Genomic DNA, 57,671 nt, shown 5'->3' on the forward strand with positions numbered 1-57,671 from the left:
GAGAATGATTGAATCATATTGATTCTTGAGTTCTTCAGAAGTAACGTCTTTTCCTACCTCTGTCTTAAGAATAAAATCAATGCCCTCTTGTCTTAAAAGTTTGATTCTTCTTTCCACAACATCTTTATCTAACTTCATGTTAGGAATCCCATATGTTAACAATCCGCCAGCTTTGTCTGCTCTTTCATAAATTGTAACAGAATGACCCGCTTGGTTCAGCTGATCAGCTGCTGCAAGTCCCGCTGGTCCTGAGCCTACGATAGCGATCTTTTTCCCTGTTCTTTTTTCTGGAATTCTAGGTTGAATCCAGCCGTTTTCAAAACCTTTATCAATGATTGCTTTTTCAATGTTCTTTATTGTTACAGCCGGCCCAGCTAACTCAACTGTACATGATCCTTCACAAGGAGCAGGACAAACCCTACCTGTAAATTCAGGGAAATTGTTTGTTTTAATCAAACGATCAAGGGCTTCTTTCCATTTTCCACGATAAACCAGATCATTCCACTCAGGAATCAGATTGTTAATAGGGCAGCCAGCAGCAGCCCCATTAATCTCAATACCAATATGACAAAAAGGTGTACCACAATCCATGCATCTTGCGCCTTGCCTTTTTAACATATCTTCTGGTTGTTTTTTTGTATATTCTTTCCAATCTTTAAGACGTTGGAGAGGCTTTCTCTCTATCGTTTCTTCTCTTGGGTATTCCAAAAATCCGGTTGGTTTTCCCATATAAAATCTCTCCTTTCATCTCAATTATTTCAGAATTAATTTTGTTGGCCCTGGTCTGCCGCTTGCTTTCGCAGGACTTGAACCTGCTTCAAAAGCGTTCATAATCGCTTCATCTTCTGAATATCCAGCTTTTTTCTCTTCTTCTATTTTCTTAATCATTTCTTTGTAATCATGCGGAATGACTTTCACAAAATGTGACTGTTCCACTTTCCAGTTTTGAAGGATTGCTGAAGCTTTTTTACTTTGAGTGTATGAAAAATGATTAATAATCATCTGCTTGACCGTTTCTGTTTCTTCAGAATCCATTAATCTCTCAAACTCAATACCTTCTTTGTTACATAACTGTTTTAATAATAGTGGCTGATGCGTGTAAATATAGGCAATTCCTCCACTCATACCTGCTCCAAAGTTCTTTCCAACATCCCCTAAAACAACCACTCGACCACCCGTCATGTATTCACAGCCATGATCTCCGATTCCTTCAACAACGATGTTAGCTCCACTATTTCTAACTGCAAATCTCTCTCCAGCCAACCCGTTAATGTATGCTTCACCACTTGTTGCTCCATAAAAAGCAACATTTCCTAAGATGACATTGTCATCAGCCAAATACTCTGCTGATTTAGGGGGTGCAACAATTAATTTTCCGCCAGACAATCCTTTACCAAAATAATCATTGCTGTCTCCGTTCAGATAAAGCGTCATGCCACGTGGTACGAATGCTCCAAAACTTTGACCAGCAGATCCAGAAAAGTTAAGAGTTACAGTATCTTCAGCAAGACCTTCTTCACCGAATCGTTTTGTTATTTCACTACCAGCAATCGTACCCGTTACTCGATTCGTGTTCTTGACCTTAAGGTTGAGTGAAACAGCTTCCTTCGTTTCTAAGGCTTGCTGCAGTTTCGGTAAGATCTCATTCATATCGAGTGATTGATCAATTTTATGATTCTGAGAAACACTTTTCGTACGAATACCGTCTGCTTGATATAAGAGTTTTGATAAATCAAGATGCTTCGCTTTCCAGTGTTTTTTCGCACGATCTCCAACTGTTAATACGTCAGTACGCCCGACCATTTCCTCCATTGAACGGAAACCGAGTTCAGCCATAATCTCACGAATTTCTTCAGCCACAAATCTCATGTAATTGACAACGTGATCAGGTTCACCCAGATATTTTTTTCTTAATTCAGGATTCTGTGTAGCTACACCAACTGGACATGTATCAAGATGACAAGCACGCATCATGACACAACCTAGTACAACTAGTGGTGCTGTAGCAAAACCATATTCCTCAGCACCTAGCAATGCAGCAAGCACAACATCTTTTCCTGTCATCAGCTTTCCATCTGTCTCAAGCGTTACACGTTCACGAAGTCCGTTAAGCATCAACGTTTGGTGTGTTTCAGCAAGTCCTAACTCCCATGGAAGACCGGTATGTTTGATACTTGTTTTTGGAGACGCTCCTGTTCCTCCGTCATAACCACTGATTACAATTACATCAGCTGCGCCTTTTGCCACACCAGCAGCAATCGTTCCAACACCGGATTTCGCCACAAGCTTAACGCTAATTCTTGCTTCGCGGTTTGCGTTCTTCAGATCATGAATAAGTTGTGCCATATCTTCGATTGAGTAAATATCATGATGCGGTGGCGGGGAAATCAATCCTACCCCAGGAGTTGAGCCACGAACATCTGCTACCCAAGGATAAACCTTATTGCCAGGCAACTGTCCACCTTCACCTGGTTTAGCTCCTTGTGCCATCTTAATCTGCAGTTCATCTGCGTTAACTAAATAATGACTTTTAACACCAAACCTACCTGAAGCAACTTGTTTAATGCTGCTTCTTCGGTTATTGCCAAGCTCATCTGGAACAAATCGAGCTGGATCTTCTCCACCTTCACCACTATTGCTTTTTCCACCTAAACGGTTCATAGCGATAGCGAGAGACTCATGTGCCTCTTGACTGAGAGAACCGAAAGACATCGCGCCTGTTTTAAAGCGCTTTACAATCTCTTCAACAGGTTCAACTTCATGGAGAGGTATAGCATTTGTATTCGGTTCAAATGAGAATAAGTTCCTTAAGAAAGTTGTTCTCTCGTCATCTGCCAATTTTGAGAACGTTTTAAACAGTGAATAATCATTCTTACGACAAGCCCATTGGAGGGTATGAATCGTTTTTGGATTAAAAGCATGATGTTCTCCAGTGTTTCGCCATTGAAAGTCACTACCTGAATCCAAAGTATCATCGATGGTCTCTTTAAAGCCTTGCTGATGTCTTAGTGTAGCCTCTTTTTGGATTTCAGCTAATGTGATTCCATCAATTTGAGAAGCGGTAGCTGGAAAATATCGATCAATCACTTCTTTGCCTATTCCAACTGCTTCAAAAATTTGAGCACCTCTATAGCTTTGAACCGTTGAAATACCCATTTTTGACATCACTTTAACGATGCCATCTGTTATTCCTTGTTTATAGGTTTTGATTGTCTCTGATAACGAAGTTTTAATATGCTCATCATGAATCGCTTCTTCAAATGTTTTATATGTTAGATAAGGATAGATAGCATCTGCACCGTATCCAATGAGCGCTGCAAAATGATGAACTTCTCTAACTTCACCTGATTCAACGATTAAACTTACTTTCGTCCGGAGTCCTTCTTTTACAAGATGATGATGCAAAGAACTAACAGCAAGTAGGGCAGGAATCGGAATGGAAGATTCATTCATTTCTCGGTCTGATAGTACTAATAAAGTTGCTCCATCTTGTATGGCTTCTTCAGCGCTTTTAAACAAGTTTTTTAGACCGATTTCCAAATCTTCCGAAAATAAAGTCTGCAGAAAAGCCGTTTTAAATTCATAAATCATGTTATCTGTGATTTGATTAAACTCATTCGTCGTTAACACTGGAGAATTCAATTGAATTCTCTTAGCATTCTGCGGTCCTGGATGCAAAAGATTTCCTTCAGCCCCAAGCAGCGTCATCGTTGAAGTAACAATCTTCTCACGAATAGCATCGATTGGAGGGTTCGTAACTTGGGCAAAGAGCTGCTTAAAATAATTAAATAGAGATTGAGGATTATCAGACAGAACAGCTAAAGGAGTATCATTACCCATTGACCCAATAGGATCTTTTCCTTCTGTAATGACAGGAATTAAATACTTATGAATATCTTCATACGTATACCCAAACGCTCTTTGTTTACTTCTTACATTTTCTACTATGATCTCCGTCTCTTGACCATCTTGATCTAGATGATGAAGTCCATTCGTAAGCCAAAGTTCATATGGTTCCTTACTCGCCATTTCTGTTTTGATCTCATTGTCCGTGATGATTCTGCCTTCTTCGAGATCAATTAAAAGCATTCTACCAGGACTTAGCCGCTCTTTATAAAGAACGTTCTCTTCCTCAACTTCAATAACTCCAACCTCAGAAGAGAAGATAATGTAATCGTCCTTCGTTACATAATATCTCGCCGGACGAAGACCATTTCGATCTAGTATCGCGCCAATTTGTTTACCGTCTGTAAAAGAGATTGCTGTCGGTCCATCCCATGGCTCCATCAAACAACTATGATACTCGTAAAAAGCCTTTCTCTCTTCTTCTAGATGAGGGTTCTCACTCCATGGTTCTGGGATAAGCATCATTGCCGTATGCGAAGGTTTTCTTCCAGCCAGTACAAAAAATTCAAAGGCTTGATCAAGGATCGATGAATCGCTTCCATCAGCATCAAGAATAGGAAGCAGCTTTTCGATATCTTCACCAAATGCATCCGAAACAAATTGTTTCTCACGTGCCTTCATCCAGTTCATGTTGCCTTGTAGAGTATTAATTTCTCCGTTGTGGATAATGTATCGATTCGGATGAGCACGTTCCCACGTCGGAAACGTATTTGTGCTAAAACGGGAATGTACTAAAGCGAAAGGAGACACAAAATCCGTATCTTGTAAATCATAATAAAAGGCATCTACTTGTTCGGGTGTTAACAGTCCCTTATAAACGATGGTTTGTGAAGATAAACTTGCAAAATAAGTTTGAAGTCCCTCTTCCCTTGCCCAATGCTCTGCTTGTTTTCTGATTACAAATAGTTTTCTTTCAAAAGTTAAACCTTCAGAAATAGTATCATTGCATGCGATAAAGACTTGTTTAATGATCGGGCAAGTTTCTTGAGCCTTTTTACCGATTGTTTTTACGTTAACAGGTACTGTTCTCCAGCCTAAAAGTTCTTGACCTTCTTGATTAATGTAATGATTGATTTGATTTTCTAATTTCTCTTGAGCTTCTGTATCATTTGGGAAAAAGATCATTCCCACCCCGTACCGTCCTTTTTCAGGAAGCTCAAAGTCAATAACCTTTGTAAAAAAATCATGCGGTATTTTTGTCATTAAGCCAGCTCCATCTCCCGTTAAAGGATCACTTCCTTGTCCTCCACGGTGGTCAAGCTGGCATAGCATATGAAGTCCTTTTGCAACAATTTCATGGGTAGCATGCCCTTTTAAATGAGCATATAGACCAATTCCACAAGCGTCATGTTCGTTCTTCGGATTATATAAACCTTGTGGTTCTGGAAATTGACTAAAGGTCATTTTGAACTCCCCCTTAAGTTTTTCAACTGAAATATTCGAAACTTTCTTTCATTTAGTTTAGGTTTTATAATTAATCGAAACAATATATAATTTAGATTAAAATGATCTCAAATTGAGAATGATTGGTTGTGACAAGGCATGGAAATCAGACAATTACACTATTTTATTGAAGTTGCAGAACGCGAACATGTATCGGAAGCGGCAATTGCTTTGCATGTTGCACAATCTGCGGTCAGTCGTCAAATCGCAAACTTAGAATCTGAACTTGGTGTAGAGTTGTTTGAAAGAGAAGGTCGAAATATTAAGCTCTCTCCTGTTGGGAAGTTATTCTTGATTCACGCAAAAACCGCAATGAAAGCAATAGACCATGCAAAAAAACAGATTGATGAGTACCTAGATCCCGAAAGAGGGACGATTAAGATTGGATTTCCTACTAGTCTTGCAGGACATCTTCTGCCAACTGTAGTTTCAGCATTTAAACGTGAACATCCCAATATCGCCTTTCATTTAAGGCAAGGGTCTTACCGATTTCTTACAGAAAGTGTTAAAAGTGGGGATATCGATCTCGCGTTTTTAGGTCCAGTACCTACAAACGATCCTGATTTAGAAGGACATATCCTTTTTACTGAAAAAATTTCAGCACTATTACCTGAACAACATCTTTTAGCCGAAAAGCGAAGTTTACTATTGAGCGATTTAAGAAATGATGAATTTGTTCTATTTCCGGATGGGTATATTTTACGGGATGTTGTTGTTAATGCCTGCAAAGAATCAGGCTTCGTCCCTAAGATTGCATGTGAAGGTGAAGATCTTGATGCGATAAAAGGGCTAGTTACAGCTAGTATGGGTGTTACCCTTTTACCCGATAGTTCCTTTTATGAAACGAAACCGCGTTATACTGTGAAGATACCGATTGACATACCAGATGTAAAACGCACAGTAGGAATCATCACTCCTCGTAGCCGTGAACTAGCACCCGCTGAACAAGTTTTTTTTGAATTTGTGATTAAGTTCTTCTCTGTTTTAGAGCAGTATCAATAATCTTGTGTTTATTTAATGAAGTTAAAAGGTGAAACAGAAAACAGCTTGGCATTTTTGCCAAGCTGTTTCTATATGCCTCCCTATTTAATCATCTAAATCAATCTCAATAAGATCATAAGAAGTAAAAATACCTAATGGTTTTTCGTTCTCACTACCATTTAAAGTGATAATGATTGCCTCAAGCTTTTTCCCTTCCTTATGCATGCTTTCGAAAATCTCTTCTGCCTTAAAGATGCTAGAGGTTTTAGATATAAAAGCAACCAGCTGCTTTTGCTCATTGTCTGCAATATCAGATATTCTTGCATTGTTCAGATCAATCACTTGGTCAGCAAGCCGGTCAGTTAACCAATTCAATAAGTATGTAGCGGTTAGAAGCCAAAGGTACTCTCCTTTTTCGTTATAAATAGGAAAACGTGAATATGATGTTTTTCTAATACAGCTTAATACATCTTCCAACCGATCACTATCTTTAAAATGATGAACCTTCTTTGTTGCAATGGTCAGCGCTGTTTCAGGTTTCATAAAATAACCTGCTATTTTTTCTATTCTCTCTACGATCTCTAGATGTGGTTCCGCAATGTAAAAATCATGATCAACTTTTTCATGGACTATAGCATTTCTCAGTTTCGCGAACTGAACTAACTCATTGTAAAAAGATCGTACAAGAGAATGCTTTTTCATTCCTGTTTCCACCAGGTTTTTAAACCGATCATCTTTTGTATCTTTTACTTTATCGATTAAACATTTGTGTATCTGGTTAAAGGCGATTTCAAATCGTTCTGAAAGACTGTTTTCTGTATTGGATTTTATATGAGTTACGTTCATAGATCAATCTCTCCTTCTATCTCGCAATACCATTTTACTACCCAATTTTTTAACAACTTCAAACTAAAATTTCTAATGAATATGTAAAGTTATTAAAAGTACTCAGGTTAACACTTTGTTGATCCTATAAACAACTTATAGAAAATAAAAACGAACCCGGAATGGATTCGTTTGTTTATATTATTCACTTTCAGGAAAACGAGGTAACGGGTCGTGAAGTTTATTCCAGTCTCCGTTATTCATTTCAAAGTCAGTCAATAAGCATTGATCTAACTGTTCTAACAACTGTTGTTTGTTGTAATCGATTCCTATAAACACTAGTTCGGTAATACGATCTCCGAATTCTTCATCCCAGTTTGGATTCAGACTCTTTTCCTCTTCTATAATTTCTTCTTGTTCTTCTTTAGGAAGAGCTGCCACCCATTGACCAGCTGGCTGGAAGATTATACTCGTACCGGCTTGACTTAACAAGATTGCCCAATCATTTCGAGAGGCTACCCAAATAAATCCTTTTGCTCGAACAATTTCAGAAGGCCAATTCTCTAAAAAAGTAAAAAGTCTAGCAGGGTGAAAAGGTCTTTTCTTTCGGTATACAAAGGAAGAGATTCCATACTCATCTGTTTCAGGAATATGTTCTGTTTCAAGCTCTTGCATCCAACCCGCTGACTCACTTGCCTTCTCAAAATCAAACAGACCTGTAGATAGAATATCTTTTGGATCTACTTTACCGAATTCTGTTTCAATTAGTTTTGCTTGTGGTTGTAATTTTTTTAATACTCTTTTGAGTTCTTCTCGATCCTCTTTCTCCAATAAATCACACTTGTTCAAAACTAACACATCACAAAATTCTATCTGATCTATTAATAAATCTACGACTTCTCTAGTATCGGTCTCATCTAAAGCTGCTTTTCGATCTAATAAACTTTCTCCAGAAGCAAAATCATTCCAGAATCGATTTCCGTCAACTACAGTTACCATCGTATCCAACTTGCATAAAGAAGCAAGATCAACACCTGAATCTTCATCTAAATAAGTGAAGGTTTGAGCAACTGGAATCGGCTCGCTAATACCCGTTGATTCAATAAGGATATAATCAATATCACCGTTTTTTACGATCCGTTCTACTTCAATTAATAGATCTTCTCTTAGTGTGCAGCATATACAGCCGTTAGTCATTTCAACGAGTTTTTCTTCTGTTCTCGAAAACATAGTCTCATTTTTTATCAATGCAGCATCAATATTGATCTCACTCATGTCATTAACAATCACAGCTACTTTCAATCCTTCTCGATTTGATAAGACATGATTCATCAATGTAGTCTTACCAGCTCCTAAAAATCCACTCAATACGGTTACTGGTACTCGCTTTGTTAGTGTATGTAACATGTATTAAAAACTCCTTTTAAATCGTAATTATTACGATTTATATCTTAGATCAGGTTACAACGCACGTCAAGACTTAATTGCTAAACTTCATTTTTTGTTGATAGATAAATGTGCACAAAAAAAAGACGTGATTTCATTACGATACACGCCTTTTACTTAAAAATCGTTCCATTCAATTTTTCCGCATTTATTATCAGGATCAAGCTCAACAGCAAAATTATGCTTTTCATAAAAGTGAATGAGTCGATCTACATGTCCCCAGTCTCTCTTTGCTATATCGCCTTTAATCGTTGGGATATTCTTATCCGAAGCTGTTTCTTTTAAGTAGTGCATACAGATTGAGCCGTATCCCTTATTAGCAGGTCCTTTGATGTCGCCAATATGAAGAGTATTTTCGTCTTCATAAACAGCATCTATTGAAAAATCCCAGCCATCGTATCTTGATTCACAATCATTAATCATTATTTTACATTGATCAAGTTGTTCAGATTTATAAACGATCACAAGGTTATCATCTTTTGTTTGATCCACACCGATTACATCATAGCTTTTAGCAATTTGTTTCATATCGTTTTGCATGCGCAATAATTGAAACTCAAGTTCGTTGCGATCGAGTTTTGTTTCTCTATCTTGTTCTTGTCCAAGTAATAACATTTTATCTCTCTCCTACTACAACAAGGTGAAACACACAGTTTCTCATTGTACTAGAGGTGAGTTTATATTTCAAATGTATTTTATTACCATTCAGGGTCGATTACATAATATTCTGTTTGTCTGTCTGTAAAATATTGCATCTTACCATCTTTAAAGCAGACGGTTTCTTCAAGATAAATCGGAACAGATTTGTTCCATTCATGGATGAATTGTCTAATGTTAAATTCCAATGCATAGCACGTGTTATTCTTAACATGTCGTTCACCTCGAATAGGAATACTTTCTTGTTTATCATACAGCCCAATAATTGGTCCTGCCCCGTGACAATGATAGCCGATTGGATGTGAATACAGCATAGCATCTAGATTATTTTTTCTTGCTTCTTTTACTGCCTCTAAAAAGATATCATTACCCGACATTCCTTCTTTACTAATTTCAAAGAAAATATCTTCAAACTTGTTCGCCGCCTTCAATGCACTTTTTAATCCAGCTGGAGGTTCTTTGTCATCATCACTAAGAATATAAGCCAACTGTTGTGTATCTGTACATAGACCTAAATACTCGATACCGAAATCCAGATGCAAAATATCTCCGGGAAGTACGGTACCCTCTATTCTGTCTGAAGTTCCTTCTTTCCTTTGTATATCAACAGTAGGGTAAAAAGAGGTTTTCAAACCTAAGTCTCTTACTCGTTGTCTGATCCATTGAACAATATCCTGAGTTGAGGATTTATGAGGTATGATGTGTTCGTTCGAAAACGTTTGTCTCACGATTTCTTTAGTGATACTTTCCAGTTCTTTATACATATCAAGCTCAGAGTCTAATCTTGTTTGAAGCCAATCAATTGCAATGTTTTCTGATGAGACCAGTTTATTTGCATGCTGTTTACCTAAGACTTTTCCTAAATATTCAAGGTTAGAATGACTTAATCCATCACAAAAAGCATAATGCATTGAAGTATTAACTGCTATAGAATCAGGGTCGTATGTATCCACCAATCTTTTTAATCCGTCAAAAGAGTCTTCACTATCTTGAAGGGAATAGCATGAGTAGAAAGGTTCGAATTTTTTGTTAGAAGAAATAACGAATCGTTTAATACCCGTAGATTGGTTTTTACTAACAAATGCAAAAATGGTTATTCTCCTCGAACTATCTATCGCAGAAGGAAAAAACGTCTTCGCAAGTGGGTCTTCATTATATTCTTTGCTGATCGTTAACCACATGTCTATGTTATGTTTCTTCATTAATAAAGGTAATAGTTGATTTAGTCTATCTTGTAACCAATGGTCCATAATTTTTTCTTGCTCTGATATGGATAAGATCTGAATTGAGTTCTGTGTATGTAATGTCACAATAACCTCTCCTTATTCTGCTATATGCTTATCTTTCTCTCTTGATGTTTAAAGTCCTTTGAGGTCTTGTTTCCTTTTTTTTGCATATGAATAAAAGGACAACGTGTACAAGGAGATGCACTCAACGTATGAATATATTTTTCAGAGGCGTATTACTGCTTGCTGCTGCTGCATTAGTTGGTGAGAGTCTAGAATTTATTGTGAATATGGTGTTAGCTAGAGAATTAGGTGAATTAGGACTCGGACATTATATGTCGATCTTTCCAACCGTTATCTTAATCATTATTGTAGCGAGTTTGGAATTACCGATCTCCATTTCAAAGTTCGTTGCAGAAAAAGAGGAGAAACAACACTTTAGCATGTTGAAACATGCTACAAGAATGACGATATTGCTGACTGTAGCTATGATTGTGCTCGCTTTAGTGATCCTGCCTTTTATACCCGTTTTCAATAGTTATCATCCGTTAGTTAGATGGCTTATGGTCATATTAATCCCTTTGATCTCCTTAACATCTATAGCTAGAGGATTCTTTATGGGTAAACAGCAGATGGGCAAATTGGCATTCTCAAACTTATTTCGAAAATTGGCTCAGCTCATTTTGTTAACAGGGATTTATCAATTGTTTTCTTTTGATAACGAAACAGCAATCCTTATAGCCTTAGCAACTTTTGTAGGTAGTGAACTCGTTGTTTTCGTCTATCTCTTCACAGCTTATTTGATTCAATACAAAAGAATGCAAAGTCACAACAATGAACATCTTTCATCAAATGAAGTGACTAGGAGCCTTATGGCTGTTACTATTCCGACTACTGGCTTACGTCTGTTCCATGCTGTCACAAATGCTATTCAGCCGTTTTTAATTAAATACTCATTGTCACTTGCAGGGTTTTCAGGAGTTGCGGCAACGGAAGAGTTTGGTTTGTTAGCAGGTGTAGCGATTTCAATCGGCTTCTTTCCAGCGTTTATTGCCCACTCTCTTTTGGTTGTCTTAATACCCACAGTTTCAGAAGCTACGGCTAAAAAAGATGTAGAAAAGTTAAAAAACCTTCTTATTCGTGTGATGGGCATCACTGCATTATATGGGTTTCCAGCTGTTTCAATCTTTTTAATGTTTTCAGAAAAACTCACCTTAATGTTTTTTCATTCGCAATCCGCAGCAACGTATTTAGAATTGTTGTGGCCGAGTTTTTTATTTACTTTTTTCCTAATACCTCTACAGGCTTATTTGATCGGTCTAGGCTTAATTACAACAGCATTTGTTCAGTCAGTCTGGTCTACAACATTATCGTTTGTCCTTATGTACATGTTAGGGTCACAGCCATCATTAGGGATGCATGGCATCATTATTGGAATGAATGCAGGATCCGTGCTTTTAATGCTTCTTCATTACTTCTCAGTATGTAAAGCGATCGGAATCACAACGTGGTTAAGTGCACGAAATAACTATCAAGATTAAATAAGCGCTTAAGCGGGATATGTTTCCCGCTTAAGCGCTTATTCTTTATTACACGCATGATGAAGTTGTTTGTGCCAAATAGGCCTGAACACAGTACTTAGTATGTTCTTTTTTCTTGAAAAGCCATTGTGAAGGTATCCGAGAACGAAGAAAATCGAGTTGTTCATCTGAGAGGTTCATGTCTATACCAGATTCATTCATTAAAAAATCTTCGTTTTCTTTCAACTTATATTTGGTCTGCAATAAGTTCAATAAACCCCTAATGGTTATAAATTTAAAGGTATAACCCGTTCTGATTGCAGAAACAATTGTTTCCCGGTTTTGTTCTGCAAACTCAAAAAAGAAAGCCCAGCTTGACTCTTCTTTTCCGACATGGCGGACTGCTTCGTAATCCTTAGTTTCAATCACTTCTAGTAGCCTTTCCCCCGAAACACCGCCTGCTATTGCTGACTCCATCAATAAGCCGACCGGCATCGATAACTTAACCATTAGTAACTCTCCCTCTAAAGTTCCTATTTCATTGCTGTTTCACCATTTTTTCTAGTGACAACTCTCCAAATAATAAATAACAAGAGTAAAATTGCTAGCGAGAAACTCGTATACGTGAGAACGTCTATCTCACCCTTATGTCTTACACTTATTCCGATATAAGCCCAAACAAAGACGAGCGGATAAAAGATATCTTTGTTTTGAATCGTAAAAAAGATCGATAATCCTGTACCTACAAAAAGCAAGATCACGGTCCATGTAACAGATGAAAGTCCAAAACCATTCCAGTCGCTATACTTTAAGACAACCGCTGTATTTACGATTGTTGCCACACTAATCCATCCTAAATAGATGGAAAAAGGAAGTCTAATGAATAAAGACTTGTTATCTTGATTTTGGATCTTCGTATAAATCAATATGAGCGATAATAAAAGACCGATCATAACAATCCAAGAGAGACCTAGTAGTTCATAATGCCATACAAAAATCCATGTACAATTTAAGATACAGTTCAATACAAACCACAATCCAATGCTTCCATACACCGGTTTATTTCTGTTCTTTGGCAACGCTTGAATGACCACCCAGATAGATAACAGCAGATAAATGAGTCCCCATATAGAAAATACATATCCTGCTGGAGTAATTAACACATTGTATTTGGCTGATAACTCTCCGGTTGTTCTTCCGTTCAAGGGTAATGCATTAGCAAGATAATTAACAAAGATTACTGCGGCGAGTGCTGCGATATTCAGAAAAGCTCTAATCATTGCTGACATGAATGGTTCCCTCCTTTGGATATATAGTTTCATATATACCCAAAGTAGAGTGGAATTATGAGGAAAAGGCAATCTTAGTTAGATTACTTACCCATTCTTAACTGCTAAATGCTTGTGATCCAATTTCCGCTTCTCGTTTAAACAACCTACTGTATACGCCATTATCAGACTTTAGCAACTCATCATGTACTCCGTCCTCAATCATTACTCCGTTTTCTATGACAATAATTCGATTGGCAGCTAAGACGGTTGATAGTCTATGCGAAATAATAATGAGCGTTTGTTTTGATTTTCTTTTATTAATCGCTTCGTTGACTTGAACTTCTGTGATTGGATCTAAGGCAGAGCTCGCTTCATCAAGAACTAAAATGGCAGCATCTTTTACTAGAGCTCTCGCTAATGATAGCCTTTGCTTCTGTCCACCAGATAGTAAACTGCCCCTTTCTCCAACAAGCGAGTTTAGTCCATCTGGAAGCGTAAGTAAGAATTCCCCGAGACCGCTGTCTTTTAGTGCACTTATCAATTCATCATCTGTTGCTTCAGGCTTTGCAATTCGTAAGTTATCAGCTAAAGAACCATTTCTAAGCTGTACATCTTGTGAAACAATCGCAATTTGTGAGCGGAGCCAGCCAGCATCAATCGTTGATAAGTTCGTTCCGTCAATAAAGATAGCTCCACTCTCAGGTTCATACAATCGTAATAGTAAATCTACCACTGTTGATTTTCCCGATCCGCTCGGCCCTACAAGCGCTAATGCTTCTCCAGACTTTACGGAAAATGATAACCCTTTTAATACTTTATCGTCTTTTTGAGGATAACCGAATGCTACATCTCTAAATTCGATCTCTCCTTCAATCTGTTGTGGAATAAATCCTCTTTCTGTTTCTGCATTTGATACTTCTTGGTTTAGTAAAAGTTCTGAACGATCTAAAGCCGGACCGGTTCTTCTTACTGAAAGCCAGTTTCTTAACATTCTTTGCATCTCATTCGCGGCGATTGCGACAAGACCCGCTGCCGTAAGCATCTGCCCAGCTGTTAATTTATCGTTCCATATTAAGTATGCGCTAAGTCCATAAACGACAGCTAATGCAAGTCCGTTGTAGCTTCCAATTACAACAATGGATTGCATCCTAGCTTTTAATTCATGACGAGATTCTTTTATAAATGATTTTCTAATCTCAGCAACACTTGAAACCTCACCATCTGAAACACCTAAAACCCTTGAAAGATGGATACCGGTTACAGATTCTCTTAGTCTCTCAAGATATCGAGAAGCTTCTTTTCTGGCATTCGCCGAAGATTGTCGTGTACGCTGACCTACTGCGTTTGATGTTAAATAAAAGATAACCCCTAACACAACACTCGTAAGCATTAAATAAGGATGAATCCAAAGAAGGACGATGCTGTATAAAATAACACCTTGCACAGATGCCATAAAGGTCGATCCTTCCCAAGCCAGGAAGTTATGAAGTGTATCTGGATCATCAGAAACACGAGCCATCATCTCGCCAGATTGGTTGTTTTGATAAAAGGAAAATGGTAAGTTTTGCAGATGTTTAAACAGCCTTAGTTTTTGCCAGTTCGTTACTGTCTTGGCGACTTGATGACAAAAATATTCATCAATAACCATCAGAATTAAATCAGCAACAGCTGCAAAGATCAACAGCCACATCAATCCCCATAGCAGCTGATTGGATTCACCAGGCAAAATTTTATCAACAAGCCACCCTAGTGCAAGCGTCGGGATTAGCGCAGAGAATACTTGTGATACGGCAATAACAAACGCATCAGCAAATACCCATTTTTTATGTGGCTTTAAAAAGGCTAGAACGCGTCTGCCATCTCGATTTTTTTGTTTTAAATTCGTTTGGCTCATATCGCTCTCTCCTTTTCTAATTCACTGTATTGCGCCATATATAGTTCGTAATATTGTCCTCGTTCTGCAAGAAGTTCTTCATGTGTACCCGATTCTGCTACTACACCTTTATGTAGAAGTAAGATTTTGTCTGCGTCCCTAACAGTAATCAGGCGGTGTGCAATCGTAATCGTCGTTCTGCCTGGTATGAGTTCTTCAAGAGCGGATTGAACGCGTTCTTCTGTTTCCCCATCAAGCGAAGACGTTGCTTCATCAAAGATTAATAGTGCGGGATGCCGAAGAATTGCTCTTGCAAGAGCAACGCGTTGTCTTTGTCCGCCAGAAAGCTTAAGTCCTCGCTCTCCGACAATTGTTTCATAGCCTTCTGGCAAGGCTGTTACAAATTCTGTAAGACCTGAAGCATCACAGGCAGCATCTAAGTCTGCTTGAGTTGCGTCCTTTCTTCCATATAATAAGTTCATCCGAAGTGTATTGTTTAATAGAAATGTTTCCTGCGAGACAACGCCAACTTGTTGACGAAAAGAATTTCTGTTGTAATCAAACAAGTTCTGTTGGTCGATTTGAATGGAACCTGCTTCTGGTTCATACAGACCGAGCAACAATTGAATTAGAGTCGATTTTCCACCGCCGCTCGTGCCGACGATCCCAATGTGTTGCCCAGCTTCCATATTCAGTGAAACGCCTTTTAGCACATATTCTTCGTTGCCCGGATAACGAAACCAAAGATTATCAACATCAATATCCCCACGAATCGGTTTCATGTTTGGAAGATCATCTTCATGTTCTTTTGGCAAGTCAAAATATTCATAGATCCGCTGAAGTGCAGGGATAGCCTGCTGAATAATCAATGCATTCTCAGCAAGTGAACGAATGGGAAAGAACATCGTAGGAATAAACCCTAAACAAGCAACAAGCGTCCCAACAGAAATGGTATTGTTCCAGACCGCCATTCCTCCAACTAACATAACCACTCCTGGTGTAGCGATATTAAATAAATTACCAAGTCGCCAGTTTACTTTTCCGATCAAAGCAGCACGTATGGAATAATTCTTCCAATCTGTTAGCTTTTTATCTTGTGTATGTATTTCTCTTTCTTGTGTTTGAAACGTTCTAACTAGTCTAGTTGATTCAATGCTTTCTTGAAGGTGGTGATAAATATCCGCGCGCATATCCCGCTGAACGGCACTCATTTTTCTCATTGTCGTTCCAAGTTTAAAAGATGGATACAGATAGACAGCAAATACACAGAACATTACGATGGCGACGGGCCAGTATAAAGCAAAAACGGCAATAAAGGCAGCGACCGCACTCACTACTTGTTGTACGAATCGTGGTACGACCGTATTATTCAAATTCTGTACAGCTTCTACGTCGTGAGTAAGACGATACAGCATATCTCCACGAGGTGTAGTCGTGAAAAATGACATCGGCGTTTTATGCAACCGCCCAAATGCACGCATCTGCATATCTGTGATAACATCTAAACCGATTTGAATTTGAATAAATTCTTGCAATGATTCAAATATCACCTTAAATAAAAACGAGAAAAGAACCCCTGCAATAAGCCAACCAATCATGTCCGTCATCTCATTTGGCAGGATTTCATCAACCAACTTACCTGCTAGTATGGGTGGGATTACGGTAAAGGCTCCACCGATTAACGAACAGATAAAAGCCAAAAGAAGCCCCCTCCAATAAGGCTTAAAGTGCTTAAGTGTTTCTCTTAAAAGCTTCATATTTTATTTCCCCCTCTCGCTTTCAAGCACTTTATTTTATACTAAATTCATAAAATTTTCATTATTTTTACTTGTTATTTTTTTGAAAATATAAGAATAAATTCATTTTTATAATGTAAGTAATATATTAAACATCATGGCCTTATATACAAATTATGTGTTCACTCCATCTATAAAAAAAAACTTATTAAAGCAACACGCACTTTAATAAGTCATCTATTTGTTATTTTATTGTAATTCTACACGTTTAAGAGGTTTTTTCGCTGGCCCTTCAACGACTGAACCATCATATGAAAAACGTGAACCATGACATGGACAATCCCATGTTCGATCACCGCTGTTCCACTCGGTCTCACAACCGAGATGTGTACAAGTCGTATCTACTATATGAAGTTCTCCATTTTGATCTCGATAAGCCCCACATCTTTCTCCGTCAACCGTTACGGCACATCCCTCATCTTTATTTAAACTTCTTGGATGTTTAGTTGGTTTTTCTAACTTCCCAGAAACAAAATGCTTGGCTACATCAGCGTTTTCCTTAATAAACTGTTTAATATCTGAGGGATCAGCTTGAAATCTTTGTGGTTTATATAAATCAGCAAATTCATTCTTCCTATCCAAGATATGATCTCTAATGATTAAAGCAGCAAGTGTTCCTGTCGTCATTCCCCATTTCTTATAGCCTGTAGCCACAAGTATATGATCGTGCTTATGCGTAAGCTTTCCGATGAACGGAATTTTATCTAGTGTGATTAAATCCTGAGCAGACCAGCGATAAAGTACCCTATCTAAGTTTAACGATTTTTTCGCTTCTTTTAATAAAGCCTCATAGTGCTGATGAGTCGGGATTCCTTGTCCGGTTTGATGACTTTCTCCACTAAGTAGTACAATCTTTTCCCCATTTTGTAAAATGGACCGATAGGAAAATGAGGTTTGATCTACGCCCATATACATCCCATTTGGAAATGTATCTTTTGTTTTAACAGCCAATACATATGAACGCTCTGCCATCATTCTTGTAAAATAAAAACCTAATCCATCAAAAAACGGAAAATGTGTGCAGCAAGCTACAAAATGAGCCGTAATTTTGTGTCCATTACTCGTTTGAACCACAGCTTTTTTGTTTTTCTCTTCTATAATATCAGTTGCTGTCGTGTTTTCGAAGATCTCAACACCTAGTGAATCCATTTCCTGTAATAACGCCGATAAATATTTTACCGGGTGAAAATGCGCTTGATTCCTCATAACAAGCGCTTTTTTATGAGGTATGTTAAATGGTAGTTTTTCTACCAGTTCACCATCAATATCTAAATGTTGATAAGCATCAGCTTCTTTGTTAAGCTTTTTAATTCCTTCCTCAGTGTTGGCAAATAGATAGGCATCGTGTTTCTCAAAATTACAATGAATATTGTTTTGTTTAACAAGATTCTCAATAAACTGTTTAGCTAGTTCGTTTGACTCATAATAGTGACGTGCTCGATCTAACCCTATATGTGAGATAAGGTGATCATAGATAACATCATGTTGAGAAGTAATCTTTGCTGTTGTATGACCAGTCGTTCCATTGATTACTTTACCTGCCTCAATTAGTGTAACCTTTTTACCTTCTTTTGCTAGAAGATAAGCTGTAGTAATACCGCTTATACCCGCTCCTACTACAACTACTTCCGTTTGAATATCTCCATTCAATAGTGAATATGTAGGTAGATTTAATTGCTGCTTCCAGATCGGTTCTGGAAACTGCGGCATGTTATTTTCATGGTTACTCATGTGATCCCTCCTGTTTAGACACGTTTTCTCACCATTATTCCCCATACATTAAAAGAACAATCAGTAGAAAACGAATAAAAGAAGGCTCTTTTTTAAAGATTATTTTCGTATATCTTGAAGCTTTTGGTAAGTAGTCGATTTCCATTCCAGGCTGCTCGCTTTCCATGGGGCAGGCGGTGAGCCACATTGGTACGTTTCACGTATAAGTGTCTCACCTGACCGCCTGTCCCGTAGGAGTCTCGCACCTTACACTCCAATCAACAGTCAAGGGTGACAAAAACGGAAATAGCTTGTTCAGATCCGACAAGTAAAAGTTGTTTTGGTGAGGAAGGCGTAATTGGATTTCATGATCGTTCAACTTTTGTCCTAGAGGGTCTATGCCCAGAATACGCCCCTTGAAAGAAAGCCAAAACTATAAACAACAAGATATAACCAAATAGAAACAGGCTATTTAAAATAACCTGTTTATCAGTAGATAGTTGAATTAATTGCTTAAACGCTTTTCAAGTGCATAATCAAAATTTCCGTTATAACTTTCTAAGCTACCCTCTTCTAACCAAAGAGTTCGCTCAAATAGTTTGTTCATAAAATAGCGATCGTGTGAGACTGATAGGATCGTACCATCAAACTCTTCTAGTGCTAGTTCTAATGCTTCACGTGAATCAATATCTAAATGGTTTGTCGGTTCATCGAGTATTAAGAAATTGAATCCTTCATAAACAAGCTGTGCTAGTCTGAGTCGTGTTCGCTCTCCACCGCTAAGTTCATTTCCTTTTTTATAAACGGATGCGCCGTAAAATAAAAACTTTGAAAGATGATGACGAGCTTCTCCTTCTTCCATCGGTACTTTTTCTCTGAAAATATCAAGTACTGTTCCAGCAGAGTCAGCAGTAAGTCCTCTTTGAGAAAGATAACCAATTGAAACGGATGGTCCAAGTTTTATCGTGCCGCTGCAGTTTTCAAGAGTTTGTAAGGTCTGAAGCAGTGTCGTCTTTCCTGAACCGTTTTTGCCGACGAGGGCTACTTTCTCACCAAATCGAATCTTCAAATCAAGATTACTTAATATAGAGCGCTCGTCGAATGCTTTACTAAGCCCTTTAATTACTGCTACGTCTTGGCCACTTCTCTTGTTTACTGAAAATTCAAATGCTGCTTTTTTACGTTCTAGTTTTGGCCGTTTCATATCCTGTATTCGATGAAGTGCTTTCTCCATATTCCTCGCTCTTTTGAAGAACTTTTCATTTCCTGAACGAGCACCCCAGTCTTTTAGTTGTTTGATCGATTCTTTGATTTTTTTTATCTTCTTTTGCTGTTCTTCATATTTCTCAAATTCTAAAAGAAGGTTACTTTCTTTTTCTTTTAGGAAACCTGAGTAACTATGATGATATAAGGTGCATTCACCATCTTCTATATCAATCGTCTTTGACGTAACTCTATCTAAAAAGTAGCGATCATGACTGATAATAATTACAGAACCTTTATATTTTTGAAGATAGTTTTCTAGCCAATTCATCGTTTCGATGTCGAGATGATTGGTAGGTTCGTCTAAGAGTAAGAGCTCAGGTTCTTTTAATAACAAACAAGCCAGACCGACTTTCGTTTGTTCCCCTCCACTTAGTTGCTTGAATAATTGATGAGAGAGATGAGTTAGACCTAATCCAGTCAAAACACCATTTATCTTTGACTCAATCGCATAACCGCCAAGTTTTTCAAATTCTTCTTGCAACCTATAAAGCTTATTAAGATTTTTGTCTAACCGGTGCGATTGCTCTGGGTCACTTAAAAATGCATTTACTTGCTGAATTTGAAGTTCGATTTCATTAATTTCTTGAAACGCCACAGAAACCACATCATAAACGTTCATATTCTCTGTATGCTTGGGAAGTTGTTCCAAATAACCGACTCCTGCATCTTTCTTGATAGCAATAGAACCTGAGTCTGGGTGGTCAACCCCACTTAGTAGCTTAAACAGAGTCGTTTTTCCAGAGCCATTTTGTCCGACTATACCTATTCGGTCTTGTTCGTGAATTTCAAAAGATATATTTTTTAGGATCTCGTTTCCGCCATACATTTTCTTAACTTGATGAACAGTGCATATAATCATTTTCTTTTTCTCCTTTTAAACCAATGCCACTGTCCTTTTTTGTACACAAAAAAACCATGAGCAACATACCTGCCCATGGTTTAAAACAATAAAAAAAGGATAGGGTAAGGTTACTTTGTGATGTACTTTAATGTTTTAACTGAAAATGGACAGACTCCGCCAATTTTAGAAGATACATAAGTAATTGCACGGAAAACAACCAACCAGTTAAACATTTGTACACCTTTAAGCATGCCTTACACCTCCTTTTAAGAATTTATAAAATATTCTAGTAATAGTATATGGTATTATTGCTTAATATGCAATTAGTATTAAAGTTAAGTAGAAAGAAAGGTTATTTGCTTTTTTTGTCGAAATAGTTTTAAATATTTATATTATTCTGAAAAGGGTGTGTCTTATGAAGGTAAAATCCAACTATCTAACTAAATCTAAAGTAACGTATGTAACAGAGAACATGTCAATCAGCGAAGCTCGATATACCATTATTCAATCAGGGTATCGCTGTATACCCGTTTTGGATGAATCAGAACAAAAATTTGTAGGTCTACTTTTTAAAGAAACTACTTCTGATTATATTATTGATAATGTTGGCTCAGTTAAGGACCATGTTAGTAGAATTGTAGAAGAGAAAGACGCTTTTATTCATGAAAATACAGCTTATTTCAAAGTACTTTTCACAATTAGACGCCTACCATTTATGGCTGTTGTCGATGATAATCATAACTTCTTAGGAATCATTACTCACTCAAAAGTAATGGATATACTAGAAGATTCTTATGGCATTAAAAAAGGTGGTTATTCTTTAACAGTTTCTACGACTGAAGGAAAAGGTTCATTAAGAAAGCTATTTACAGCTATTCATGAAGAGTACAATATTGAAGGTGTTTTCACACAAGACGCAGGTAAGCAATTCCTCCGCAGAGTTGTAATCACGTTCAATGAAAGTGTTTCTCGTGAAGAAATCGATGAACTTGTTCACCGAGTGGAAGCGAATGGATTCAAGGTGGCAGATATTGAGGATCTTAGAACATTTTCAAGTGTTCAATAATACAAAAAAAACGTTCCCTTTTTATGATTGGGAACGTTTTTTCTTTACGTTGAGAGAACGTTCAGTTGTTCAAAGAATGAAGGGTACGAAACAGCGATTGCTTCACTGTTTGTAAGTATTGTTTCTCCTTCTGCAATACAAGCGGCAACACTTAACATCATTCCGATTCTGTGATCACCGTAACTTTGTACAGAAGCTCCTCGCAAGGAAGACTTACCATTTATGATCATACCGTCTTCTGTAGCTTCTATGTCTGCACCCATTTTCTTCAGTTCGTTTACGACGGTCTCAATTCGATCCGTTTCTTTCACTCGTAGTTCATGTGCGTCTTTTATGATTGTCTTTCCTTCTGCTTGAGTTGCAGCTAAAGCTATAATTGGAATTTCATCGATCAGTCTAGGGATAAGATTACCTTCAATAACTGTTCCTTTTAATTCAGAGCTTTTTATGACTAAATCTCCAAAAGGTTCTGAAGCCTCATCATTACTATTTTTGTAGGTTATTTCTGCCCCCATATTTTTAAGCACATCTAATATTCCGGTACGCGTTGGATTTAATCCTACTTTTTTTAACGTAATCTCACTGTTAGGAACGATTGCACCAGCTACTAAAAAGAAGGCTGCTGAAGAAATGTCACCTGGCACTTCAATATGGGTCCCTTTTAACTTCTGGCCACCAGCGACCGAAACAGATAGATCATCCGTTTCTACTTCTACTCCAAACGCTTTTAGCATGCGTTCTGTATGGTCTCTTGATTTGAAGGGTTCTTTTACAGAAGTTGTTCCTTCTCCATCTAACCCTGCTAGAATAATAGCTGATTTTACTTGAGCACTAGCGATTGGAGATGTGTAATGAATACCTCGTGTTTCACCGCCTTTAATGTGAATTGGGACCTTGTTTCCTGAATCATTCCCATCAATCGCAGCTCCCATTTCTTTTAAAGGTTTGGTAACGCGATTCATTGGTCTTTTAGCGATTGATTCATCACCCGTTAAGATCGATTCGAAAGGTGTATTAGCAAGAATACCTAGCATTAGCCTGATCGTAGTACCCGAATTCCCTACGTACAAATCTTCTGAAGGTGGTGTTAATCCTGTAAGACCTTTTCCTTCTACTGTTACTTTTTCACCTTCTTGTAAGATCGTAACGCCGAGTTTCTTGAAACATGAAATGGTACTTAAGCAATCTTCACCTGTTAAAAAACCATCAATTGTCGTTATACCTTCTGCAATGGACCCAAACATGACTGCTCGATGCGAAATGGATTTGTCACCAGGCACTTTAATAGATCCCTGTAGTCGTTGAATCGGTTGTAAATGTTTTGTCATAGAATAGTGCCTCCTTATAAAGTAATTTGAGTTAAATAATTCTCATTCTGTAGAATATCTTGTGCTTGATCTCGATCATTATCATCTTGAAAACTCAATCGAAGTACTCCGTTGAGTCCTTCTCTTACTTCTAAAATACTCAAGTTAATAATGCTGATCTCTGATTGTGCCAAAAGTGCAGTAATATGAGATAAAGCACCTACTTTATCGAGGATATCAACATATAGATCTGAAAACGGATGGATCGCACCTTTTGACCGAACAGGTAAAGAGTCACGGAATGATTTTGCTCCATCAAAGTAATCATAGAGTTCCGCTTCATCTCCCTTTTCTACGAACTTTATCACCGTATCCATCTCATTTTTCCATTCATGTAAAAGAGTAAGAAGATGTGACTTATTTTGGCTGACAATATCGCTCCACATTTTAGGAGAGCTAGAAGCAATGCGCGTAATGTCTCTGAATCCTCCTGCAGCAAGTTGTTGAATCAACGGTTTTTCCTTCGCATGATGCTGTGCTACTCTCACTAGGCTTGAAGCGACAAGATGCGGAAAGTGACTTACGATGCCAGTAAGAAAATCATGTTCGTCTGGATCAGTAACGAGAAATTTAGCTCTTGTCCCTTTCAGCCAACTCTTTGCTTCATCTATATCGACATCAGTAGTTATAGAGTTTGGTGTTAAGAAGTAAAAAGCATTTTCCAATAGATGCACCTTTGCACTTTCCACTCCCGTTTTATGTGATCCAGCCATAGGATGACCACCAATAAAACGAATACTAGAAGCCGCAAGTGTCTCTGCTTTATTCATAATAGATTTTTTTGTGCTTCCAACATCCATTACTAACGCACCAATGACAGGTGAAAGTGATGCTAATTTCTCCATCACCTGTAACGTTGCTTCGACAGGTGTTGCAATTATTATAAGATCTGCTATTTGGGCAATCTCAGTAAAGTCTGTAACAACTTCGTCAATTACGCCTATTTCTGCTGCAGTTACACTGTTCTCAGCATAAACGTCATACCCATAGATTGTTGCTTCGTGTTCTTGTTTGATAGAAAGAGCGATTGAACCACCGATCAATCCAACTCCTATTAGTAAGACGTTCTTCATATATGCATACTCCTTTTTAAATCTCTCCAATAAAAGAAGATAATTTACTCTCTAAATCTTCTGAAGTAAAAGGTGATAAATAAGGCTTACCGAAACCGTTCAGCAGCACCATTTGAATCATCCCTTTTTCAGCTTTTTTATCTTTTTTCATACGATTGACTAGTGAGGAAGCAGATAAGTGCTTAGGAAATGATGGATAACCTAAAACTGTTAACCAATCCTTTAGTTCTTTTCCAAGAATTTCAGTATCTTCATCAAGTGAAAGTGCAAAAAGCATGCCTAATGCAACGGCTTCACCATGAGTAATCCCTTTGTATTGAAGCACCCCTTCTATGGCATGACCGAGTGTATGACCAAAGTTCAAATAAGCTCGAATACCTTTTTCTTTCTCGTCCTGTGTGACGATAGCATTTTTTATTTCGATGCCTTTTATAAGAGCTTGCTGTAGAGACTCACCTTTTAGATCATTGATGTCGTTAATGTTCTCACGCAACGAACGATATAGATTTTCATCAGCGATCAATGCGTGTTTAATGACTTCTGCAAAACCAGATCTTTTTTCGTTTGTTGGTAAGGTAGTTAAGAAGTCTGTAGAGTATATCACCGCTTCAGGTTGATGAAATACCCCGATCATATTCTTACCTTCAGGATGATTGATTCCCGTTTTTCCCCCTACAGCACTATCATGTGCGAGTATAGTAGTGGGGATTTGAACAAAGCGAATACCTCGCATAAAAGTTCCTGCGACAAATCCAGCAAGGTCACCGATCATTCCGCCTCCAAGCGCAACAACAACCGATGTGCGGTCGAGATCTTTACTTAAAGCATAGCTTTGGCAAGCCATATAATTTTCAAAAGACTTCTGATCATCACCAGCCTGAATCTGAATCGTTTCATGAGTGAAAGCATCACCAATCACTCTTTGTACGTTTTCTAAATAGAGTTTACCGACGTTTTCATCTGTAATGATTAAAAGCTTCTTAGGTGAAGGATTCAGGCTTTCTAATACTGTTTTAAGCTCATTAATAACGTTTTCTCCAATAAAAACCGGGTAGTTTTTTGAAGGTGTTGTTATGTGTATCGTGTTCATTTAAAACACCCTTGCACGTTCTTGGTGCTGTACGATATTTTTCTTAATCACTTCCATGTTATCTTGTCCAAATTGGTTGACTAGCGCACTTGCAAGCTCCCATGCAACAACAGATTCTGCTACAACACTTGCAGCAGGTACAGCACAGCTATCAGACCGTTCAATGCTTGCCGCGAAAACTTCTTTTGTTTCAATATCCACACTGTTTAGCGGCTTATAAAGAGTAGGAATCGGCTTCATCACACCACGCACAACAACTGGCATTCCAGTCGTCATTCCTCCCTCAAAGCCTCCGGCGTTGTTTGTTCTTCTTGTATAACCGCGTTCAATATCCCAAACAATCTCATCATGCACTTCACTTCCAGGTTTTCGTGCTGCTTCAAATCCAATACCGATCTCAGCACCTTTAAATGCATTGATACTCATAATAGCTGCCGCTAATCTGGCATCTAGTTTATTATCATAATGAGTGTAGCTCCCCACACCTACTGGCATACCTTCAACGATTACTTCAACAACTCCACCGATCGAGTCTCCGTTATCTTTTGCGGAATCGATCGCTTCCATCATCGTTTTTTCAACATTTTTATCAAAACATCGTACAGGAGAGACCTCCGTTTTTTCACGAAGTTCGTTTAAGGATTCATAAGAAGTATTCTCGGCTATTACTCCTCCAAGTTCTAACACATGACCACCAACTTCAACACCAAGTTCTTTAAGAACCTTTTTCGCAACAGCACCAGCCGCAACTCGAACTGTTGTTTCTCGGGCTGAAGACCGTTCTAGCACGTTTCTCATATCTCGATGGTTGTATTTGATAGCACCGTTTAGATCTGCATGACCCGGTCGAGGTCTAGAAATAACACGTTTTACTTCTGCATTCTCGTCTTCGAGTGGTTCAGCACCCATAATCTTCGTCCAATGAGTATAGTCTTTGTTTTCAACTACGAGTGTGATCGGTGAGCCGAGCGTTACACCGTGACGTACACCACTTACGATCTGAACTTGATCTTTCTCAATTTGCATACGACGGCCACGCCCATGCCCTTTTTGGCGTCGAGCAAGTTCTTCGTTAATGTCTTCTGCTACTAGAGGCAAACCTGCTGGTACACCTTCAATGATTGTTGTTAGTTGAGGGCCGTGTGACTCCCCTGCTGTTAAATATCTCATCTTCTATTCCTCCTGCTTGCCTGTTTTTGATATAGAAAACCCGGCTGAAGCTCTTATCTTCGAGTCAGCCTTGGTCGTACTTATACTGCCCTTTTTAACTAGTTGGTCTTGTAAAAATTGTTCTGATAGTACAAAAAAGTCCCTGCTAATAAGCAGGGACGAATTATAATCGCGGTACCACCCTGACAGCAAAGAATATATCTTTGCCACCTTCATTTTGTTAACGGAAATTTTCCGGCTTTTTTACAAAAGCATGCTCAAGAATTGTAATTCGCGAAAGGCTGTGTACTGATTTGCACCACCATCAGCTCTCTAATAACAGGGAACCATTCCACTACTGCTGTTCTTTCATTGCGATTTGTTTTATAAAGTTATAAACAGTTTTAGCACGTTGAAGCGCTGTTGTAAAGGAAATTCATTCATTTTTCTTAAAATTTACATTAGCTTCATCTATATGTCAAAAAGCTTGTAGATCAAACTGAAAAATAATTTATATCTTTTTTTGTGTAAGTACTTGACATTCTTTTGAAATCCCTTTAAAGTTACAAACAATACTTTATGAGACACACGCTTTAAAGCACGAAAGTGTCTATGTATCGATGTATATAAATATAAGCCTATAAGCGGCCGCGATATAGGAACTAATGACACGAGTATAAATATGGGGAGGAACCACACATGTCAAACGAATTAGTAGACTTACGCAAACAGATGGATGATATTTCTTTAAAGATTTTAGAGCTTTTAAATGAACGAGGTAATGTTGCACAACAAATTGGAAAGCTTAAAGAAATGCAAGGAGTTAAACGATTTGATCCTGTAAGAGAAAGAGAGCTATTAGATCTGATTGCTTCTCATAACGATGGTCCGTTCGAAACATCAACGGTGCAGCACATCTTCAAGCAAATCTTCAAAGCAAGCTTAGAGCTCCAAAAAGATGATAATCGAAAAGCATTACTCGTATCTCGTAAAAAGAAACCTGAAGATACAATTGTAAATGTAAAAGGTGAAAAGATTGGTGACGGTAATCCTCACTTCATCATGGGTCCTTGTGCGGTAGAAAGCTACGAACAAGTGAAGCAAGTAGCAGAAGTAATTGCAGAAAAAGGATTAACGTTAATCCGAGGTGGCGCATTCAAACCGCGTACGTCTCCTTACGACTTCCAAGGACTTGGACTAGAAGGATTAAAAATTCTTCGCAAAGCAGCAGATGAACATCAACTTGCTGTTGTAAGTGAAATTTTAAATCCGAACGACATTGAGATGGCTCTAGATTATGTTGATGTGATTCAGATCGGCGCACGTAACATGCAGAACTTTGACCTGTTAAAAGCAGCGGGATCTGTGAACAAGCCTGTATTACTGAAGCGTGGGTTAGCTGCGACGATTGAAGAATTCATGTACGCTGCTGAGTACATCTTGGCTCAAGGTAACTCACAAGTCATTCTGTGTGAACGCGGAATTCGTACGTACGAGAGAGCAACTCGTAACACACTTGATATCTCAGCGGTACCGATTCTTAAAAAAGAAACGCATCTCCCAGTAGTTGTGGACGTAACACACTCAACGGGCCGAAAAGACCTTCTCCTCCCTGCTGCTAAAGCGGCAATGGCGATCGGAGCCGATGCCGTTATGGCTGAGGTGCATCCTGATCCAGCAGTAGCACTATCAGATTCAGCGCAACAGATGAACATTCCAGAATTCCACGAATTCATGGACGCTCTATTAAACAAGGAAAAAAAGAAAATTCATTCATAATAGATAAAAAAAGCCTGGCTCAATGAGTCAGGTTTTTTCTTTGGTCACTTAAATGCTTAGCCTTCAAAATATTCTTTGTAGTATCCACCTATTTTTCCTGTGTTATCTACTACAAAATAAAATTCCTCTGTTTCATTTTTTAGTTCATATGATTTGCCAGCAGTCAAAGCACGGTTAACCATATATTTTTTTGCATCGGTATGTACACATTTAATCTCGCGAATTGTTTCTCTGTTTGCCCACTCTAAATGAATCATGAAGCCTCTCTCCTTTAAGTAATTCTTTTGTTAAATCATAATGTGCCCTGCCCTATCTGTCAAATTCATTTCATTGAGCTCCTTTCCTAGTATTTCACGGATCGTTTCGGTTAATATGATAAGGAAGATATTATTAGAATGGAGAACTATATATATGAAAGCATTAGTTTTTGACTCCTTCGGTGGTCCGGAGGTTTTAGAATATCGTGAAATTAAGAATCCAATCAAAGGTGATCAAGACATTTTGGTAGAAATGAAAGCCATTGGTTTAAACTTCGCTGATGTTTATAGAAGAAAAGGCAATTATCATCTAGAAGGAAAGCCTCCTTATATTCTAGGTTATGAAGGAGCAGGAATCGTTAAAGAAGTTGGCAGTGCTGTTAATGGTGTTTCTGTTGGAGATCGAATCGCATTCGCAGATGTACCCGCTGCAAACGCAGAACTGGTCGTTGTCCCGAATGAAAAAGCAATACCCATTCCAGAAGGTGTATCCTTTGAATCAGCAGCCTCTCTTTTGCTACAAGGTTTGACTGCACATTATCTGACTAGAGACAGTTTTTCGATTAAACAAGGTCATGTTGCATTGGTTCATGCTGCCGCAGGCGGTGTTGGACAGCTATTGATTCAGATTATTAAGTTGCTTGGCGGTAAGGTTATTGGTCTAACATCTTCAGAAGAAAAACGTCAGGTCGCTTTAGAAGCAGGAGCAGATTCGGTATTCTTATATAATGATAATTGGAAAGAAAGCGTATTGAGTGAAACTTCCGGTAAAGGTGTAGACGTTGTTTATGAGTCTGTCGGTTCTACGATAATGGAAAGTTTTGAAGTTACAAGGATTGGTGGAACCGTAGTATTCTTTGGTATGGCTGGGGGTGATCCAGTGTCCATTGATCCTCGCATGCTCATGGATACTTCCAAGACGTTGACTGGAGGCGACTTGTGGAATGTTCTAACCTCTCACGAAGAACGTGTAAAACGTTCAAGCGAGTTGTTTGAATGGATTAAAAATGGAGATGTAAAAATTACAGAAACATCTTTCTCATTACGTGACGGAGCAAAAGCTCATGAGTATTTGGAGAGTAGAAAGAGTACAGGTAAGATTTTGTTGATACCTTAATATAATATTGGTTAACAAAAATTTGGTGGCTGCTGATTGCAGCTGCCTTTTTTTGCACATTAGTTGCAATATGCAAATGTTTCGTTGTTCAGATAGATGTACTTTGCAAGTGTTGTCGCTTGCGTTTTGCAAGTATTATTGAGTTTTAATATAGTAGGTTCGTTTATCATTTTTTGTTAGATTGAAATAACATTATGAGTAGAGCTATTCAGGAATCGGAAGCTGGTACGTTGCTGAATTTGTAGGGCCACTCGGAGTAATATTCATGGATTTCAGAAGATTTTTCATACAAGTAGATGAATCGATGTGTAAAAAACGTCTTAACGCTTTGTTCTTTACAGGTTCATCAAAGATGAGTGCATAGTCTTGGATTGCTCTTATATGAGCATCATTGGACTTTCCATAGCACCTAGAACAAACCCAGGTACTTCTCTCTCGATGCATAGGAACATGATTGCAGTCTGGACAAAAGACTCCGGTAATAATGTCCGTTTTCTTGATGTTATGTGTTTTTAACACGTCTGGATTATGCTTTTCGTGTTGCTTTAATAGCTTTGTAGTAAATTTTGAATGGTCTTTCTTTGAGAGGATTTCTTGATGGAACGTCGTAAAGTCTTGAACTTTGTTAACTAGACCCTTAGCTCGAATAATATGGGCAGCTTTTTTTCCATAATGCGGTGATAACGTTATAAAAGATTTAGGGTTTGTTAGAACAACGAGGGAATGAAGTGGGATTTTAGGCAACTGATTTCTTTTCAACCAGCTTTCCAAATACGATTTTTGTTGTTGGACCTGGTTCACTGGATCGGGAAATGTTTCATCTACACCATTTTTCGTTCGTTTCATCTGATCGAAGTGATGATCAAAATATAGGTCACCCGAGAGATTTTTAACCTCGAGCAAAACGCCAAACGAAGAATGAAGAATCAGACAGTCGATTTGAAAGTAATATTTCTTTTCTTTATCTCTCGGAAGTCGCAAGTCATGAAAAATGAGGTATGAATTCTCATCCAAATCGTGCAGATAATAATTTAATGCCACTTCACCTCTATAACCTGCAGAATATCTTGCAAATTCAATTTGTAATTCACCGTATTTCAGGTGATTGTGTACTAATCTTTGTAAGATGGAGTCTAATTTTAATAATTTCAGGGGCTTTGTACGTGGTTTTTTTATCAAGGTATCACCTCTAGCTTTTAGTACATATTTCATTCGATAAAAATTGATAAAATACCTTTATTTTCAGCAATGGTTTGATGAATAATTTTTTGCTCGGAATTTAGATTGTGCACAATTAAGTCTAAAATGAAGAAATTAAGTCGGAATGGACGATCATTAAGTCGTGCAGCGCACCAATTAAGCCGATACCAACACTAATTAAGTCGAAAATCAAAAATAAAGGCCATTCGACAAATCCAGCCGCCACCTTCATACTCGCTAACCTTCCCATACGCTACGAAAACCCTGTTAAAACCCTAAAAAAACACCCCCTGCAAGCCGCAGGGAGTGTTCCATATCATCATTACGTTACTAAACATTAACCTTCTAAAAGAAGTGATTCTGGATCTTCAAGAAGTGATTTAATCGTTGTTAAGAAGCTTACTGCTTCTTTTCCGTCTACGATACGGTGATCATAAGAAAGCGCGATGTACATCATTGGACGGTTTTCCATGCGCTCTTTATCAATCGCTACTGGTCTCCATTGAATCGTGTGCATTCCAAGGATACCAACTTGTGGTGCATTCAAGATAGGTGTTGATAGCATTGATCCGAAGATACCGCCGTTCGTGATCGTAAATGAACCGCCTTGAAGGTCTTCTAGTGATAGCTTTTTAGAACGTGCCTTCTCAGCTAAGTTTCCGATCTCTTTTTCAATACCTGCGAAGCTTAGGCGATCAGCGTTGCGAACAACTGGTACAACTAGTCCTTCTTCTGCTCCAACTGCGATTCCGATATCGTAGAACTTCTTAAGTACCATTTCATCGCCTTGAATCTCAGCATTAATTGCAGGGAACTTTTTCAGTGCTCCAACAACAGCTTTTGTGAAGAATGACATGTATCCTAATTTAACTCCGTTTTGCTCATAGAACTTGTCCTTACGACGAGCACGAACTTCGTTGATCGCCGTCATATCAACTTCATTAAACGTTGTAAGCATCGCTGCGGTTTGTTGAGCTTCAACTAAACGTTTAGCGATTGTTTGACGTCTACGAGACATCTTCACGCGCTCTACAGGTTTCTCAGGGTTTACCTCTTCTACAGAAGCAGCAGGTTTAGATGCAGACGCTGCTGGCTTAGATGCCGGAACAGCTTTCTCCGTGCTTCCGCCTTCAGCATGACGTTTCACATCTTCCGTGCGAACGCGTCCAAGAGGATCGCGAGCATTCACTTCAGAAAGGTCGATACCTTTTTCTCTAGCAAGCTTGCGAGCTGCAGGAGATGCAATCGGGCGATCAGAAGCTTTCACTTCTTCTTCAGCCGCGTCTTTTTCAACGACTGACTCTTGTTTTTGTTGAGTTGGAGCTGCTTTTTCTTCTGTCTTTTCTTCTGCTGCAGGTTCTGCAGACTCAGAAGCTCCGCCTTCAATGATAGAAGCAATAATATCGCCAACTGCTACAGTGTCACCTGGTTCAACTTTGATATTTTTTAGAACGCCATCACGCTCTGCACTGATTTCAATGTTTACTTTATCAGTTTCGAGCTCTACTAAATCTTCACCTTTAACAACTGTGTCGCCTTCTTTTTTAAGCCATTGTGCTACTGTACCTTCTGAAATTGATTCGGCTAACTCCGGAACTTTAACGTCAAACATGTTCACGGCCTCCCTCTCGCGATTGAATGTCTAGTGCTAATGATGTTTGGATGATTTGTTCTTGTTCTTTTTTATAGATGTCTGGTTCCCCACCAGCCGTACTCGAACGTTCTTGACGTCCAATATAAGAAACGTGAGCTTTTGGTGCTACAGCACGAAGTTTTGGTTCGATGTATAACCATGATCCCATGTTTTTCGGCTCTTCTTGCACCCAGATCAAGTCTTCAACGTTTGGATACTCTTTTAATAACACATTCATCTCTTCTTCTGGGAACGGGTAGATCTGTTCAACACGAACGATATGCATCTCCGTTCTTGCTACTTGATCTTGCTCAAGTGCTTTTTCAAGATCAATCGCAATCTTACCAGAGCAAAGCAAGATTTTCTTCACTTTGTCTTTTTCTTTGCCTAGACCTGGCTGTTGTAACAATGGCATAAAGTGGTCGCTTTCAAAAGCTTCCGCCATGGATGCTACTTTCGTGTCACGCAGCAAGCTCTTAGGTGTCATAACGACTAACGGACGAACTTCATCCATAGATAAGAGCTTAGCTTGACGTCTTAGCAAATGGAAGTACTGTGACGCTGTACTTACGTTAGCAACTGTCCAGTTATTCTCTGCACCTAACTGTAGGAATCTTTCTAGACGTGCACTTGAATGCTCAGGTCCTTGACCTTCATATCCATGAGGAAGAAGCATCACCATACCGGATTTTTGTCCCCACTTCGCTCGACCTGCTGATAAGAACTGATCGAACAGAACTTGAGCAACGTTCGCGAAATCTCCGTATTGTGCTTCCCAAATAACAAGCGTTTCAGGTGCAAACACATTATAACCATACTCAAAACCAACAACTGATGATTCTGAAAGTGGACTGTTATGGATTGCAAACGAAACATCGATGTCATCCATCGCATGCAACGGAGAAAACTTCTTTCCGCTCTCACTATCATTTAAAACAAGGTGTCTTTGGGCGAACGTACCACGCTCAGAGTCTTGCCCCGTAATACGAATCGGTGTTCCATCCTTGAGGATAGAAGCGAAAGCTAATGATTCAGCCATACCCCAATCAATTTTTTCCCCTTGGAACGACTTGCGTCTACGTTCAAGGATTCTCTTGATTTTAGGGTAAACATTAAAATCTTCTGGGAACTTTAGCATGTTCTCTGTAAGTTCTTGAAGATCACTAACTGAAATTGTGGTATCGATATCAGGAAGTGCTTTCGATAACGGATCAGGAAGTCGTGTGTCTTCCAATTTAAACTTTTCTTTGCGGCCTTGAACTTTTTCATATTCAGTCTGATGTTTCGTTAATACATCATCTTCAATGGATTTTACATCTTCTTCAGATAGTACATCTTCTTTAACAAGCTGTTTTGCATAAACGTCACGAACCGTCGGATGACTGTTTACTTGTTTATACAATCTCGGCTGTGTTGCAGATGGATCGTCCATTTCATTGTGACCGAATCGACGATAGCCGATCAAGTCGATCAGAACGTCTTTTTGGAACTTTTTACGATATTCATAAGCAAGATGTACAGCTGCAATACACGCTTCTGGATCATCAGCATTTACGTGAATAATAGGAATCTCAAAACCTTTAGCAAGATCACTCGCATATTTCGTCGAACGAGAATCGCCACTATCCGTTGTAAAACCTACTAGGTTATTTGCGATGATATGAAGTGTTCCACCAGTCTGATACCCTCTAAGACGACTTAAGTTCAATGTTTCAGCAACGATTCCTTCACCAGGAAAAGCAGCATCACCATGAATAAGAATTGCAAATGCTTTAGAAGTATCTTGAACCGGATACCCTTTCTTGTCACGCGTTTCCTGAGCAGCTCTTGTATATCCTTCGACAACTGGATCTACATACTCTAAGTGACTCGGGTTGTTCGCAAGAGAAATTTTAATTTTGTGAGATTGATCGGTTTCAACCAAACGACTAGCACCTAAGTGGTACTTTACATCTCCAGTCCAACCAAAGTTAATTCCTCTCGAACCTTCAGAAGGAATTAGCTCCTTGTTTGGAGAATGATGAAATTCAGAGAAAATTAATTCATAAGGTTTGCCAAGAACGTGAGCAAGTACGTTAAGACGCCCACGGTGAGCCATTCCGATCAAAGCATGTTCTGCTCCGTCACGGCAGCCTTCTTTAGCTGCTTCATCAAGCATCGGTACCAGCATATCAACGCCTTCGATTGAGAAACGCTTTTGTCCAACGAATGTTTTATGAAGGAATTTCTCAAATCCTTCAACTTCACTCAGACGTGTTAAAAGGTTTTTCTTATCTTCAGCAGAGAATTTAGGGTAATGTCGGCTTGTTTCAACCATGGTGTTTAACCATTGGCGTTCTTCAGTCTCGTGTACATGACTGAATTCATAAGCGATGGTTTTTGTATACACTTCCTGAAGCATCTGAATCGCTTCAAAGCCGTCTTTTACACTAGATGGCGCTTCTTTCCAAATAAAGGAAGGTGGTATCGCTTTCAAATCTTCTTTCGATAAGTTAAATTCTTTCGGGTCAATATGGTGGTGATCTTTCGGAAATTCCCCTACTGGGTATAAGTCAGCTGCTAGATGACCGTATGTGCGAATGTTTTCTGCTAATTTTAGTGCAGCTGCTAATTTCTCGAAATCCAATCCATCAAAACTCTGTGCAGTACGTTGATTTGATTCAGAGCCCTCAATCGGAGGCCCCCAAGCATCAAATTTCTCTTTGAATGAACTGTCAACAGATTCCGGATCCACACTATATTGATCATATAGTTCAAGGATGTAGGCCATATTTGGTCCACTTAGTCCCTGCCAAGGATTTTCTGATTTGGAACGTTGATGACTCATCTTTTGTTCCCTCCTGCTTCCCTTTGTAAGTATTGTGCTGTTGCTGTTAACAGGTGATTCATCATTTCTCGCCATTGAATTTTTCCCTATTTAAAGCGCTCTCAAACAATGAATGAAAAGAACCTTATCATTGATAAGGTTTCAACTGTAACAATGGTCATTGCCATTATACTATATTTTCGCAGAAAGTGAATTTTGTTTTTTACGATTTATGAGATAATTTGCCCATTTTGTTCTGCTGACCGTAAAAATAAGGAGTGCAATCCATATCAAGGTAAATGAAATGACATGAATCTGACTAAATGTTTCATGATACAAAAATACACCTAATACGAGCATGATAGTTGGAGCAATGTATTGTAGAAAGCCGATCATCGTCATTGAGATCCTTTTTACACCTTGTGCAAAGCAAAGTAATGGTACTGCAGTTACAAGTCCAGCTCCCCATAAAAGCAATGTCGTAGAAGTGCCTCCAGAGATGAATGACGTCTCTCCGTTCCATTGAAGATAGATCAAATAAATGAACGCAAATGGAAAAACAAACATCGTCTCAAATGTTAAGCCCGTTAACGAGTCAAAACTCCCAAGTTTTTTTACAAGTCCATACAGGCCGAACGAAAGAGCTAAAGAAACAGCCACCCAAGGAAATTCTCCATGTTGCCAAGTTAATAGAAAAACACCGCAGGAAGCTAACAAAAAAGAAACTAGCTGCCAGCTGTTTAATTTTTCTTTCAATACGAGCATCCCTAGAATTACACTAACTAGTGGATTAATATAGTAGCCTAAGCTCGCTTCAACAACATGGTCTGTATTGACGGCCCAAATATACATGACCCAATTTCCGCTTATCAGTAGTGAGGCAGTAAAAACGGAAAGAAATTGTTTCTTATTACCAAAGAGCACTTTTACATCTCTAATAAGAGTGTTTTTCTTTTTTAATAGGAACATTACAGCAATCATTAAAAGAAAAGACCATAAAATACGGTGTGCTAAAATCTCAACGGAACCTGCTGATTGAAGTGGTTTCCAATACAGCGGAAGAAATCCCCATATTAAATAAGAAAAAGCGGCGTACCATATACCCTTCGTATGTTCGTTTAATTTCATTGTCCGTTCCTCGATCCCATAATTTATATGAAGTTATAAGATTATATAACGGAATCAAGATTATTTGCTACTAAATAAACTTTTCAGTTAAATAAAGGTGGCTTTACATTCTTTCAGGTGTTTGTACGCCTAATAATCTCAATCCTTCTTTCAACACGATCTGAACAGCGGCACATAGTGCAAGTCTTTCATGCGTTTCTATACTATTTAAGATTTTCACATGTGCATAATACTGATTGAATTTATGAGATAACTTTAAAACATATTTCGAAATTGCAGATGGTTCTTTTCTGCGAAATGCCTGTTCAACAACTTCAGGAAATTCATTTAATACAGATATGATCTCCCAGCTTTCTGATTCGATGGACAACTCTGTCGGAACACTTCCGTTAAAATTCCCTTTATTTAATAATGTTTGTATTCTAGCAGCTGTATACTGCACATACGGCCCCGTGTCACCCTCAAATTTAAGCATCGTATCAAGCGAGAATTCCACATCGTTTCCTTTCTCATTTTTTAAATCATGAAAAATAACGGCGCCCACCCCTACTTGACGTGCGACATACTGTAAATCTTGGAGTTCAGGATTTTTACTTATAATATTTTGTTCTGCTAACTGCACTGCTTCTAAGATAACGGTTTCTAATAGTACAGTTCTTCCTTTTCGTGTACTCATCTTTTTACCATTCTGTAAAATAAGCCCGAAAGGAACATGATGCATGTGATCAGCCCAATCGTGTCCAAGCTTTTTCAATACGCGTTTCACTTGTTCAAAATGTAGAGATTGTTCGTGTCCGACAACATAGAATGCCTCGTCAAAGTCATAGGTCTTCTTTCTATAGATGGCAGCAGTAATGTCACGTGTAGCATACAGAGTGGCGCCGTCCGTTTTTTTGATCAAACACGGTGGCAGATCTTCACCTACTCGTACAACCTGGGCACCATCAGAAAGTTCTAACAAATTCTTTTCTTGCAGGGCTTTTACGGAAGCTTCCATTTTATCGTTAAAGTACGCTTCACCGTTATAAGAATCGAAATGGACATCCAATAATTTATAGATGTTCTGAAATGCTTCTAAGGATGCTTCTTTAAACCAGATCCATAATTCTTTTGCTTTGGGATCATTATCTTCTAATTTCTTAAACCACATTCTCCCTTCATCATTTAACGAAGGATCTTTTTCAGCTTCTTCATGAAAACGAACGTAAAGTTTAGTCAGCTCTCCGATCGGATTATCTTTTACTTCATTTTCCAAGCCCCACTTTAAGTACGCACAGATTAATTTACCAAATTGTGTACCCCAATCACCTATATAATTAATTTTAACTGTCGTGTACCCACATTTTTCACTGATCGCAGCTATTGAAGAACCAATTACTGTTGAACGCAAGTGTCCCATTGAGAAAGGCTTTGCAATATTAGGAGAAGAAAGATCTATAACGATTGTCTTTTCATTACCAAAACTATGATTTGCATAGTTGTTTTTCTCCTTTAATATTTGAGTTAACAGTGATACAGCAGCTACTTTCTTATTTAAAAAAGCATTCACGTAGCCTCCAACAACTTCTATTTTCTCAAACTCATCTTGACTCGTTCCACCAGCTAACGTTTTTGCGATTTCATTTGGAGACTTCTTGTAGATCTTAGCTAATTGAAAACAAGGAAATGCTAGATCACCTTGTTGAATTTGTTTTGGTTTTTCAATAGCGGCATCAATTTCTTCGAAAGATAGATCACTACCAATTTTTTCTTTTAAATAAGCTGCAAACACTTTTTTACCGTTCATTCTTTAACCTCCCTAAAAATAAAAAAATCCGCCTCTTCTAAATTAATAGAAGAGACGGATATTAACCGCGGTACCACTCTCATTGCCTAAAGGCCACTTGACTTGTTAACGGGAAGTCCCGGTTTGCTCTACTTCGTTTTCAAGCAAACATTTCCAAAGTGCGCTTCGTCTGAAAGTTGTGCAAGGCTTACACCAATCCCTTGCTCGCTATAAACATCCTTACAGATTACTCTCTTTTTCATAAATGTTCTGACATATAGTTTTTCATATTATATGAAGGTAAAAGTAAAAAGTCAACTTATTCCTTTTTATCAAAATCCAAGTAATCTCTCATTCGTTTAATGTATCGTTTTAACCGAAATAATGTTTCAGTTCGTAAATACTTTGAGTTGAAGGCAGCAGTAACTGCTGGGACCGATACAAACACTCCATGCTCAGTTACTCTTACCGGTATTACACCTGTATAGATTGTTTCTCCACTGCTTCTATATAAAAGCTCTGTTGAAACCAGTACAATTTTTTCTTCGCTTTGCTCTCCTGGCAAAACAGATTGAACTTCAAAAAGAAATTGAACACTCATAGTTTCTCCTTCACGTATATTAGTTATGTTTTATGATATAATGCATTGTCTCGAATTGACAGTTTAACTACTAAAGGAAGTATGCAGATGATACAGACTTATTCGTTAAGAGATAAATATAAAAATTTCTTTATACTAGTGATTCCAGTCTTGATCACACAGTTAGGTTTATATGCCATGAACTTTTTAGACACCGTTATGAGCGGCCGAGCTGGTGCTAATCAACTAGCAGGTGTCGCTATCGGATCGAGTTTATGGGTTCCTATCTTCGTTGGACTAAATGGTATCCTAATGGCATTAACACCCATCGTTTCACAGTTAGTAGGTGCTAAAAACACAAAAAATGTGCCACGGTCAGTTATGCAAGCAGTTTATTTATCAGTCGTAATATCTGTCATCGTTGTTGTTTTAGGATCATTGGTGTTGGATCCTGTTTTAGGAGCGATGACTCTTGAAAAAGAAGTGGAGCACGTTGCAAGAGGCTATTTAATCGCACTCTCTTTCGGCATCATGCCTCTGTTTTTATACGGAGCACTACGCTCTTTTATCGATGCGCTTGGTCAAACTAGAATTACAATGTTCATTACTCTTGTCGGATTACCGGTGAATGCGATCTTTAACTACCTATTTATTTTTGGTAAAGGTGGTTTTCCGGAGTTAGGCGGTATAGGTGCAGGTGTAGCAACTGCTATAACTTATTGGGTAACCGCAATTTTAACTGTTATAATCGTAGTTAAAGTGAATCCATTTAGAGGATATAAACTGTTTCGAAACTTCTATAAACCTTCTTTAACAGCTTGGAAAGAACAGTTGAAGATCGGGGTTCCAATTGGTTTAGCCATCTTTTTTGAAGTAAGTATATTTGCGGCAGTTACCTTGTTAATGAGTGATTTTAACACAATAACCATTGCAGCTCACCAAGCTGCACTTAACTTTGCTTCATTCCTATATATGCTGCCACTAAGCATCTCTTTTGCGCTTACGATTGCAGTTGGTTTTGAAGTTGGTGCAAAACGCTTTAAAGATGCAGCACAATATAGCTATATCGGAATTGTAACTGCAGTGGGATTTGCCCTAATCCTTTCAGGTTTGTTAGTGATTTTCGATGAACAAGTAGCGAGAATGTATTCAAACGAACGAGAAGTCATTCAACTCACGACTTCGTTCTTATGGTATGCGGTGTTCTTTCAACTGGCTGACGCTATAGGTGCTCCAATACAAGGTGCATTAAGAGGCTATAAAGATGTAAATGTGACATTTATGCTTTCATTCATCTCTTACTGGGTGCTTGGTCTACCAGTTGGATATTACCTAGCTAATTTCACAACTCTCGGTGCCTATGGCTATTGGATCGGATTAATATCAGGTCTAACAGCTGGCGCTATCATTCTATTTGCTCGATTAAAATATATACAGTCACATTCTTATTCCTTTTCTGAACAAAAATAAACCAGCCGAAGGCTGGTTTATTTTTGTTCGAACAGAGTGAGATACTCTTCATACCCTTTTTCTTTTAGTTCGTTCTTCGGAATAAACCGGAGTGCTGCAGAATTGATGCAATATCTTAATCCCCCTCGATCTCGAGGACCATCTGTAAATACGTGTCCTAAATGAGAATCTGCATCCTTACTTCTTACTTCCGTTCGGATCATACCGTGAGACAAGTCTTCCTTCTCTTCAACAGTTGATGAACGAACAGGTTTTGTAAAACTTGGCCAACCACAGCTGCTATCGAATTTGTCTAATGAACTGAAAAGAGGCTCCCCAGAAACGATATCCACGTAGATTCCTTCTTCTGTATGGTTCCAAAATTCATTTTGAAAAGGAGGTTCTGTTGCATCTTTTTGTGTAACGTTATATTGCATAGGGTTAAGAGTTTTAAGTATTTCTTCTTTTTGCCCAATATCTACCCAGTGTGATTTGATAAAGGCATCTCGTCCTGAGCCTTGGCGATAGCGCTTGTAATGAAAAGGATTCTTTTTATGATAATCCTGATGATATTCTTCAGCTGGATAAAACGTACCAGCTGGTATAATTAAAGTTGCGATTGGCTTGTCGAATCGGCCGCTCTCTTCTAATTCTTTTTTTGATTTCTCAGCAATCGTTTTTTGTTCTTCATCATGATAAAAAATGGCAGTACGGTACGAATCCCCACGGTCATAAAATTGTCCGCCAGTATCTGTAGGATCAATTTGTTTCCAAAAAACAGAGACGATTTTTTCATACGAAATGATGGATGGATCAAATGTAATTTGGACTGCTTCAAAATGGCCAGTTGTTTCACTGCAGACTTCTTTGTAAGTCGGATTCTCCTTGTGACCACCTGTATAGCCCGATTCTACAGAAATGATACCTGGCCACTCTTCAAATGGTGTGACCATACACCAAAAGCATCCTCCAGCAAAAGTAGCTTTCGCATAGTTACTCATGAAATCAATCTCCTTTTTCATCTGTTTGTTTCATCATATAAGAATGTTCATAAAAAGCCTAGGAAAAGGCTCTTACCCTTTTTTTACAATGGGACCTGATGTCACTGGTGTCTTAATTGGTGCAGGCGGTGTCCCTTTATTTTGCTTTCGTGTGTTTTGCAAGAAGTAATAAAGTCCGGCTAACACGATAGCACCTCCACTCCATTGGGAAAGAGTTAGTGATTCATCAAGATATAGATATGCTAACAATGTGGCCCCTACAGGTTCACCTAATATTGCCATTGAAATCGTAGCAGCTGTTACGTATTTTAACAACCAATTGAATAACACATGTCCAAATATTGTTGGTATGATAGCAAGTAGCAGGAAGATTCCCCACTCTTTCTCAGGATACCCAGTCATCGGAATAGCTAATGTCAAATTGTATATTCCAAATACTATAACTGCTACTAAAAATACCAAAAAACTATAAAGCGTAGCAGGAAATGTCTTAAGAAGCTTTTGACCGATAAGCATATGAACTGCAACTACAATCGTCCCTAGAATGGATAAAACATCTCCTTGAATATGTTTTAATGAGATGCCAATATCTCCCCAACCAATCATTATAGCTCCAACGATCGCAACTACCATTCCGATTATCGCAGCCCTTGACGTTTTTTCTCGAAACGCTATATAGGCTCCAATCATTACAAAAACAGGCTGCAATGAAAGCAGTATCGTAGAACTTGCAACGGTAGTTAATTTCAAAGACCCCATCCAGAACAAGAAATGAAGAGCTAGAAAAGTTCCTGATAAAAATAACAAAAAGCCATCTTGCCAAGTTAATTTTTTCAAAAAGTGAACTTGTTTCCATACAAATGGCAGCATCAAACATAATGTAAATAACAATCGATACATTCCTTGAACAGAAACAGGTGCATCTGACCATTTAACAAAAATAGAAGAAAACGATATTGCGATGATCCCAATCACTAAGGGAATAAATACAGGTATCTTTAGTGAATTATTATTCAAGTTGTCACCTTTCACTTTCTAGGCATATTTATGTTATTATCTATAACTATACTTTTACTTAAAAAACATGTTAAAGGAGGATATATGAAAAAAAGATATATAATCTCCTTGTTTGCTTTGCTGTTGGTCATAAGTGCAGCCGGATGGTATTATTATCCACAATATAAAATAAACCAGATCAAGAAACAATCTGTGATCGATCAAAACGCTTCTTCAGATTCTAAACAAATTACTTATCTTGATCATCTTAAAAATTCTCCAAAATCCACTTTGAATCACCTTGTGTTAGGCGATTCAGTAGCTGAAGGAAGAGGCTCTGAGGAAGGTGGGTTTGCTAGCAAAGTGAATGAGAACCTGCAGAACTTAACAGGAAAAAGCATTATTCTCGAAAATCAGGGTGTTTCCGGTTTTACAAGTCAAGGTCTACTGAATCAACTGGACATTCCAGCCGTTCAGAAATCTGTAGAGAAAGCAGACATCATTTCAATAAACATTGGCGGTAATGACCTCGTACAAATCGCAAAGAAACAAGGTCCACTAAAAGCAATACAAAGTTACGATGATGTTAAATCTGAGTATCAGCAAAACTTAAATGATATTTTTAAAAACATCAGGAAACATAACCCTAACGCGATTTTAGTGTTAAATGAACTGTATAACGTTGTTAATGCTGAACAAAAATATTACCCAGCTACCGAAAAGCTATTGAATGATTGGAACTTAATCGCTTACGAAACAGCACTTTCATACAAACCAGCTTTAGTTGTTCCTGTTAGTGATGCCCTTCAAACGGATGATATGGATAAATGGCTATTCGATACTATCCATCCAAATGAAGAAGGGTACGATCGAATCGCTTCCAAAACCGTTACAACGTTCCAAAATCAATCTTATAAAGAGGCACAATAATGGTCAGAAGAACTGCACAATGCAGGCAGTTCTTCTACTACCCCATTCCAATGTATAATCTGCGGTAGAAAATAAAATGTAATTGCTTCAGATAATTTTTGTAACACACCTTCTGGATCGTGCAAAATAACAATTTTCTTATTACCTAAAGCGATTCCTAGTTCTGTATGGCACCCTTTTCCACCAGGTAAGATTACGATCGTTACATCAGCTTCCATGACTGCTTTATATTCTTTTATGCCTATTTCAGTCAGATCTTCTTTCGTCTCTGCTCTATCGTTAACAGTCCAATCATAAGTGAGCTGCCAATGAAGTTTATTTTGCAGATCTTCACCTAACTTTTTTACACGTTCTATATTTTCAAATCCCGAAGCAACATAAAATTTCATTCAAGCTCCTCCTTTGTTTCTTATGTAAAAATCATATTACAATCCAGTGGAATTGGATATAACGACTTGCATCTATTTGTGAACATGTTAACATAGTATTTTATAAATAAGTAAAATCATTGAAAGAGGGGTTGCATGTTAAAATACAGAAATATTACTTTTATTGGTGCAGGTTCAATGGCAGAAGCAATGATATCAGGATTGATCAACAAAGCCGAAATTTCTCCTGATCGAATCATAGCCGCGAACCACACAAATGAAAACAGAAGAATAGAACTAACTAGCAGATATAACATTACGACAACATCAGTTCAAGAACTCTCATTAACTAACACAGACGTGATTATTCTTGCGGTAAAACCAAAGCAAGCGGAAGAAGTACTTCAACAACTTAGACCCGCACTTCAAGATCACCATGTCATTTTATCCGTTCTTGCCGGAATTTCAACAACGTATATAGAGGAGATTCTCAACCGATCTTTACCTATCATTCGTGTGATGCCTAATACTTCAAGTATGATTGGTGAATCCATCACAGGTATTAGTGCCGGTAAGTATGTGAAAAATGAAGATTTGGATTTAGCTCAAGAATTATCGAAAGCTATTGGCAAAGTGAAAATTATATCTGAGAAACAGATGGATGTCTTTACTGGTATAGCCGGTAGTGGACCTGCTTATTTTTATTACTTGCTTGAACATATGGAAGATGTCGCTGTGGAAAACGGGCTCGATCGTGAATTAGCTCGAGACATTGCGGCACAAACACTTTATGGCGCAAGTAAGATGGTTATGGAGTCCGATGACTCACCAGCTGAACTCCGAAAGAAAGTGACATCACCAAACGGTACGACTGCAGCTGGACTTGACGCGCTTGCAGAAAATGGCGGTGGTGTTGCTATTGAAAAAGCGGTAGAACACGCTGCAAAACGTTCAAGGTCACTTAGAAAAGAATTTGAAAAAGTTCCAGTTATGTAAAAAATTCAAAGAGGATCTGTCATTTTTTTGACAGCTTCCTCTTTTTTGTTTAATGATTGAACTTTTTTTAAAAAAATATAAAACGTGTACGGTACGTGAAATTTTTTGGTTTTTCAATTGAAACACCGTTTATTCGATTTCAATGAAACCTAACTCAAACAAAGAAACAGCTATTACTTGATAACCTTTTTTGTTTGGATGAATGGTATCAAAGCAAACTAGCTCACTTTCTCTACCTTCGAACACACTATACAAATCCGCTACTTTCACATTAGGCATCATCTCATAACTTTTGATTAGATCGTTAAACATATTTACCCACCTCATAGCTTTAGTCCATTTAACGTAAGGGTTATATAGCGTACAGATTCTAATGATAAACGGCTCTGTTGAATTTCTTTTTATTTTATAAATTTTTTTGAAGATTTTGTTCAGATTTTTTTTGCAATTTTCAAGCGCGTGATCGATCAATTTCTCTTCTTTCGTAAACATATATTTAAAAGCTGCGTGAATAAGATCATTACCACCAGCTGTGATTAAAATAATCTTTGAATGTTTAATGGACCGCTTGACCTCTTTATCTTTTAAAGAACTTAATATTTCTTCAGAGGTTGTTCCCGTAACAGCAAAATTTTTTACTGAAATTTGCTTATCAAAAGTGGTTTGTGTGAAGTTTACATACCTTCCAACATATCCTTTACCGAAAACTGGTGCCCCTACTCCAACAGTTAAGGAATCACCTATCGCTGTTAATAACCATTCATATGAAGTATGATCATCAGACATAATCCCTTATCCTCCTTTTCGAAGCACACATTTCTATTATTAAAATATGATGTGTTTTAAATTTGGACAGGGCGTTTTCATCACTTCCAACAAAGGGTTATGTCCCTTTTTCATTCGTTGAATATACATATATAGAAACTATTTTGAGGTGATTTTTTTTGAAAGAGAAATCTGTAAGAATGTTCCCATATGGCGGATACGACCCTTTTACCACACCTACTGCAAAGGGATATGCAAATAGCCAAACGGCACCCGGCAGACCGCCATACGCACCTGCAGCTCAAGCTCCAGCAATGCCACAGCAGCAATATTCACAAGGATTAACTCAAACGCCATTCATGCCATATATGATGCCAATGATGCCACCTGGTGCGATACCACATCCAATGATGCAAGGTATGCCTTTTAATCAGCAGCAGAGTCAAGGTAATCAAAATTCGATGAGTATGATGCCGAACAATCAAGGATCTGGACTTAACTTCGGAAAAATGATGGGCGGGGCTAATCAAGTGATGGGGCTTGCACAGCAAATGGGTAACATACTTTCCTTCTTTAAATAGAAGCCTTATCAAAGGTTTCTATTTTTTTTGAGCAACTTATAATATTGATTGAAAAGAAACACAGACTCTATCTTGTGAAGACCAGACCAGTAAGTACTCCATATGTAAGATGAGGGTCTATAAACCAACTTCATTTGCTTAAATACATATTCTGCATCTTCGAACCAATCTAATGATTTATATGGTCCATTAAAGGTTAGCTTCCAGACATCAAGAAGAAATGGACTATAAATTTTTTTGTTTTTTTTTATTTTAAAGAAAGAGAGCTTTTCTATAGGAAACTTTTTAGGCGGAGAATAGATAGCTGTAAAACTATCTTGATCATAATCACTCCGGGAACCTGTATGAGGAAATGTATTCGCAAACTTGTGTATTCCATCTAAATATTCTGGCAGAAATAATGTGGTATATAAGTTTTGTCCCAATTGAATCCTTTCATCAAGAACCTTAAAGTGATTCATGTTTTTTCCTAGTGAGTATTTCAACGGAGATGTGGGAAACAAAATTTGAGAGAGCTTCAGCCATTCTTGGAATCGATATGTCATTGAATGTAATAATTTTGAATACTCTTCTGTATGAACAAGCATTTTTTCAATATGACTTTGTTCATTTATGATTTGGGCTACGGGTAATAAAAAGCTCTGATCTTCTCGGCGGAAGTGAACCTCCCAAACCCCTTCTATAAAAGGTGAAATATTAAAATGATGACATAGATAAAACAAAGATATCCCCGTTTTTTTACTCTCTTCATATAGAAGCAATTGAGGATAAGCATCCTCAAAGATCATACTATTCCCCTTTTCAAGCATTTCGTACAATTTCTCTATAAATGTCTCCTCAAGAATGTGAGGTAAGAACTCTCCTTTTAGATCACTCATAAAATATCCAGCGTTTCTTGAAACCATATGAGCTAAAAATGACCATGTGATCTCAGGATGTTTGTTATAAAACGTTAGATATGCTGCAGTACGTGTAACGTTATTCTTGTTATTGCGTTTAGTCTCTTTTCTGATTCTTTGAACTAACTCTTTGTTATTGCTTTGAAGATTAATCTTAATTGCATCATCTCTTCTTTTCATTTTCCACCATTCATTTTGAAGGAGTAACTTCTGTTCTTTACTAATTTCCCAGACCACTTTTTCTTTATGGAAAAATGGAATAGCATTCATAATCATTTCGAATGGGATGAGTGTTAATTTTGTAAATATCCGTTTTGAAGTAACCAATCTTAACACCCTCCTTTTCTTTCAATGTATGAAAGTAACGTAAATAAAAACACCCTTTCCATTTCTAAAAGGGTGTTTGCTATATACGATATTATTTAGTTGCGACGCCACCTGATAATAAAAACTTCATGGCATCTTCTGGTTTTATATCAAGAACTTTGACTTTGTCTTTAGGAGCTAAAAAAGTAAATCCTGCAATCTGAAACGTCTGAGGAATATAAACAGCAACGTGATCTGCTAACTCGTCACTTAAGCTGCTTACATCTTCTGTCGTAACAAAACCAATACTTTTTAGATTTAGCTCAGGATATTCAATCAGAACAACCGTTGAAAAAGATCTTTTTTCTCCAAACAGGGAGTGGATCGTATCTTTTATTACAGAATAAATCGTTTTAACAAATGGCGTTTTCTCTAGCATGCGATCAATAAGACTAAATATTTTTCCGGATACATATTGAGTAGACATCCAGCCTAAGACTGTGATAAGAACGATCGTCGTGATGAGTCCGATCCCAGGGATATAGTCTTCTTTTAAAACATCCTTTAATAAATTACCAAGGATGCTGTCTAGAAATCCAAAGATCTTATAAATAATATAAACTGCGAGCACGATCGGTAATATAGTCAAGAGACCATTAATAAAGTACTTGAGTAATTTTTTCATGTTTTCCTCTACAAGTTAAGATTAATTAACGACAGACGTATTCTTTTTAATTTGTTTCTTAAAATGGTCTTGCAGTTTAGTCGTTACAGGACCAATGTCGTACGATTTACTCGCTGAGCCTAAAAGTTTTATAACTGGTGTAACTTCCATCGTTGTACTTGTAATGAAAACTTCGTCTGCGTTTAAAAGGTCATCTACAGAAAATGCTTCTTCAATCACTGTAATCCCATTTTCTTGTGCTAATTTAATCACAATTTGTCTAGTGATACCATTTAAGATCAGATTCGTACTCGGATGTGTTTTCAATGTTCCATTTTTAACGATAAATACGTTTGAAGAAGACCCTTCTGTTACCGTTCCATCTCTGTGTTGAATCGCTTCTTGACAGTCAAAATCTGCAGCTCTCCGCTTTGCCATAACATTACCTAGAAGATTTAAGCTCTTAATATCACATCGAAGCCAACGGATATCTTCGGTAAGATAAGTTGCGATCCCGCTAGATTGAGATGCTGCAATATTATCAAGCGAAACAGATTTTGCAAAGCCTGAAACAATGCTTTGCATATTTCTTTCATAAAGATGATTTCTAGGTGCCACTCCACGTGTCATCTGAATATACACCATTCCATTTATGATGTTGTTTCTACTAATCAATTCCTCTGTAAGCTTTTTAAAGGTTGAAATATCATAAGGCATTGCAAGTTCTAGTTTCTCTGCACTCTGTTCGAACCTCGTAAAATGTTCATGAAATGCAAATGGTTTCTTGTCGTAAACAAAGACCACTTCATAAATTCCATCTCCGAAAAGGTAGCCTCTGTCTTCTGGATCAACTGAAATCGATCCATCTTTAATAATTTGGTCATGATACAAAACGTATGAATTTTCCATGATTTTACCACCCCATTTATTTATATGTATACAATTGAGCTTTCATCTACTTTAAATGAAAACGAGAGTGCCTTCAAGAGTCTCTTTTTAATGTATTCACTGTTACTTCTAAAATAGTTTATATTTCATTCGTCGCATGCAGTTGGTATGTATGCATCTTCCACTTCAATCAAGAGAAAAGAATTAGAAACTTAAAAGCATGCATTCAAACAAAAAACCGCTATTTATAAGCGGCTCATTCTCATTATTGCTTTACAGTTTTGACAACTTTATGATCCTCTACTGTAACGATATATAACTCTTTATCCATTTCGATCAAGAAGTCATTATCATACTGTTCTTTCAACTCTTCTTCAATCTTAAAAGGCTTCTTAAAATGCTCGTCGATTACATTTAATCGATCTTTTCTTTCATTTTCGCGATTAATGGTATCATAAACAAAATATGCTAAAAATACGATACCTAATGAGATGATGATCTTCGCCGTTTTACTCAAAGTTATGTATCCCCTTCCCCTATATCCAAGAACAAGTATAACCTAAAAGAGACAAAACAAAAACACCTGGTTTCCCAGGTGCACTACTCTTACTTCTTACTTCCACCACGTATCGTGAATGGATGCAGGATGGTTTCTTTTATGCTTCGTTTGAATATACCTTTTTTCAATTTTTTCTTTAGATGACGAAGAAACTTCTTTTCCTTCCAGATAGTCATCGATTTCTTCATATGTTACTCCGAGTGCTGTTTCATCAGGAATCAGAGGCTTATCGTCTTCAAGGTCAGCAGTAGGTACTTTTAGATAGATACGTTCCTCTGCACCTAGTACTTTTAGCAACTCTCTTCCTTGTCTTTTATTTAATCCGTACAATGGAACGATGTCACATGCTCCATCACCATGTTTTGTAAAGAAGCCTGTTATCGCTTCTGCAGCATGATCTGTACCAATGACCAAACATTGATAAGCCCCTGCTATATCATATTGTACTTTCATTCTTTCACGTGCTTTCGTGTTTCCTTTTAGGAAGTTAGAAAGTTCTTTTTCGGTCGCCTTCATAAATGCACTCACTGAAGCGTCTACAGCGGGTTTAATATCGACTGTTAAAGATACATCAGGCTCAATAAATTTCAATGCACGTTGAGCGTCTTCTTCATCTTTTTGTACGCCATACGGAAGTCTAACCGCTACAAAAAGATATTTTTCTCCCGTTTCATCACTCAGTTCATTCATAGCAATCTGAGCTAATTTACCTGCAAGACTTGAGTCTTGTCCACCACTGATGCCAAGAACATATCCTTTTGCACCAGATTTTTTTACATAGTCCTTTAAAAACTGAATCCTAGATTGAACCTCTTCTTTTGCATCAATTTTCGGTTCCACTTTCAAATCTGAAATTATCTGTTTTTGAAGTTCCATTTCTATCGCCACCTTTTTTGTTTATACACCTTTAATGGAGCTTATAGTCTTTTTCTAGTGAATACAAACAGTCCAAAGAGCGTTTTGCCCAAGGACTAGCATCCGCTTCTAACTTCTTTATGTACTGATCTAAGGCATGTTTTAATGATTCTTTATATGGGGGAAGTTCACCGACAAATGTCTTTATCGTATGTATGGGCACCCATGTTTTCTCTCCATAACTTAGCGCTCTTCTTTCCTGGAAAAAAGGGACATCCGCTTGTTTAGGGTTGTGAAGATCACCTTGCCAAGGGTGTGTTTTTACTGCTAGAACTTCAAATAACACCATCTGGTTACGCTCTTCTCCTGCTTTTCCTATATACTGCCCGGTTTTATAACTTGCGAGTACTAGTTTTTCAGAATTCATCCTTTTTCGTCTCCTTCATCGCTTGGATTTCATTAGACACTACAAAGGCAAGGTCTTCATTACCAAATAACGATAAAACTTGAAGTACAGTTTCATGAGGAATGTGCTCTGCTTCCTCCATTGAAACAGTTTGCTCTAGCATATGCATCACATACTCATTATTACTTTGGTCCGGATACGCTTTAAGGTAGACAACTTTAGGATCGAGCTTATTATTCACACACCATTGTGCGTATATGATAATCATCATACCTTCATCTTTTTGATAATTGCTTATCACTTGTTCAGAAATTTCGTTTGCTTTATTATTCATCTCTTTCACCTCTTTGATCACTCTTTTCAAAACTGTTGTTATATCCATTTTTCAATTGAAACGCGTCTAGAAATACCTCATCTATATACCGTTAACTTTAAAACAGGAAAATAAAAAAAGCCAGCATTATCACTGGCTTTGTAGCTTAAACAGTTTGTTGTTCTTTTTGTTCAGTCTCATAACGGTTACGCGGGTGATCTAAACATTCTTTCGAACAAGAACGCTTATGCTTCACTTCACACTCCGTACAGCAAACATGTTGTTTATTACATTCTGGGTTTGCACAGTTCACGTAACGATCTTCTGTTTTTCCGCAATAATAACATGTAGCGATCACAACATCTTCATCTGTACGGTTTACGGGAACTGAGATACGTTCGTCAAACACGTAAAGTTTACCATCCCAAAGCTTCCCTTGGACTTCATCGTCTTTACCGTACGTTACGATTCCGCCCTCAAGCTGTGATACATCTTGAAATCCTTCTTGTAAAAGAAAGCCTGAGAACTTTTCACAGCGGATACCGCCTGTACAGTACGTTAAAACTTTTTTATCTTTAAACTGGCTTATATTTTCGCGTACCCATTTTGGAAAGTCTCTTGATGCTTTTACATCTGGACGAATGGCACCACGAAAGTGGCCGATCTCATATTCATAGTCGTTACGACCATCAATTACGATTACATCTTCATCTTGTAGCGCTTCATAAAATTCTTTTGGAGACAAACGTTTACCTGATAACTGGTTCGGGTCAACATCATCTTCAAAGCGCCATGTTACGAGTTCCTTCTTATGACGAACAAAAATCTTTTTAAATGCATGTTCTTCAACTTCATCTATTTTAAAAACAATATCTTCAAATCGTGGATCTGCTTTTAGATGATCCATATAGATTTGAGTCTGTTCATACGTTCCTGACACTGTTCCATTGATTCCCTCAGGAGCAACGATGATTCTTCCTAAAAGACCTAAATCTTTACAAAACTTTAAATGTTCGTCTTTAAAGCTCTCTGGATCATCAATCGGAACATACTTGTAATACAATAGTACTCTCATTTTTTCTGACACAATTAATCACCAACCTGCAACGTTAGTTTATTTTTGCGACGCCAAATAAAAAACCACCGGTCCCAATAGCCTTCCCCGTGGTGAGTACCGGCCTAACCGATATTCGAGATATTTAATTGGAAGTGGCGCGCCCACCAGGATTCGAACCCAGAATACGAGAGCCGAAATCTCGTGTGATATCCATTTCACTATAGGCGCTAATTACGTCACGAATAATATCATAAGCTTTTTCTAAGAATAATACAAGTGTTATTTACATGAATTAAATAATAAATCCTTAATTTACCAAATGAAGTGAATCCATTTTTTCTTCTATACTTTCATATACAGTAATGACCGGTTCTTCTGGATGCCATTTGAACACACCTTTTTCACCATTTAAAATTGCTGGGAAATGGAGTGTAGAAGAGAAAGCATCTTCAAACCAAACACCATGAGACAAAATATTTGAAATAAACATTTCAGCTTCAAGTTCCATAAATTGAATTCGTTTTTCCCATGAAGCTTTTTCTTCTGCATTCAACTGAGGTTCGACTTGCTGATAGGATTCATACCACAAATCAAATTCTCTTTGTAAATTATGTAGAGAATCAAACTCTTTTGAGAGGACTGGAAGCAATTGATTAGCTTCTTCTAATGTATAGCGCTTCATTACATCGTACTCCTTCATCTTCTTGTTCGTATTATATCAAATGATAAATACTTTGCACACAAAAATGACAAGAAGAAAACCTTTTGGATCACCAAAAGGTTAAACGGTAAGACATATTTCTTTTTTTGGACTCTTTAAGTCTAAATAAAAGTCTCTAACTGTTCCATCTTCAAGTAGTTCTGGAAAATCTCTTCTGTATTCAGAGCTGATTAATATTTGCTCAACTAGATCTACAGATCCTTTTCTAAGCAGAAGCCTTAATGTCAACCATTTATCTCGTTTTGATTTCAGATGAAATTTCGTAATAAACAACATGATTCTATCATCGCATGTGAACGTTTTTTCCTTTTCTTTTCGTAAATTAATTTGAGATACCGTTTTCATAGAGAACACCCTCCCTTTAATTTGCGAGCTCTTAATACCATTATTATTCAGTTTTTTCTGAAATATACTTGTCCATCCTAGAAATCTAGTTTTTTTTGGACGGGTATTAGTAGAAAAGCCTGCATTTGCCTCATCAATCTTAATTTGATTAAATATGTTTATAAGCAATTAACTAGGAGCTGTGTTTAATGAAAAAACATCAAAAAGAAATCGTACTCGGTAATTTTCATTCAATACTGACGGAATCTGAAACATGGAGGATCGGAGGTTTTCCGCTTCCAGATGGATCTTTCCATGAGTTTAGAGAGCCTGAGGCAGTTGTTATCGTTCGAAATGACGACCTGTATGTTAGAGCAAATCCATTCACTAGATCCCACCCTTCTGTTCAGTTCTTAGATAATGCAAAACACATGTATTACTCAAATGAACCGATCAGAGTGCCCCAAGATGGAACAGTCGACTTTCAATGGAGAATGCGTTCACGTCCGATCGGAACGAATGCGAATGATTTGTATGATGGTTTTGTTTCTGTAAACTTATTAGATTTTACAACAGGAGCAGCACTTGATTTTTTTGTAGGTAACGATAAATATGCTAGTGTCTACGCTGTGCTCCCTTTTCCAGGTGTCTCAGTACCTGAGACAGATAGAACAAGATACTTTTGTATCTTTAAAGAGGAACAAGAATTTAATCAAAGAGAATGGAACGAATATCAGATCTCTTATAACCGTTCAGCTGATGAAGTGAATTTCTTCCTGAACGGAAATCTTGTTCGAACAGAAAAGGATGTTCCGATCAAGTTTAATGAGTTTACAGTAGCATTAGGGCTTATGACCGAGAAAGACTTATCCCCTGAAGGAAGTACTTCACTTCATGGGCAAGGGATAATCGGTGAATGGTCACCTATGAAAGTATTGATGAGTGAATAGTACAGAAATCGGCTAAAAACCTTAAAGGTCTGCAGGATGCGGGCCTTTTTTTATTTATTCTATAAATACTTTGAAAATTCCTTTTTTTGCGACAGTTTTATATAATAAGTATTGAGTAATTAAGAGAGGAAGCGGCAAAATGTCCCAAAATATTGTGTTGGATTTAAACGAGATCACACTTCAGATGGTACAGCATTATTTTGAGAACGGTGACTTAACATCAGTTGAACTGGTCATGTTTTATCTAGATCGCATCTCTAACTACGATAAACAAGGACCTATGATCAACTCCGTATTAGAGATCAACCCTGATGTCTTATTCATTGCAAGAAGTCTCGATTCAGAAAGACAGAACGGAAAAATTCGCGGACCCCTACACGGTATTCCCGTCATCATAAAAGATAATATCGACACCTCTGATAAGATGCATACGAGTGCAGGTTCTTTGGCTCTAGAAAACCATTACGCCAAAGGTGATGCTTTTGTCGTTAAGAAGTTGAGAGATGCAGGTGCAGTTATCATCGGAAAATCAAATATGACGGAGTGGGCAAACTTCATGGCATACGATATGCCCAACGGATTTAGTTCGCGAGGAGGTCAAGTACTGAATCCATATGGACCAGGTGTATTTGATGTGAGTGGATCAAGTTCAGGCTCTGCTGCTGCTGTAGCCAGTAACTTTGCTGTACTCGGCATAGGAACGGAAACTTCAGGCTCTATCCTTTGTCCCGCTGGAAATAATAATATCGTTGGTATAAAACCAACTGTTGGTTTGGTCTCTCGATCAGGTATCATTCCGATTTCAATCAGTCAAGACACTGCTGGTCCCATGGCACGAAATGTTAAAGATGCTGCGATCCTCCTTGAAGCTATACAGGGAAGTGATCCACTAGATCCTGCAACATTATCTGCTCCAAAGAATTCAAGCTATATAGAAGGTTTAGAACTAGCCACACTAAAAGGAAAACGATTTGGTGTAGCGTATGAATTTTGCATAAAGCATTTAAATCAAACACAGAGATCAGTCTTCGATGAAGCTTTAAAGCTCATAGAGGATGAAGGTGGAGAGATTATTTATTTAGAACAGATCTCACCTTTTGAGAATATTGAATCAGGTTATAAAGTTCTCTTACACGAATTTAAATCTAGCCTCAACCATTATTTACGCACTGTTTCATCAGAGATCAAGATCTCCTCTTTATCGGATGTTATCCATTTTAATGAACAGAATAAGGAGAAGTGTTTAAAGCACAACCAAGAGCTGTTGTTAGAAAGTAATATGACTGACGGGACTTTAACGAGTCCAGAATATCTTTTTGCTAGATTGAACGATCTTGAGATGACACAGAAAAAAGGAATAGATCTTGCAATTGAGAAACATAACTTGACTGCTCTCATCAGTCCAAATGACGTATGGTACGCTATTCCTGCCAAAGCAGGATATCCTTCCATTTCAGTTCCTTCTGGGTTTGATGAAGACGAGATGCCACTTAGTGTTATTTTTACTGGGGAAGCATACTCCGAAAAAAAACTGATCCATATAGCTTATGTCTTTGAACAGAAATCTAATAAGAGAGTTCCTGTAGTATTCTAATAGATACTGATGATTTAATTTCCTTAATAAAACAAAGGATGAGCCTTCTTGTAAAGGCTCATCCTTCTATTTAAAGCTCCTTATGTTATAAGTTAGGGCTCTACGTTATGTTATCCTACTACTCGTCTTAACGCAGAAATTGCATAATCTATATCTTCATCACTAACATCATAATGAGTTGTTAATCGGATCTGACCTTCACCGAACGATACGGCAAGAACTCCCTCTTGCTTTAGTCTTTCTAAAAACTCTTCATTCGTCTGACGTGTATTTTCTATATTGACGATTACAATATTAGTATGTGGTCTATTAACTAAATCTAATCCTTTCATATCTTCGATGGAATCTGCTAACTTTCGTGCCCTATCATGATCTTCAGCTAAACGGTCGACCATCTTTGTTAATGAAATAATACCACTAGCCGCTAAGAAACCTGCTTGTCTCATCCCTCCTCCTAAACGTTTTCTCCACTTACGGGCTTTTTGGATAAATTTCCGGTCTCCCGCAAGAATTGAACCTACAGGTGAACCTAATCCTTTTGATAAGCAGAACTGTACAGAATCACAATATTGGGTAAAATCCTTCACATTCTTGTTCGTTGCAACGACTGCATTAAAAAGTCTCGCACCATCGATGTGAACAGGAATTCCTGCATCTTTAGCCACTTCATATACGCTCTTCATATTCTCTAATGAAACAACAGACCCACCTGAACGATTATGTGTATTCTCAAGACAAATCAACGATGTTTCTGGAAAATGGATATCTTCAGAACGAATCGCATTTTTAACTAAAGCGGAATCCATCTCTCCTCTAACACCTGCTATGACTCTTGGCTGAACCCCTGCTAATGCGGAGATAGCAGCTCCTTCATAAAAGAATATATGAGACTCAGATTCAACGATAATCTCATCTCCTGGAGAACATTGAGCCAGCACCGCCAATTGATTTCCTTGTGTTCCACTTGTTACAAACAAAGCCGCTTCTTTCCCAGTAATCTCAGCAGCCAAGTTCTCAAGCTTGTTTATCGTTGGATCTTCTCCATATACATCATCACCAACAGTAGCTCTGTAGATAGCGTCTCTCATTTCTTTAGTCGGTTGTGTCAACGTATCACTTCTAAGATCGATCATGCTCCACCTCATCCTGTTTTTCTTTTTATTGTCTTTCTATTTATCATTCAATCACACCATACAAAAAACTGGCATTTCGTTTTAAGACAGAAAATCCTAAGTCATTAAACTTTGTACTACTTTTGTTATCTTTCATGACAACTCGTTCGGAAGCAACTCTTTTTGCTTCTTTTATGGTAGCATCTGTTAGTTCACTATAATCAGCACTGCTCTTTAACCCTTGAATGCCTGGTGATGCAATCGTTGACTCGAACATCGGATCAAAATAAACCACATCAAAACTGTTATCGTGCTGTTTCTTTAAAAATTCGTAATGATTTTCATGCACCACTTCTATCCTTCTCATTGATTCATTCATCACTTCAGAGTTAGAATCCCACACTTGAAGACCACTCTTTACTACAAATGAAATCGCTTTGCTGCTCTCTACTCCGACTACAGCACCAAATCTACCAACTACTAAACTTGCAACGATCGCATCAGAGGCAAGGCCAAGCGTGCAGTCTAAGATCCTCATCCCCTCCTTGAGTCGCGACGCTTCTATAAAAGCATCTTTTTCTCCTCGAAGGATCTGTTTAACACGAAACATAGAAGAATTGGGATGAAAAAAGAAAGGAGTGCTTTCGTCTTTTGGATGATACGAAATTTTGTCCACTCCAATCATAAGAACATGGTCATCATATTTACCGATTAATGATGAAATGGAGTGGTTATCTCTATCCACAAACATCCCGTCAATCGAGTCGGCAACTTCTTTTGCTTTGTTTTTTAATCGTGTTGCATTTTTTCCAGCTGTCGTAATGATCATTGTTCTCACCTGTCTGTTTTATTATGTACGATTCATATTTATTTTTTAGTCTCCTAAAAACCTGCAAGTAGAATCTCGTATCATTTGCATATCTCAAAGAACAAACCTAAAATATGGGAAGATAGAAGTATGAGGAGGCTTCAATAATGAAAAAAGGCTTATCGTTTCAAACCTTAGGAAAATTTACATACCGTTTTCGTAAGCTTATTATAACATTTTGGGTTCTAACTACCATTCTCTTAGGATTTTATGCTGTTAAACTTCCTTCGATCTTAAGCGGCAGCGGGTTTGAGATGGATGGATCTTTCGCAAAAGTAGAAAATATTCTTCAGGATAA

Annotated in this window: 52 protein-coding genes, 1 tRNA gene and 2 other annotated features (2 of these 55 cut by a window edge); of the genes, 12 read left to right on the plus strand and 41 right to left on the minus strand. The window is 37.9% G+C overall.

What is annotated here, in order from left to right; all coding sequences use genetic code 11:
* On the minus strand, nucleotides 1–729 hold the start of the coding sequence (locus tag P4V41_RS13730) for a glutamate synthase subunit beta (protein WP_328085610.1). The gene continues 750 nt to the left of window position 1, outside the view; only the first 729 of its 1,479 coding nucleotides appear in the window; it begins with the start codon at nucleotides 727–729; the stop codon falls past the left edge of the window.
* 24 nt (nucleotides 730–753) lie between these two features.
* Nucleotides 754–5,310, minus strand: a complete 4,557-nt coding sequence (gltB, locus tag P4V41_RS13735; protein ID WP_328085611.1) for a glutamate synthase large subunit — start codon at nucleotides 5,308–5,310, stop codon at nucleotides 754–756.
* A gap of 138 nt (nucleotides 5,311–5,448) precedes the next feature.
* Here gltB and P4V41_RS13740 point away from each other — a divergent pair, with 138 nt between their 5' ends.
* Nucleotides 5,449–6,351: a LysR family transcriptional regulator gene (locus P4V41_RS13740; RefSeq protein ID WP_328085612.1), complete on the plus strand. Its 903-nt coding sequence runs from the start codon at nucleotides 5,449–5,451 to the stop codon at nucleotides 6,349–6,351.
* A gap of 84 nt (nucleotides 6,352–6,435) precedes the next feature.
* On the opposite strand, the gene P4V41_RS13745 is transcribed toward P4V41_RS13740, so the two are convergent.
* From P4V41_RS13745 to P4V41_RS13760, 4 genes are all read right to left on the minus strand, one after another.
* Nucleotides 6,436–7,176, minus strand: a complete 741-nt coding sequence (locus P4V41_RS13745) for a CBS domain-containing protein (RefSeq protein ID WP_328085613.1) — start codon at nucleotides 7,174–7,176, stop codon at nucleotides 6,436–6,438.
* A 180-nt stretch (nucleotides 7,177–7,356) separates the two neighbouring features.
* Nucleotides 7,357–8,562 carry a GTP-binding protein gene (locus P4V41_RS13750; protein WP_328085614.1) on the minus strand — a complete coding sequence of 402 codons (1,206 nt, stop codon included), beginning with the start codon at nucleotides 8,560–8,562 and terminating at the stop codon, nucleotides 7,357–7,359.
* 156 nt (nucleotides 8,563–8,718) lie between these two features.
* On the minus strand, nucleotides 8,719–9,216 hold the full coding sequence (locus P4V41_RS13755; RefSeq protein WP_328085615.1) for a hypothetical protein: 498 nt from the start codon (nucleotides 9,214–9,216) through the stop codon (nucleotides 8,719–8,721).
* 83 nt (nucleotides 9,217–9,299) lie between these two features.
* Complete coding sequence (locus P4V41_RS13760; RefSeq protein WP_328085616.1) at nucleotides 9,300–10,568, minus strand: M24 family metallopeptidase; 1,269 nt, start codon at nucleotides 10,566–10,568, stop codon at nucleotides 9,300–9,302.
* A 128-nt stretch (nucleotides 10,569–10,696) separates the two neighbouring features.
* Between P4V41_RS13760 and P4V41_RS13765 the strand changes: the two genes are divergently transcribed.
* Nucleotides 10,697–12,025, plus strand: a complete 1,329-nt coding sequence (locus P4V41_RS13765; protein WP_328085617.1) for an oligosaccharide flippase family protein — start codon at nucleotides 10,697–10,699, stop codon at nucleotides 12,023–12,025.
* Between the two features lie 48 nt (nucleotides 12,026–12,073).
* Here the strand turns inward: P4V41_RS13765 and P4V41_RS13770 are convergent, their stop codons facing one another.
* The 7 genes from P4V41_RS13770 to P4V41_RS13800 form a co-directional block, all read right to left on the minus strand.
* Nucleotides 12,074–12,514 (minus strand): hypothetical protein, encoded by a 441-nt coding sequence (locus P4V41_RS13770; RefSeq protein ID WP_328085618.1) that lies wholly within the window; start codon nucleotides 12,512–12,514, stop codon nucleotides 12,074–12,076.
* 23 nt (nucleotides 12,515–12,537) lie between these two features.
* Nucleotides 12,538–13,293: a TspO/MBR family protein gene (locus tag P4V41_RS13775; RefSeq protein WP_328085619.1), complete on the minus strand. Its 756-nt coding sequence runs from the start codon at nucleotides 13,291–13,293 to the stop codon at nucleotides 12,538–12,540.
* A 97-nt stretch (nucleotides 13,294–13,390) separates the two neighbouring features.
* Complete coding sequence (locus tag P4V41_RS13780; RefSeq protein WP_328085620.1) at nucleotides 13,391–15,169, minus strand: ABC transporter ATP-binding protein; 1,779 nt, start codon at nucleotides 15,167–15,169, stop codon at nucleotides 13,391–13,393.
* Nucleotides 15,166–16,905, minus strand: a complete 1,740-nt coding sequence (locus P4V41_RS13785; protein WP_328085621.1) for an ABC transporter ATP-binding protein — start codon at nucleotides 16,903–16,905, stop codon at nucleotides 15,166–15,168. Before P4V41_RS13785 ends, P4V41_RS13780 begins: the two co-directional genes overlap by 4 nt.
* Nucleotides 16,906–17,133: 228 nt before the next feature.
* Complete coding sequence (locus P4V41_RS13790) at nucleotides 17,134–18,675, minus strand: FAD-dependent oxidoreductase (RefSeq protein WP_419181317.1); 1,542 nt, start codon at nucleotides 18,673–18,675, stop codon at nucleotides 17,134–17,136.
* Nucleotides 18,676–19,159: 484 nt separating this feature from the next.
* A complete protein-coding gene (abc-f, locus tag P4V41_RS13795; protein WP_328085622.1) occupies nucleotides 19,160–20,779 on the minus strand; it encodes a ribosomal protection-like ABC-F family protein in 1,620 nt (539 codons plus the stop codon).
* A gap of 110 nt (nucleotides 20,780–20,889) precedes the next feature.
* Nucleotides 20,890–21,012, minus strand: a complete 123-nt coding sequence (locus P4V41_RS13800) for a hypothetical protein (RefSeq protein ID WP_328085623.1) — start codon at nucleotides 21,010–21,012, stop codon at nucleotides 20,890–20,892.
* A 164-nt stretch (nucleotides 21,013–21,176) separates the two neighbouring features.
* Here P4V41_RS13800 and cbpA point away from each other — a divergent pair, with 164 nt between their 5' ends.
* Nucleotides 21,177–21,827, plus strand: coding sequence for a cyclic di-AMP binding protein CbpA (gene cbpA, locus P4V41_RS13805; RefSeq protein WP_328085624.1), 651 nt, complete (start codon nucleotides 21,177–21,179; stop codon nucleotides 21,825–21,827).
* 44 nt (nucleotides 21,828–21,871) lie between these two features.
* Here cbpA and aroA read toward each other — a convergent pair whose 3' ends face one another.
* The 4 genes from aroA to aroC are packed head-to-tail and all read right to left on the minus strand — an operon-like array spanning nucleotide 21,872 to nucleotide 26,527.
* Nucleotides 21,872–23,155 carry a 3-phosphoshikimate 1-carboxyvinyltransferase gene (gene aroA, locus P4V41_RS13810; RefSeq protein WP_328085625.1) on the minus strand — a complete coding sequence of 428 codons (1,284 nt, stop codon included), beginning with the start codon at nucleotides 23,153–23,155 and terminating at the stop codon, nucleotides 21,872–21,874.
* Between the two features lie 14 nt (nucleotides 23,156–23,169).
* Nucleotides 23,170–24,267, minus strand: coding sequence for a prephenate dehydrogenase (locus P4V41_RS13815; protein WP_328085626.1), 1,098 nt, complete (start codon nucleotides 24,265–24,267; stop codon nucleotides 23,170–23,172).
* Between the two features lie 16 nt (nucleotides 24,268–24,283).
* Entirely contained in the window at nucleotides 24,284–25,357 is a 1,074-nt protein-coding gene (gene aroB, locus P4V41_RS13820; protein WP_328085627.1) for a 3-dehydroquinate synthase, read from the minus strand.
* Entirely contained in the window at nucleotides 25,358–26,527 is a 1,170-nt protein-coding gene (aroC, locus tag P4V41_RS13825; protein ID WP_328085628.1) for a chorismate synthase, read from the minus strand.
* A gap of 151 nt (nucleotides 26,528–26,678) precedes the next feature.
* Nucleotides 26,679–26,888: a binding site (T-box leader), on the minus strand.
* A gap of 317 nt (nucleotides 26,889–27,205) precedes the next feature.
* Here aroC and P4V41_RS13830 point away from each other — a divergent pair.
* The gene (locus P4V41_RS13830) at nucleotides 27,206–28,285 is read left to right on the plus strand and encodes a bifunctional 3-deoxy-7-phosphoheptulonate synthase/chorismate mutase (RefSeq protein WP_066394116.1); all 1,080 of its coding nucleotides are present in this window, start codon (nucleotides 27,206–27,208) and stop codon (nucleotides 28,283–28,285) included.
* A gap of 56 nt (nucleotides 28,286–28,341) precedes the next feature.
* On the opposite strand, the gene P4V41_RS13835 is transcribed toward P4V41_RS13830, so the two are convergent.
* Nucleotides 28,342–28,542: a DUF6501 family protein gene (locus P4V41_RS13835; protein ID WP_328085629.1), complete on the minus strand. Its 201-nt coding sequence runs from the start codon at nucleotides 28,540–28,542 to the stop codon at nucleotides 28,342–28,344.
* A 154-nt stretch (nucleotides 28,543–28,696) separates the two neighbouring features.
* On the opposite strand from P4V41_RS13835, the gene P4V41_RS13840 reads away from it, so the two are divergent.
* Nucleotides 28,697–29,659 carry a quinone oxidoreductase gene (locus P4V41_RS13840; RefSeq protein ID WP_328085630.1) on the plus strand — a complete coding sequence of 321 codons (963 nt, stop codon included), beginning with the start codon at nucleotides 28,697–28,699 and terminating at the stop codon, nucleotides 29,657–29,659.
* 204 nt (nucleotides 29,660–29,863) lie between these two features.
* Here the strand turns inward: P4V41_RS13840 and P4V41_RS13845 are convergent, their stop codons facing one another.
* From P4V41_RS13845 to P4V41_RS13870, 6 genes are all read right to left on the minus strand, one after another.
* Nucleotides 29,864–30,838: a nuclease-related domain-containing protein gene (locus P4V41_RS13845; protein ID WP_328085631.1), complete on the minus strand. Its 975-nt coding sequence runs from the start codon at nucleotides 30,836–30,838 to the stop codon at nucleotides 29,864–29,866.
* A 358-nt stretch (nucleotides 30,839–31,196) separates the two neighbouring features.
* A complete protein-coding gene (gene odhB, locus P4V41_RS13850) occupies nucleotides 31,197–32,471 on the minus strand; it encodes a 2-oxoglutarate dehydrogenase complex dihydrolipoyllysine-residue succinyltransferase (protein ID WP_328085632.1) in 1,275 nt (424 codons plus the stop codon).
* Complete coding sequence (locus tag P4V41_RS13855) at nucleotides 32,464–35,319, minus strand: 2-oxoglutarate dehydrogenase E1 component (RefSeq protein ID WP_328085633.1); 2,856 nt, start codon at nucleotides 35,317–35,319, stop codon at nucleotides 32,464–32,466. Before P4V41_RS13855 ends, odhB begins: the two co-directional genes overlap by 8 nt.
* 171 nt (nucleotides 35,320–35,490) lie before the next feature.
* Nucleotides 35,491–36,426: an EamA family transporter RarD gene (rarD, locus tag P4V41_RS13860; RefSeq protein WP_328085634.1), complete on the minus strand. Its 936-nt coding sequence runs from the start codon at nucleotides 36,424–36,426 to the stop codon at nucleotides 35,491–35,493.
* 103 nt (nucleotides 36,427–36,529) lie between these two features.
* Nucleotides 36,530–38,212: an arginine--tRNA ligase gene (argS, locus tag P4V41_RS13865; RefSeq protein ID WP_328085635.1), complete on the minus strand. Its 1,683-nt coding sequence runs from the start codon at nucleotides 38,210–38,212 to the stop codon at nucleotides 36,530–36,532.
* Between the two features lie 47 nt (nucleotides 38,213–38,259).
* Nucleotides 38,260–38,463 (minus strand) — a binding site (T-box leader).
* Nucleotides 38,464–38,510: 47 nt separating this feature from the next.
* Nucleotides 38,511–38,792 (minus strand): hypothetical protein, encoded by a 282-nt coding sequence (locus P4V41_RS13870; RefSeq protein WP_328085636.1) that lies wholly within the window; start codon nucleotides 38,790–38,792, stop codon nucleotides 38,511–38,513.
* A gap of 87 nt (nucleotides 38,793–38,879) precedes the next feature.
* On the opposite strand from P4V41_RS13870, the gene P4V41_RS13875 reads away from it, so the two are divergent.
* On the plus strand, nucleotides 38,880–40,241 hold the full coding sequence (locus P4V41_RS13875; RefSeq protein ID WP_328085637.1) for an MATE family efflux transporter: 1,362 nt from the start codon (nucleotides 38,880–38,882) through the stop codon (nucleotides 40,239–40,241).
* Nucleotides 40,242–40,258: 17 nt separating this feature from the next.
* Here P4V41_RS13875 and msrA read toward each other — a convergent pair whose 3' ends face one another.
* Nucleotides 40,259–41,221, minus strand: a complete 963-nt coding sequence (gene msrA, locus P4V41_RS13880; RefSeq protein WP_328085638.1) for a peptide-methionine (S)-S-oxide reductase MsrA — start codon at nucleotides 41,219–41,221, stop codon at nucleotides 40,259–40,261.
* Nucleotides 41,222–41,293: 72 nt separating this feature from the next.
* A complete protein-coding gene (locus P4V41_RS13885) occupies nucleotides 41,294–42,238 on the minus strand; it encodes a DMT family transporter (protein ID WP_328085639.1) in 945 nt (314 codons plus the stop codon).
* 84 nt (nucleotides 42,239–42,322) lie between these two features.
* Between P4V41_RS13885 and P4V41_RS13890 the strand changes: the two genes are divergently transcribed.
* Nucleotides 42,323–43,147 (plus strand): GDSL-type esterase/lipase family protein, encoded by an 825-nt coding sequence (locus P4V41_RS13890; protein WP_328085640.1) that lies wholly within the window; start codon nucleotides 42,323–42,325, stop codon nucleotides 43,145–43,147.
* On the opposite strand, the gene P4V41_RS13895 is transcribed toward P4V41_RS13890, so the two are convergent.
* Nucleotides 43,129–43,536: a group-specific protein gene (locus tag P4V41_RS13895; RefSeq protein WP_328085641.1), complete on the minus strand. Its 408-nt coding sequence runs from the start codon at nucleotides 43,534–43,536 to the stop codon at nucleotides 43,129–43,131. The two genes, P4V41_RS13890 and P4V41_RS13895, sit on opposite strands and share 19 nt — an antisense overlap.
* 135 nt (nucleotides 43,537–43,671) lie before the next feature.
* Between P4V41_RS13895 and proC the strand changes: the two genes are divergently transcribed.
* Entirely contained in the window at nucleotides 43,672–44,511 is an 840-nt protein-coding gene (proC, locus tag P4V41_RS13900; protein ID WP_328085642.1) for a pyrroline-5-carboxylate reductase, read from the plus strand.
* Between the two features lie 129 nt (nucleotides 44,512–44,640).
* Here the strand turns inward: proC and P4V41_RS13905 are convergent, their stop codons facing one another.
* Nucleotides 44,641–45,297 (minus strand): GDSL-type esterase/lipase family protein, encoded by a 657-nt coding sequence (locus P4V41_RS13905; RefSeq protein ID WP_328085643.1) that lies wholly within the window; start codon nucleotides 45,295–45,297, stop codon nucleotides 44,641–44,643.
* Between the two features lie 158 nt (nucleotides 45,298–45,455).
* Here P4V41_RS13905 and P4V41_RS13910 point away from each other — a divergent pair, with 158 nt between their 5' ends.
* On the plus strand, nucleotides 45,456–45,857 hold the full coding sequence (locus tag P4V41_RS13910) for a hypothetical protein (protein WP_328085644.1): 402 nt from the start codon (nucleotides 45,456–45,458) through the stop codon (nucleotides 45,855–45,857).
* Nucleotides 45,858–45,865: 8 nt separating this feature from the next.
* On the opposite strand, the gene P4V41_RS13915 is transcribed toward P4V41_RS13910, so the two are convergent.
* From P4V41_RS13915 to P4V41_RS13965, 11 genes are all read right to left on the minus strand, one after another.
* Nucleotides 45,866–47,083: a DUF2515 family protein gene (locus tag P4V41_RS13915; protein ID WP_328085645.1), complete on the minus strand. Its 1,218-nt coding sequence runs from the start codon at nucleotides 47,081–47,083 to the stop codon at nucleotides 45,866–45,868.
* A 91-nt stretch (nucleotides 47,084–47,174) separates the two neighbouring features.
* Nucleotides 47,175–47,747, minus strand: coding sequence for a DUF502 domain-containing protein (locus P4V41_RS13920; RefSeq protein WP_328085646.1), 573 nt, complete (start codon nucleotides 47,745–47,747; stop codon nucleotides 47,175–47,177).
* Nucleotides 47,748–47,768: 21 nt separating this feature from the next.
* Complete coding sequence (dat, locus tag P4V41_RS13925; protein ID WP_328085647.1) at nucleotides 47,769–48,635, minus strand: D-amino-acid transaminase; 867 nt, start codon at nucleotides 48,633–48,635, stop codon at nucleotides 47,769–47,771.
* A gap of 244 nt (nucleotides 48,636–48,879) precedes the next feature.
* Entirely contained in the window at nucleotides 48,880–49,131 is a 252-nt protein-coding gene (locus tag P4V41_RS13930; protein WP_137789510.1) for a hypothetical protein, read from the minus strand.
* 96 nt (nucleotides 49,132–49,227) lie between these two features.
* Nucleotides 49,228–50,049: an ammonia-dependent NAD(+) synthetase gene (gene nadE / locus P4V41_RS13935; RefSeq protein WP_328085648.1), complete on the minus strand. Its 822-nt coding sequence runs from the start codon at nucleotides 50,047–50,049 to the stop codon at nucleotides 49,228–49,230.
* A gap of 31 nt (nucleotides 50,050–50,080) precedes the next feature.
* Entirely contained in the window at nucleotides 50,081–50,455 is a 375-nt protein-coding gene (locus P4V41_RS13940) for a kinase-associated lipoprotein B (RefSeq protein WP_328085649.1), read from the minus strand.
* Complete coding sequence (locus P4V41_RS13945) at nucleotides 50,445–50,768, minus strand: hypothetical protein (RefSeq protein WP_328085650.1); 324 nt, start codon at nucleotides 50,766–50,768, stop codon at nucleotides 50,445–50,447. Before P4V41_RS13945 ends, P4V41_RS13940 begins: the two co-directional genes overlap by 11 nt.
* A 145-nt stretch (nucleotides 50,769–50,913) precedes the next feature.
* Complete coding sequence (locus P4V41_RS13950; RefSeq protein WP_328085671.1) at nucleotides 50,914–51,822, minus strand: rhodanese-related sulfurtransferase; 909 nt, start codon at nucleotides 51,820–51,822, stop codon at nucleotides 50,914–50,916.
* Between the two features lie 135 nt (nucleotides 51,823–51,957).
* A tRNA-Arg gene (locus P4V41_RS13955) sits at nucleotides 51,958–52,032 on the minus strand.
* A gap of 79 nt (nucleotides 52,033–52,111) precedes the next feature.
* On the minus strand, nucleotides 52,112–52,486 hold the full coding sequence (locus P4V41_RS13960) for a DUF2203 domain-containing protein (RefSeq protein ID WP_328085651.1): 375 nt from the start codon (nucleotides 52,484–52,486) through the stop codon (nucleotides 52,112–52,114).
* Between the two features lie 99 nt (nucleotides 52,487–52,585).
* Complete coding sequence (locus tag P4V41_RS13965; RefSeq protein WP_328085652.1) at nucleotides 52,586–52,870, minus strand: hypothetical protein; 285 nt, start codon at nucleotides 52,868–52,870, stop codon at nucleotides 52,586–52,588.
* A gap of 188 nt (nucleotides 52,871–53,058) precedes the next feature.
* Between P4V41_RS13965 and P4V41_RS13970 the strand changes: the two genes are divergently transcribed.
* Together P4V41_RS13970 and P4V41_RS13975 are read left to right on the plus strand one after the other, a co-directional pair.
* The gene (locus P4V41_RS13970; RefSeq protein WP_328085653.1) at nucleotides 53,059–53,799 is read left to right on the plus strand and encodes a DUF6081 family protein; all 741 of its coding nucleotides are present in this window, start codon (nucleotides 53,059–53,061) and stop codon (nucleotides 53,797–53,799) included.
* A gap of 139 nt (nucleotides 53,800–53,938) precedes the next feature.
* Nucleotides 53,939–55,393, plus strand: coding sequence for an amidase family protein (locus tag P4V41_RS13975; RefSeq protein WP_328085654.1), 1,455 nt, complete (start codon nucleotides 53,939–53,941; stop codon nucleotides 55,391–55,393).
* A 110-nt stretch (nucleotides 55,394–55,503) separates the two neighbouring features.
* Here the strand turns inward: P4V41_RS13975 and ltaE are convergent, their stop codons facing one another.
* Nucleotides 55,504–56,526: a low-specificity L-threonine aldolase gene (ltaE, locus tag P4V41_RS13980; RefSeq protein WP_328085655.1), complete on the minus strand. Its 1,023-nt coding sequence runs from the start codon at nucleotides 56,524–56,526 to the stop codon at nucleotides 55,504–55,506.
* Nucleotides 56,527–56,569: 43 nt separating this feature from the next.
* Nucleotides 56,570–57,334 (minus strand): class I SAM-dependent methyltransferase, encoded by a 765-nt coding sequence (locus tag P4V41_RS13985; RefSeq protein ID WP_328085656.1) that lies wholly within the window; start codon nucleotides 57,332–57,334, stop codon nucleotides 56,570–56,572.
* A gap of 146 nt (nucleotides 57,335–57,480) precedes the next feature.
* Here P4V41_RS13985 and P4V41_RS13990 point away from each other — a divergent pair, with 146 nt between their 5' ends.
* A protein-coding gene (locus P4V41_RS13990; RefSeq protein WP_328085658.1) for an MMPL family transporter crosses the window boundary here: on the plus strand, nucleotides 57,481–57,671 show its 5' portion. It continues 1,996 nt past the right edge of the window; the window shows 191 of its 2,187 coding nt (coding positions 1–191); its start codon is at nucleotides 57,481–57,483; its stop codon lies beyond the right edge, outside the window.

This window comes from Fictibacillus nanhaiensis (assembly GCF_036213205.1).
GTDB classification, from domain to species: Bacteria; Bacillota; Bacilli; order Bacillales; family Fictibacillaceae; genus Fictibacillus; species Fictibacillus nanhaiensis_E.

Bases quoted from the DNA above. Each gene is read 5' to 3' on its own strand.
- gltB (WP_328085611.1), bottom strand. From the start codon at position 5,310: ATGACCTTTAGTCAATTTCCAGAACCACAAGGTTTATATAATCCGAAG.
- P4V41_RS13740 (WP_328085612.1), top strand. From the start codon at position 5,449: ATGGAAATCAGACAATTACACTATTTTATTGAAGTTGCAGAACGCGAA.
- P4V41_RS13745 (WP_328085613.1), bottom strand. From the start codon at position 7,176: ATGAACGTAACTCATATAAAATCCAATACAGAAAACAGTCTTTCAGAA.
- P4V41_RS13750 (WP_328085614.1), bottom strand. From the start codon at position 8,562: ATGTTACATACACTAACAAAGCGAGTACCAGTAACCGTATTGAGTGGA.
- P4V41_RS13755 (WP_328085615.1), bottom strand. From the start codon at position 9,216: ATGTTATTACTTGGACAAGAACAAGATAGAGAAACAAAACTCGATCGC.
- P4V41_RS13765 (WP_328085617.1), top strand. From the start codon at position 10,697: ATGAATATATTTTTCAGAGGCGTATTACTGCTTGCTGCTGCTGCATTA.
- P4V41_RS13770 (WP_328085618.1), bottom strand. From the start codon at position 12,514: ATGGTTAAGTTATCGATGCCGGTCGGCTTATTGATGGAGTCAGCAATA.
- P4V41_RS13775 (WP_328085619.1), bottom strand. From the start codon at position 13,293: ATGTCAGCAATGATTAGAGCTTTTCTGAATATCGCAGCACTCGCCGCA.
- P4V41_RS13780 (WP_328085620.1), bottom strand. From the start codon at position 15,169: ATGAGCCAAACGAATTTAAAACAAAAAAATCGAGATGGCAGACGCGTT.
- P4V41_RS13785 (WP_328085621.1), bottom strand. From the start codon at position 16,905: ATGAAGCTTTTAAGAGAAACACTTAAGCACTTTAAGCCTTATTGGAGG.
- P4V41_RS13790 (WP_419181317.1), bottom strand. From the start codon at position 18,675: ATGAGTAACCATGAAAATAACATGCCGCAGTTTCCAGAACCGATCTGG.
- abc-f (WP_328085622.1), bottom strand. From the start codon at position 20,779: ATGATTATATGCACTGTTCATCAAGTTAAGAAAATGTATGGCGGAAAC.
- P4V41_RS13800 (WP_328085623.1), bottom strand. From the start codon at position 21,012: ATGCTTAAAGGTGTACAAATGTTTAACTGGTTGGTTGTTTTCCGTGCA.
- cbpA (WP_328085624.1), top strand. From the start codon at position 21,177: ATGAAGGTAAAATCCAACTATCTAACTAAATCTAAAGTAACGTATGTA.
- aroA (WP_328085625.1), bottom strand. From the start codon at position 23,155: ATGACAAAACATTTACAACCGATTCAACGACTACAGGGATCTATTAAA.
- P4V41_RS13815 (WP_328085626.1), bottom strand. From the start codon at position 24,267: ATGAAGAACGTCTTACTAATAGGAGTTGGATTGATCGGTGGTTCAATC.
- aroB (WP_328085627.1), bottom strand. From the start codon at position 25,357: ATGAACACGATACACATAACAACACCTTCAAAAAACTACCCGGTTTTT.
- aroC (WP_328085628.1), bottom strand. From the start codon at position 26,527: ATGAGATATTTAACAGCAGGGGAGTCACACGGCCCTCAACTAACAACA.
- P4V41_RS13830 (WP_066394116.1), top strand. From the start codon at position 27,206: ATGTCAAACGAATTAGTAGACTTACGCAAACAGATGGATGATATTTCT.
- P4V41_RS13835 (WP_328085629.1), bottom strand. From the start codon at position 28,542: ATGATTCATTTAGAGTGGGCAAACAGAGAAACAATTCGCGAGATTAAA.
- P4V41_RS13840 (WP_328085630.1), top strand. From the start codon at position 28,697: ATGAAAGCATTAGTTTTTGACTCCTTCGGTGGTCCGGAGGTTTTAGAA.
- odhB (WP_328085632.1), bottom strand. From the start codon at position 32,471: ATGTTTGACGTTAAAGTTCCGGAGTTAGCCGAATCAATTTCAGAAGGT.
- P4V41_RS13855 (WP_328085633.1), bottom strand. From the start codon at position 35,319: ATGAGTCATCAACGTTCCAAATCAGAAAATCCTTGGCAGGGACTAAGT.
- rarD (WP_328085634.1), bottom strand. From the start codon at position 36,426: ATGAAATTAAACGAACATACGAAGGGTATATGGTACGCCGCTTTTTCT.
- argS (WP_328085635.1), bottom strand. From the start codon at position 38,212: ATGAACGGTAAAAAAGTGTTTGCAGCTTATTTAAAAGAAAAAATTGGT.
- P4V41_RS13870 (WP_328085636.1), bottom strand. From the start codon at position 38,792: ATGAGTGTTCAATTTCTTTTTGAAGTTCAATCTGTTTTGCCAGGAGAG.
- P4V41_RS13875 (WP_328085637.1), top strand. From the start codon at position 38,880: ATGATACAGACTTATTCGTTAAGAGATAAATATAAAAATTTCTTTATA.
- msrA (WP_328085638.1), bottom strand. From the start codon at position 41,221: ATGAGTAACTATGCGAAAGCTACTTTTGCTGGAGGATGCTTTTGGTGT.
- P4V41_RS13890 (WP_328085640.1), top strand. From the start codon at position 42,323: ATGAAAAAAAGATATATAATCTCCTTGTTTGCTTTGCTGTTGGTCATA.
- P4V41_RS13895 (WP_328085641.1), bottom strand. From the start codon at position 43,536: ATGAAATTTTATGTTGCTTCGGGATTTGAAAATATAGAACGTGTAAAA.
- proC (WP_328085642.1), top strand. From the start codon at position 43,672: ATGTTAAAATACAGAAATATTACTTTTATTGGTGCAGGTTCAATGGCA.
- P4V41_RS13905 (WP_328085643.1), bottom strand. From the start codon at position 45,297: ATGTCTGATGATCATACTTCATATGAATGGTTATTAACAGCGATAGGT.
- P4V41_RS13920 (WP_328085646.1), bottom strand. From the start codon at position 47,747: ATGAAAAAATTACTCAAGTACTTTATTAATGGTCTCTTGACTATATTA.
- dat (WP_328085647.1), bottom strand. From the start codon at position 48,635: ATGGAAAATTCATACGTTTTGTATCATGACCAAATTATTAAAGATGGA.
- nadE (WP_328085648.1), bottom strand. From the start codon at position 50,049: ATGGAACTTCAAAAACAGATAATTTCAGATTTGAAAGTGGAACCGAAA.
- P4V41_RS13940 (WP_328085649.1), bottom strand. From the start codon at position 50,455: ATGAATTCTGAAAAACTAGTACTCGCAAGTTATAAAACCGGGCAGTAT.
- P4V41_RS13945 (WP_328085650.1), bottom strand. From the start codon at position 50,768: ATGAATAATAAAGCAAACGAAATTTCTGAACAAGTGATAAGCAATTAT.
- P4V41_RS13950 (WP_328085671.1), bottom strand. From the start codon at position 51,822: ATGAGAGTACTATTGTATTACAAGTATGTTCCGATTGATGATCCAGAG.
- P4V41_RS13960 (WP_328085651.1), bottom strand. From the start codon at position 52,486: ATGAAGCGCTATACATTAGAAGAAGCTAATCAATTGCTTCCAGTCCTC.
- P4V41_RS13965 (WP_328085652.1), bottom strand. From the start codon at position 52,870: ATGAAAACGGTATCTCAAATTAATTTACGAAAAGAAAAGGAAAAAACG.
- P4V41_RS13970 (WP_328085653.1), top strand. From the start codon at position 53,059: ATGAAAAAACATCAAAAAGAAATCGTACTCGGTAATTTTCATTCAATA.
- P4V41_RS13975 (WP_328085654.1), top strand. From the start codon at position 53,939: ATGTCCCAAAATATTGTGTTGGATTTAAACGAGATCACACTTCAGATG.
- ltaE (WP_328085655.1), bottom strand. From the start codon at position 56,526: ATGATCGATCTTAGAAGTGATACGTTGACACAACCGACTAAAGAAATG.
- P4V41_RS13985 (WP_328085656.1), bottom strand. From the start codon at position 57,334: ATGATCATTACGACAGCTGGAAAAAATGCAACACGATTAAAAAACAAA.